46 protein-coding genes are annotated in these 49,642 nt (G+C 68.3%); 25 read left to right on the top strand and 21 right to left on the bottom strand.

What is annotated here, in order from left to right; all coding sequences use genetic code 11:
• Positions 1-524, bottom strand: a 524-nt coding sequence (locus VGL85_RS05185; protein WP_331586693.1) for a glycosyltransferase, incomplete at its 3' end; no start/stop codon positions are given.
• A gap of 233 nt (positions 525-757) precedes the next feature.
• On the opposite strand from VGL85_RS05185, the gene VGL85_RS05180 reads away from it, so the two are divergent.
• Positions 758-1,675 carry a glycosyltransferase family 2 protein gene (locus VGL85_RS05180; RefSeq protein WP_331586691.1) on the top strand — a complete coding sequence of 306 codons (918 nt, stop codon included), beginning with the start codon at positions 758-760 and terminating at the stop codon, positions 1,673-1,675.
• Between the two features lie 7 nt (positions 1,676-1,682).
• Here VGL85_RS05180 and welK read toward each other — a convergent pair whose 3' ends face one another.
• A complete protein-coding gene (gene welK, locus VGL85_RS05175) occupies positions 1,683-2,741 on the bottom strand; it encodes a beta-1,4-glucuronosyltransferase WelK (RefSeq protein ID WP_331586689.1) in 1,059 nt (352 codons plus the stop codon).
• A 200-nt stretch (positions 2,742-2,941) separates the two neighbouring features.
• Here welK and VGL85_RS05170 point away from each other — a divergent pair, with 200 nt between their 5' ends.
• A complete protein-coding gene (locus VGL85_RS05170; protein ID WP_331586699.1) occupies positions 2,942-3,817 on the top strand; it encodes a glycosyltransferase family 2 protein in 876 nt (291 codons plus the stop codon).
• 68 nt (positions 3,818-3,885) lie between these two features.
• The gene (locus VGL85_RS05165; RefSeq protein WP_331586687.1) at positions 3,886-4,689 is read left to right on the top strand and encodes a glycosyltransferase family 2 protein; all 804 of its coding nucleotides are present in this window, start codon (positions 3,886-3,888) and stop codon (positions 4,687-4,689) included.
• Positions 4,690-4,707: 18 nt separating this feature from the next.
• Here VGL85_RS05165 and VGL85_RS05160 read toward each other — a convergent pair whose 3' ends face one another.
• Together VGL85_RS05160 and VGL85_RS05155 are read right to left on the bottom strand one after the other, a co-directional pair.
• A complete protein-coding gene (locus tag VGL85_RS05160) occupies positions 4,708-6,189 on the bottom strand; it encodes an exopolysaccharide biosynthesis polyprenyl glycosylphosphotransferase (RefSeq protein WP_331586685.1) in 1,482 nt (493 codons plus the stop codon).
• An 88-nt stretch (positions 6,190-6,277) separates the two neighbouring features.
• Positions 6,278-6,628 (bottom strand): hypothetical protein, encoded by a 351-nt coding sequence (locus tag VGL85_RS05155; RefSeq protein ID WP_331586683.1) that lies wholly within the window; start codon positions 6,626-6,628, stop codon positions 6,278-6,280.
• Between the two features lie 158 nt (positions 6,629-6,786).
• On the opposite strand from VGL85_RS05155, the gene VGL85_RS05150 reads away from it, so the two are divergent.
• Entirely contained in the window at positions 6,787-7,386 is a 600-nt protein-coding gene (locus VGL85_RS05150) for an acyloxyacyl hydrolase (RefSeq protein WP_331586681.1), read from the top strand.
• A 4-nt stretch (positions 7,387-7,390) separates the two neighbouring features.
• Here the strand turns inward: VGL85_RS05150 and virB11 are convergent, their stop codons facing one another.
• The 8 genes from virB11 to VGL85_RS05110 are packed head-to-tail and all read right to left on the bottom strand — an operon-like array spanning position 7,391 to position 15,120.
• Positions 7,391-8,416: a P-type DNA transfer ATPase VirB11 gene (virB11, locus tag VGL85_RS05145; protein WP_331586679.1), complete on the bottom strand. Its 1,026-nt coding sequence runs from the start codon at positions 8,414-8,416 to the stop codon at positions 7,391-7,393.
• A gap of 35 nt (positions 8,417-8,451) precedes the next feature.
• Positions 8,452-9,585, bottom strand: a complete 1,134-nt coding sequence (gene virB10, locus VGL85_RS05140) for a type IV secretion system protein VirB10 (protein WP_331586697.1) — start codon at positions 9,583-9,585, stop codon at positions 8,452-8,454.
• A complete protein-coding gene (locus VGL85_RS05135; RefSeq protein ID WP_331586677.1) occupies positions 9,582-10,367 on the bottom strand; it encodes a TrbG/VirB9 family P-type conjugative transfer protein in 786 nt (261 codons plus the stop codon). The genes virB10 and VGL85_RS05135 overlap by 4 nt, the downstream gene beginning before the upstream one ends.
• Positions 10,364-11,506, bottom strand: a complete 1,143-nt coding sequence (locus VGL85_RS05130) for a type IV secretion system protein (RefSeq protein ID WP_331586675.1) — start codon at positions 11,504-11,506, stop codon at positions 10,364-10,366. The genes VGL85_RS05135 and VGL85_RS05130 overlap by 4 nt, the downstream gene beginning before the upstream one ends.
• Positions 11,506-13,890, bottom strand: coding sequence for a VirB4 family type IV secretion system protein (locus VGL85_RS05125; RefSeq protein WP_331586673.1), 2,385 nt, complete (start codon positions 13,888-13,890; stop codon positions 11,506-11,508). Before VGL85_RS05125 ends, VGL85_RS05130 begins: the two co-directional genes overlap by 1 nt.
• A complete protein-coding gene (locus VGL85_RS05120) occupies positions 13,887-14,171 on the bottom strand; it encodes a type IV secretion system protein VirB3 (protein WP_331586671.1) in 285 nt (94 codons plus the stop codon). The genes VGL85_RS05125 and VGL85_RS05120 overlap by 4 nt, the downstream gene beginning before the upstream one ends.
• Positions 14,172-14,173: 2 nt before the next feature.
• Positions 14,174-14,494, bottom strand: coding sequence for a TrbC/VirB2 family protein (locus VGL85_RS05115; RefSeq protein ID WP_331586669.1), 321 nt, complete (start codon positions 14,492-14,494; stop codon positions 14,174-14,176).
• 2 nt (positions 14,495-14,496) lie between these two features.
• Positions 14,497-15,120, bottom strand: coding sequence for a lytic transglycosylase domain-containing protein (locus tag VGL85_RS05110; RefSeq protein ID WP_331586667.1), 624 nt, complete (start codon positions 15,118-15,120; stop codon positions 14,497-14,499).
• A gap of 222 nt (positions 15,121-15,342) precedes the next feature.
• On the opposite strand from VGL85_RS05110, the gene VGL85_RS05105 reads away from it, so the two are divergent.
• From VGL85_RS05105 to VGL85_RS05090, 4 genes are all read left to right on the top strand, one after another.
• Positions 15,343-16,323 carry an alpha/beta hydrolase gene (locus VGL85_RS05105; protein ID WP_331586665.1) on the top strand — a complete coding sequence of 327 codons (981 nt, stop codon included), beginning with the start codon at positions 15,343-15,345 and terminating at the stop codon, positions 16,321-16,323.
• Between the two features lie 19 nt (positions 16,324-16,342).
• Complete coding sequence (locus VGL85_RS05100) at positions 16,343-17,920, top strand: AlkA N-terminal domain-containing protein (RefSeq protein WP_331586663.1); 1,578 nt, start codon at positions 16,343-16,345, stop codon at positions 17,918-17,920.
• 61 nt (positions 17,921-17,981) lie between these two features.
• Positions 17,982-18,449, top strand: coding sequence for a methylated-DNA--[protein]-cysteine S-methyltransferase (locus tag VGL85_RS05095; protein WP_331586661.1), 468 nt, complete (start codon positions 17,982-17,984; stop codon positions 18,447-18,449).
• Positions 18,450-18,539: 90 nt separating this feature from the next.
• Positions 18,540-18,689, top strand: a complete 150-nt coding sequence (locus VGL85_RS05090) for a hypothetical protein (protein WP_331586659.1) — start codon at positions 18,540-18,542, stop codon at positions 18,687-18,689.
• Positions 18,690-18,697: 8 nt separating this feature from the next.
• On the opposite strand, the gene VGL85_RS05085 is transcribed toward VGL85_RS05090, so the two are convergent.
• Positions 18,698-19,957: an ATP-binding protein gene (locus VGL85_RS05085; RefSeq protein WP_331586657.1), complete on the bottom strand. Its 1,260-nt coding sequence runs from the start codon at positions 19,955-19,957 to the stop codon at positions 18,698-18,700.
• A gap of 277 nt (positions 19,958-20,234) precedes the next feature.
• Entirely contained in the window at positions 20,235-21,986 is a 1,752-nt protein-coding gene (locus tag VGL85_RS05080) for an O-antigen ligase family protein (RefSeq protein ID WP_331586655.1), read from the bottom strand.
• 342 nt (positions 21,987-22,328) lie between these two features.
• Between VGL85_RS05080 and VGL85_RS05075 the strand changes: the two genes are divergently transcribed.
• From VGL85_RS05075 to VGL85_RS05055, 5 genes are read left to right on the top strand one after another with little or no spacing between them, the layout of a single operon-like run.
• On the top strand, positions 22,329-23,249 hold the full coding sequence (locus VGL85_RS05075; RefSeq protein ID WP_331586653.1) for a SurA N-terminal domain-containing protein: 921 nt from the start codon (positions 22,329-22,331) through the stop codon (positions 23,247-23,249).
• Positions 23,249-24,541, top strand: a complete 1,293-nt coding sequence (locus VGL85_RS05070; RefSeq protein ID WP_331586651.1) for an outer membrane beta-barrel protein — start codon at positions 23,249-23,251, stop codon at positions 24,539-24,541. Before VGL85_RS05075 ends, VGL85_RS05070 begins: the two co-directional genes overlap by 1 nt.
• 13 nt (positions 24,542-24,554) lie before the next feature.
• On the top strand, positions 24,555-25,415 hold the full coding sequence (locus VGL85_RS05065) for an SLBB domain-containing protein (protein ID WP_331586649.1): 861 nt from the start codon (positions 24,555-24,557) through the stop codon (positions 25,413-25,415).
• 17 nt (positions 25,416-25,432) lie between these two features.
• Complete coding sequence (locus tag VGL85_RS05060; protein WP_331586647.1) at positions 25,433-26,788, top strand: GumC family protein; 1,356 nt, start codon at positions 25,433-25,435, stop codon at positions 26,786-26,788.
• Entirely contained in the window at positions 26,788-27,474 is a 687-nt protein-coding gene (locus VGL85_RS05055) for a CpsD/CapB family tyrosine-protein kinase (protein WP_331586645.1), read from the top strand. The genes VGL85_RS05060 and VGL85_RS05055 overlap by 1 nt, the downstream gene beginning before the upstream one ends.
• 33 nt (positions 27,475-27,507) lie before the next feature.
• Here the strand turns inward: VGL85_RS05055 and VGL85_RS05050 are convergent, their stop codons facing one another.
• Positions 27,508-28,983 carry an oligosaccharide flippase family protein gene (locus VGL85_RS05050; protein WP_331586643.1) on the bottom strand — a complete coding sequence of 492 codons (1,476 nt, stop codon included), beginning with the start codon at positions 28,981-28,983 and terminating at the stop codon, positions 27,508-27,510.
• A 55-nt stretch (positions 28,984-29,038) separates the two neighbouring features.
• Complete coding sequence (locus tag VGL85_RS05045; RefSeq protein ID WP_331586641.1) at positions 29,039-29,239, bottom strand: hypothetical protein; 201 nt, start codon at positions 29,237-29,239, stop codon at positions 29,039-29,041.
• Between the two features lie 174 nt (positions 29,240-29,413).
• On the opposite strand from VGL85_RS05045, the gene xrtV reads away from it, so the two are divergent.
• A complete protein-coding gene (gene xrtV / locus VGL85_RS05040; RefSeq protein WP_331586639.1) occupies positions 29,414-30,301 on the top strand; it encodes an exosortase V in 888 nt (295 codons plus the stop codon).
• Positions 30,298-30,996 carry an exosortase C-terminal domain/associated protein EpsI gene (locus VGL85_RS05035; RefSeq protein ID WP_331586637.1) on the top strand — a complete coding sequence of 233 codons (699 nt, stop codon included), beginning with the start codon at positions 30,298-30,300 and terminating at the stop codon, positions 30,994-30,996. Before xrtV ends, VGL85_RS05035 begins: the two co-directional genes overlap by 4 nt.
• 22 nt (positions 30,997-31,018) lie before the next feature.
• Here VGL85_RS05035 and VGL85_RS05030 read toward each other — a convergent pair whose 3' ends face one another.
• Positions 31,019-31,267 carry an XrtV sorting system accessory protein gene (locus VGL85_RS05030; RefSeq protein ID WP_331586635.1) on the bottom strand — a complete coding sequence of 83 codons (249 nt, stop codon included), beginning with the start codon at positions 31,265-31,267 and terminating at the stop codon, positions 31,019-31,021.
• Between the two features lie 214 nt (positions 31,268-31,481).
• On the opposite strand from VGL85_RS05030, the gene VGL85_RS05025 reads away from it, so the two are divergent.
• Entirely contained in the window at positions 31,482-32,300 is an 819-nt protein-coding gene (locus VGL85_RS05025) for an FkbM family methyltransferase (protein ID WP_331586633.1), read from the top strand.
• A gap of 82 nt (positions 32,301-32,382) precedes the next feature.
• Here VGL85_RS05025 and VGL85_RS05020 read toward each other — a convergent pair whose 3' ends face one another.
• Both VGL85_RS05020 and VGL85_RS05015 read right to left on the bottom strand, forming a co-directional pair.
• Complete coding sequence (locus VGL85_RS05020) at positions 32,383-33,084, bottom strand: class I SAM-dependent methyltransferase (protein ID WP_331586631.1); 702 nt, start codon at positions 33,082-33,084, stop codon at positions 32,383-32,385.
• A gap of 197 nt (positions 33,085-33,281) precedes the next feature.
• Positions 33,282-35,498: a hypothetical protein gene (locus VGL85_RS05015; RefSeq protein ID WP_331586629.1), complete on the bottom strand. Its 2,217-nt coding sequence runs from the start codon at positions 35,496-35,498 to the stop codon at positions 33,282-33,284.
• A gap of 377 nt (positions 35,499-35,875) precedes the next feature.
• Here VGL85_RS05015 and VGL85_RS05010 point away from each other — a divergent pair, with 377 nt between their 5' ends.
• From VGL85_RS05010 to dgcA, 5 genes are all read left to right on the top strand, one after another.
• Positions 35,876-36,514 (top strand): DedA family protein, encoded by a 639-nt coding sequence (locus tag VGL85_RS05010; protein ID WP_331586627.1) that lies wholly within the window; start codon positions 35,876-35,878, stop codon positions 36,512-36,514.
• Positions 36,515-36,566: 52 nt separating this feature from the next.
• The gene (locus VGL85_RS05005) at positions 36,567-37,415 is read left to right on the top strand and encodes a polysaccharide deacetylase family protein (RefSeq protein ID WP_331586625.1); all 849 of its coding nucleotides are present in this window, start codon (positions 36,567-36,569) and stop codon (positions 37,413-37,415) included.
• Between the two features lie 95 nt (positions 37,416-37,510).
• On the top strand, positions 37,511-37,732 hold the full coding sequence (locus tag VGL85_RS05000) for a hypothetical protein (RefSeq protein ID WP_331586623.1): 222 nt from the start codon (positions 37,511-37,513) through the stop codon (positions 37,730-37,732).
• Positions 37,733-37,877: 145 nt separating this feature from the next.
• Positions 37,878-40,451, top strand: a complete 2,574-nt coding sequence (locus tag VGL85_RS04995; RefSeq protein ID WP_331586621.1) for a polar localization protein TipN — start codon at positions 37,878-37,880, stop codon at positions 40,449-40,451.
• Positions 40,396-41,433 (top strand): N-acetyl-D-Glu racemase DgcA, encoded by a 1,038-nt coding sequence (gene dgcA / locus VGL85_RS04990; RefSeq protein ID WP_414695179.1) that lies wholly within the window; start codon positions 40,396-40,398, stop codon positions 41,431-41,433. Before VGL85_RS04995 ends, dgcA begins: the two co-directional genes overlap by 56 nt.
• On the opposite strand, the gene VGL85_RS04985 is transcribed toward dgcA, so the two are convergent.
• Entirely contained in the window at positions 41,430-42,593 is a 1,164-nt protein-coding gene (locus VGL85_RS04985) for a GNAT family N-acetyltransferase (RefSeq protein ID WP_331586695.1), read from the bottom strand. The genes dgcA and VGL85_RS04985 overlap by 4 nt on opposite strands.
• Before the next feature lie 77 nt (positions 42,594-42,670).
• Between VGL85_RS04985 and VGL85_RS04980 the strand changes: the two genes are divergently transcribed.
• Complete coding sequence (locus VGL85_RS04980; RefSeq protein WP_331586617.1) at positions 42,671-43,093, top strand: DUF4112 domain-containing protein; 423 nt, start codon at positions 42,671-42,673, stop codon at positions 43,091-43,093.
• 50 nt (positions 43,094-43,143) lie between these two features.
• Positions 43,144-44,436, top strand: a complete 1,293-nt coding sequence (locus VGL85_RS04975) for a nucleotide sugar dehydrogenase (protein WP_331586615.1) — start codon at positions 43,144-43,146, stop codon at positions 44,434-44,436.
• On the opposite strand, the gene VGL85_RS04970 is transcribed toward VGL85_RS04975, so the two are convergent.
• The gene (locus VGL85_RS04970) at positions 44,433-45,443 is read right to left on the bottom strand and encodes an NAD-dependent epimerase (protein WP_331586613.1); all 1,011 of its coding nucleotides are present in this window, start codon (positions 45,441-45,443) and stop codon (positions 44,433-44,435) included. The genes VGL85_RS04975 and VGL85_RS04970 overlap by 4 nt on opposite strands.
• Positions 45,444-45,667: 224 nt before the next feature.
• Between VGL85_RS04970 and VGL85_RS04965 the strand changes: the two genes are divergently transcribed.
• Positions 45,668-47,791 (top strand): S9 family peptidase, encoded by a 2,124-nt coding sequence (locus VGL85_RS04965; protein WP_331586611.1) that lies wholly within the window; start codon positions 45,668-45,670, stop codon positions 47,789-47,791.
• A 173-nt stretch (positions 47,792-47,964) separates the two neighbouring features.
• Positions 47,965-49,642 (top strand): phosphoenolpyruvate carboxykinase (GTP) (locus tag VGL85_RS04960; protein ID WP_331586609.1); only part of this gene is annotated, 1,678 nt, incomplete at its 3' end.

Below are 49,642 nucleotides of genomic sequence, written 5' to 3'. Positions count from 1 at the left end.
ACGTGCTCAGACGGCACCAGCAGGAATTTCGCCGCCAGGTATTCCTTCTCTTCCTTGCGGAGGCGCTGAGGGTTCTTGCGATGCGAATGGCCCGGCGGAATCTCCACGTCGAGCACCGCGCACAGGGCGGTGAAGACTTCGCAGGCATGGGCCGTATGGGTGTTGGGCACTTCGCGCACGCAGGGCACGCCGATATCGTTCGCCGCGCGTGAGGTCTTCAGCACCGCGCCGGGCCAGCAATGCACCACGTCATAGGTCGCACCGGCCCGCCGCAGGTGGGTGGCCACCCGGAAATCGTGATAGTCGACCGCCCGATCCCAGCCGAACAGTCGATGCGGAATCCGCATCCCGCCGACCACCATCGTGCGGACCACCGATGGCAAGGTCCCGGCGTCCGGGTGGACGCTCGCGGCGATGACGTCGACTTGGTGCCCCCGGGCCAACAGGCCGCTGACCTGATGGATGGCGGTCGTGCCAATTCCCGGCGCGCCAATCGCATGCGGAAAGCTGTACAGGATGCGCATGGTCTAGCGTCTAGGGTCGCCTGTCAGGTGAAGGAAGGTCTGGATGCATGGAATTCTATAAGAATTTTATTAGATGGGGATGTCGACGCAGCGCCAGAGAATCATAGCGCACTGGCAGCCTTTCATCGAAAGAGGTCGGGGATAGGATTGTCACGCGGCGATAGACCTAGACACCTTTAAAGATCGCCAACGGATTCTCGTCACGCGGCTTAGCACGCCAGGGCCCCCTAATCATGCACGTTGCTGTTTGTATCGTCGGCTTCAGAAATCTGCATGACATCCAGAACTGCCTGAAAGCGCTGGCCCACACGCGCCACGCGGACTTTGAGGTCGTGATCTGCGAGAACGGGGGCGAGGCGGCCTGCGATGCGGTGCGCGCCGCGGTCGCCGCCACCGGCGAACTCACCGCGCCGGTGAGCGTGCGGTGCGCGCCTGGTAATCTGGGCTACGCCGGCGGCGTGAACCTCTGCATGGATCACGCCGCATCGGCCGACGCCTGGTGGATCCTCAATCCCGACACCCTGCCGGACCCGGAGGCGCTGGGACGGATGTGCGCGCGGCTGGCGGCTGGCGACTGCCATGCTGTGGGCTGCACCATCCACAGCGCCGACGGCCTCGTGGGCTCGCGCGGCGGCCACTGGAACCCCTGGCTCGCCCGCGCCATCGCCCTGGACAACGGCCGATCGGTGGACGCGCCCGCCTCGCCCGACCTGGAGCCGCGCCTGTCCTACCTCAGCGGCGCCTCCATGCTGGTCGGCCGCGCTTTCGTCGAGCGGGTCGGCAAGATGCGCGAGGACTACTTTCTCTACGGCGAGGAAGTCGAATGGTGCCTGCGCGGCCTGGCCAGCGGCCTGCGTCTTGGCATGGCGGCGGACGCGGGGGTGCTGCACCACCAGGGCACCACGACCGGCGCCGGCAAGCGGCTTTCCGAGCGCGGCCGCCTGCCGGTGTTCCTGGACGAGCGCAACAAGCTCCTGATGACGCGCGACTGCTCACCGGCCCTGTTGCCGGTGGTGACGTTCGGGGCGCTCGCCATGCTGTTCCTGCGCTTCGCCAGACGCGGCGCCTGGGCCCAGATCGGCTACGCCCTCCAGGGTTGGTGGAGCGGGGTCAGAAACCAACGCGGCAAGCCCGCGTGGGTGGGCGACTGAGCTAGGGTCAGCGGCGGGCGCCAAGGCGGCCGACCACCCCGCGCAGGAACTCGATCAGGGCGGACGGATCGCTGGTGGCCATCACGGGCCGGCGGGTTCGCGCCGTCTCCAGCGCCGCGCGCAGCTCGTCCACGGAATTGGCCACCAGCACCAGCCCGCGCTGGGCGAAGGCGCTGGTGATCTCGGCCTGATGGTCGTCGTAATGCTCACCGAGCTCGGCCAGACGCGGCATGGCGATGACCTGGCAACCCTCGCGCAAGGCGGTGATCAGCGAGCCGGTGCCGCCGTGGCAGATCACGATGGCGGCGTCGCGCAGCAGCGCCTTCACCTCATCGAAGGGCAAGGTTTCGACCACCTTCAAGCCGGCCGGGGTCGCGCCGCCGATTCCGGTCTGGACGAGGATCCGCTCGGGGATCGCACCTTCGGCGTGCAGAGCCGCGACGCTTTCCACCAGGCGGTTGAACGGCAGGGTGGCGCCAACCGTCGCGAAGACCAGGGGCTGCTTCGCGGGCGCCGGCCCGTCCAGCATCCGCATCGGGTCGAAGACGTGGGCCTTCGGATAGGCCGCCGCCAGCTTGGGCGACTGGACGACGAGGTCATGGGCCAGCGGCGCGGCCAGACGGCCGAACAGCGAGGGCCCCTCGAAGCGCGCGAAGGATTCGATCACCACCACCCGCGCGCCCGCGAGCTTGGCCCAGACCACGGGGAAATAGACCGCGCCGGCGCCGGTGCTGATCACGATGTCGGGCCGTTCGCGGAGGATGATCGACGCCGACTGGAAGAAGCTCCTGAAGGCCGCGGCCAGCATGCGGAAGGGGGTCCCCAGCTTGGCCTGGCCCCACGCGAAGTGCGGGACGAGATAGGTGCGATGGTCGGCAGCCAGGCTCTGGCCGAGCGCGGTGTCCTCGGTGACGAAGAAATAGTCGTGGTCGGCCCAGAGCGGCTGCAGGTCGAGGAGCTGGCGCACATGGCCGCCGCCCGATCCGGCGAGGCAGATGCGCACGGGCCGGTCGCGTCCGGCCGACGCCGCAATCCCGGTCGAGACCGCTGCCTGCGTGTCCGCCATGCTCTGCCCCTCCGGCCGCCCCGTGCTGTCGACCACACCTAGAATCCCGCGTCTCAGTAAATCGATAACGGCCACGCCGCCGGGATGCGGACCAAGCGGCTTCCGGCGGGATTTGCTCGAGATTCAGAGGTTCCGGCGCATGAGGCAAGGGCTACAATGAACGCTGCGAATCCGGACTCCGGGGCGCTGCGAGCCGAAGGATCACGTCCCTGATCTCCGTCATCATCCCCGCGCATAATGAAGCGTCGGTCATCGGACGCTGCCTGGGCGCGCTCTGTGACGGCTACGGGGCCGACGAAATCGAGATCGTGGTGGTCTGCAACGGCTGCTCCGACGACACCGCCGGCGTCGCCCGCGGGTTCGGCGAACGGGTGAGCGTCGTGGAGACGGACGTCCCGTCCAAGACCAACGCGCTGAACCTGGGCGACGCGGCGGCGCGGGCCTTTCCGCGCATCTACCTGGACGCCGACATCGTGCTCACGCCGAGGTCGCTCACCTTGATCGAGGCCGCCCTGGCGCAGCCGCCGGCCCTGGCCGCCGCCCCGCGGGCCGAGAGCGTCTTCCTGCCCGCCACCCAGTGGGCGGTTCGCGCCTACTACCGGTTCTGGACGGCCTTGCCCTACATCCGCGACGGCATGATCGGCACCGGCGCCTTCGCGCTCAGCCGCGAGGGCCGCGCCCGTTTCGATATCTTCCCCGACGTGATCGCCGACGATGGCTATGTCCGTTCGCTGTTCGGGCCGGGCGAAAGGGTGCAGGTCGACGCCGCGGTCAGCGAGGTCCGCGTCCCGGCCACCTTCGGTGACCTGCTGAAGATCAAGACGCGCAGCCGGCTGGGCGTACTGCAGTTGCGCAAGCTCTATCCGACCCAGATGACGCAGGAGACCCGCAGCAAGAACTACGGCCGCGCCCTAGGCGCCATCGCCGCGCGGCCCGCGCTCTGGCTTTCGGCCTTCCCCTACGTCTATATCGCAGTAGCGTCCTGGTTGCGGGCGAGGCGGCAGATGAAGCAGTCGGGGACGTATGTGTGGGAGCGCGACGACTCTTCGCGTCAGCCGCTCGTCGCTAAGGGCTGATCAATCCGGCGCTCGTATAGACGCAGCCAACCGCTGCAGCAGCCGCCGTGGACCGGCGAAGGGAGACGATGGACCTTAGCCTTCTGACCAAGGCGCCGAAGCAGTGGATCCGCGATACGATCGGGATCTGGCCGGCGCTCGAGTTCCGCAACAAGCTGGTGATGGGCCATCGGACTCCCGGGCTCGTCGCGTTCGAGGACGCTGAAGTGCGCCGCCTGTCAGCCCAACTGGCGCGGCCCGCGGAGGCGACGGTGGCCTGCGTCGTGCCGACCTACAAGCGGCCCGAGCAGGTGGTCATGGCGGTGGAGTCGATCCTCGCCCAGGATTTCCAGGACTTCGTGATCATCATCGTCGATGACGGCGCGGGCCTGCCGCCCAAGCTGCCGGACGATCCGCGGGTGTTCGCCAATTCGCTGTCGCGCAACTCGGCGGTGCTGGGCATCGTCCGGAACGTCGGAATCCGGCTCTCGAAGTCGAAGTACATCGCCTTCCTCGACGACGACAACACCTGGACCCCCAATCACCTGACGCTGACGGTCGGGGCTTTGGAGGCGGGCGCCGATTTCGTCTACACCTCCATCCGCCGCCGGATGGCCGACGGCTCGGAGTTCGATGTCATTTCGCATCCGTTCGACCGCCGGAAACTCGCCGACGGCGACAACTATATCGACGCCAATTCGATCGCGGTGCGGCGCCAGGCCGACACCCTGTTCAGCCGCCTGCCGAGGACCAAGCTCACCTATCCCAAGGAAGATTGGGAGTTCGCCTACCGCTACACCCGCACCGCCCGGGTGACCCACATCGACATCCCGACCGTCGAATACCTGATCAACTTCGACAGCTACTACACCAAGTGGTTCGACAACGAGTGAGGTCCGCGGCGGCCGGCCCTAGCGCACCGTTTCGGTGTCTCCGAGCACGCAGGGCAGGGTCTTGAAGATGATCGCCAGGTCGAACCAGACGGACTGCCGCTCCACATATTCAAGGTCCAGCGCCACGCGGCGGCGGATCGCCTCAGGGGTGTCGGCCGGCCCCCGGGAGCCGTTGATGGCCGCCCAGCCGGTGAGGCCGGGCTTCATGCGGTGGCGGTGGGCGTAGGTTTCCACCAGCTTGGAGGCCTCCTTGCCCTCGGCCAGCATGCCGATGGCGTGGGGCCGGGGCCCCACCAGGGACATCTCGCCACGAATGACGTTCCAGAGTTGCGGCAATTCGTCCAGGCTGGTGCGGCGCAGGAAGCGGCCGACTTTGGTCACCCGGTCGTCGTCGGCGGTGACCTGGCGCGCGGCGGCGTAGTCGCTCATCTCGGTCTTCATCGAGCGGAACTTCCAGACCACCACCTCCTCGTTGAGGTAGCCGTGGCGGCGCTGCTTGAAGAGGATCGGACCGGGGCTGTCCAGGCGGATGGCGATGGCGATGGCCACCAGGGCGGGCGCCAGCACGATCAGGCCGCCGATGCTGAAGGAGACGTCCACCACGCGCTTGAGGACCGCCTGCAGCGCGCCGCGCTGGGCGCCGGCCAGATGGGCCAGCGGCATCTCCAGAAGGCGCTCGTGGGCGGCGCGCTCGTCGGCGGCTTCGAACCCGTCCATCAGCAGGCTCACCGCGTTGGGCACCGGCGCCAGATCGTGGAGCAGCTGGGCGATCCGCGCGGTGGCGCCGGAGGGCACGGCGACCACGATCCGGTCGACGAACGGCAGCAGCCGGTGGTCCTTCACCTGGGCCGTGCGGCCCAGAACTGGCACGCCGAAGATGTGGCGCGGCGCACGCTGGCCGCGGTCGTCGAAGATGCCCAGGATGTTCACTTCGCGGCTGGCCAGGGCCGCGCTGACCAGGCGTTCGGCGGCGGGCGTCGCGCCCACGATGATCAGGTTAGGGGTCAGGAAGCCTTGGCGCCGGAGACGCCGGATATAGGCGAACCAGGCGAGGTGCGCCGCGCCGAGCACAGCGACGGCCTTCAGGCACCAGTCGACAATGGTCAGGATGTTCGCGTCGCGGGCCTCAGGTGAGGTCACCGAGACAAGGGTCAGCATCATCAGGCCGGCGCCGCCGACCGCGCCGATCACCCGGTAGAGATGGCGGTGCAGGCGCTCGCGGGCGCTCAGTTGATAGGCGTCGAAGCTGGCCAGGGCGCCGGCGACCAGCGCCGAAGCCGCCAGCAGCAGCAGGAATTGGCCGCCGGTGACATGAGCCATCCAGCGCATGTCGAGCAGGCCTGCCAGCAGCACCAGGTCGCTGCCCTGGATCAGGCGGGCGAGGGCGTCACCGCCCAGGCGCGAGCGGGCGCTGGCGAGGCGTGAGGGGCGCAGAGGACCTCGACGGATGGGATTGGACGCGTCGGTCTCGGCGCCCGGGGCGCCCGTGTCGTACGGCATCTTGGCTTCGCCTCGCGTCTTGTCGGGGCGACAATGCCAGGGCCGGCTGAGCAAGCCGTTAATCGCGGTAAGAATCGGGCCCTTGCCCTCAGGCGCCGTCGTCCTTGGCCGGCGGGGCGTCGGGCGGCGGCGGATCCTTCGACGGGTCCGGCGCCACGACCTGCAGCCGGGGCCGCAGCAGCTTCACATTGCGGCTGCGTTCGGCCGCCGTCGCTTGGGCCTCGCGGATGGCGGCCTCGCCGTAGCCGCGCACAAAGGTGATCTCCTTGAGGACCCCGCGGTTCCGCTCCATCAGGAATTCGACGGTCACGTCCTCCAGGCCCAGGTTGCGGTAGAGGCCGCGCCGCGCGCGCCGTTCGGCGCGGTCGAGGGACAGGACGAAGAGGCCGACCGCAAGGACCAGCACGGGCAACACTAGCACCAGCAGCCAGAGCGACATGATCGTCCCGAGATCCTTTCCACGCGGCGTTCGATGGCCACGCAAGCGATACGCAGGCCCGGCCGCGGAAGATGCCACAGCCGGCGACGGCGCGACATTGCGCTCAAGGAATTGGCAATTGGTTAGGCTTAAGAGCGGACTCCGAGTGAGGAGTTCCGATGACGTTCAAACCTCTGGCCATGGCGGCGATTGCGACCTTGGGCGCGGGCTCGGCCCGGGCCGGCGAGGCGTTCCTGGGCGTCTATCAGCACGACATCGCCGACCGCATCTCGATCGGCCACTTCGAGCACGGCAAGGAGATCGTGGGCGGCTTCCGCACGGCCTCGCTGGACGAGCTGTCCTTCATCTGGAAGCCGCACGTGCACTTCCTTGTGGGCCTCAACACCGATGGCGGCACCGACTATGCGGCGGCTGGTTTCGACTGGCGCTTCAAGTTCGGGCCTGACGACCGCTTCTATTTCGAGCCGGGAATCGGCGCCTCGATCCACACCGGCGACGTGAACCTGGCGGACCCCAATGACCCGGGCCTGACGCCCGCGCAGGTCGCCTTTCGCATCCACCAGCTCGAGACCAAGCTCGACCTCGGCTCGCGCTTCCTGTTCGAGCCGGAATGGTCGCTGGGCTGGAAGGCGACGGACCGCTGGTCGGTGGAGATGTCCTGGATCCACCAGAGCCACGCGCAGCTGGCGGGCCCGCAGAACCCAGGCCTGGGCGACTTCGGCCTTCGCGCGGTCTATCGGTACGGGATCGACAAATAGGCGGCTAGTCGTCGGCGCGCCGGCGGAACTGGCGCGAACGGAACAACACCTCGGTCAGGCGCCGCGCGCCCACCGTCCGGTCGAGCTGGACGACCACATCCACCACGCGGCTGACATAGGCCTGCACCTTGTCCCAGCCGAGGTCGACCCCGGACGTCAGCGCCAGGAGCGCGATCTGATCGAGCGCCCCGGTCGGGCTGTCGGCGTGGATGGTGGTGATCGAGCCCGGGTGGCCGCTGTTCACCGCCCGCAGGAAGGCGAAGGCCTCCTTGCCGCGCAGCTCGCCTAGCAGGATGCGGTCTGGGCGTAGGCGCAGCGCCGCGGCCAGCAGGTCGTCGGCGTCCACCTGGGCCTCGCCGAGTTCGCCGCGCACCGAGATCAGGCCCACGGCGTTGGGATGGTTCAGCCGCACCTCGGGCGCATCCTCGATGACCACCAGCCGTTCGGACGGGGGGATCTCCTTGACCAGGGCGTTCAGCAGGGTGGTCTTGCCGCTGCCGGTGCCGCCGGAGATCACGATGGTCTTGCGCAGGGCGACCGCGCTTCGGAGGAAGCCCAGCATGTCGCCGGCGTCGAGCTTCGCCTCCAGGGCCGCGTCGGTGGCGGCCTCGCGGCCGGGGTCGCTGCGCCGGGCGGCGTTGAACAGGCCGTCGCCGTTCAGCTCGTCCAGGGTCATGTCGGACAGCGAGTGCTTGCGCACCGCCATGGCCAGGTCGCCGCGGGTGGCGGGCGGGGCGACCACCTGCACGCGCGCCCCGTCCGGCAGGGTGGCCGAAAGCAGCGGCTGCTCGCGGTTGACGCCCTGATGGCTGGCGGCGGCGATCTGGCGGGCCAGGCGCTGCAGGGCGACTTCGGTGAGCTGGTCGGCGGGCTCACGGCTCATGATCCCGCCGGACGTCTCGATCCAGACCTCGCCGGGGCGGTTGATCAGCACGTCGGTGACGTCCGGCCGCGACAGCCAGGCGGCCAGGGGCGCCAGATAGGCGTCGAGATAGACTCCCGCGCTCACCACCGGCTGCTCATCGGCCAATCCTCACTGGAGGCGATCCTCACTGGAGCCAGTCCTCACCGATAGGGCGCGACGCCCGAGAAATCGAGGTCGCGGGCCACGGAAACCTGCACCGGCGCGCCCTGCGGTACGCGGATGGTGGTCGGGATGTCGATCTGCTTCTGCAGCGCGATACTGGCCACCTGGTTGGCCTGGGTCGCCGAGCCGATGACCAGTTCGGTGCTGTTGCCGTTGCTGCGCCCGGCGGCGTCGACCCCAGCCGAGATCACCGACAAGAGGATCGCCGAGCCGAAGCGCTCAAAGAAGTGCTCGTCGGCCTTGCCGGACAGGCCGCCCCGGCCGAGTTCGTCGGTCGCCGGCGAGCCCACATCGATCGAGACGCCCGTGGGCGTGATGATCCGCGACCAGACGACGAAGGCGCGCTTTTGGCCGATGGCCGCGGCGCTGCGGTACTGGCCGATGATGGTCGAGCCGCGCGGGATCAGCACGTCCTTGCCGTCGAACCCGCGCACGTCGCGGCTCACCATGGCGCGCACCGATCCCGGCAGGTCGGAGTCGATCGCGGTCTCCAGGGTCGCGGGCACCACGAAGCCCTGTGGCACGATGCGGCTGAGGTCGCGCATCTGCACGGCGCGCGCGGTCTCGGTGTTGGAGCCGCTGATCCGCGCTGCGAAGCGTTCGTCGGGGTTGAGCTGCGGACCCGAGCCGCCGGCGACGGGCGCCCCGGCCACGCCGGTCTGGCCGATGGCCCGCGCGGCGCCGGCCGCCGAGTTGTCGCCCAGGTCGACCACCACCGCCGGGGCTTTCCAGTTGGCCTCCGACGGGTCGGGCGCGACCACCACGGGTGCGGCGGGCGCCGGAATGGGCGCGGGCGGCGGCGGGGCCTGGGCCGCCAGCGGGGCGGGCGGCTGGGAGGTGTTCTGGGCCAGCAGGGTGGTCAGGCCCTGCGACCAGGCCGGCGCCGGCTGGTCGGCGAGCTTCAGCGGCGTCGGTTGCGCGCGCGCCTCACGGCTGTGGCTGAGCGTCGTGAACACCGATACGCCGATGACCAGGACGCCGATCAGGCCAACCACCACGGTCCAGGGCGAATTCGGCTGCTGGACCTGCGGGCGCAGGGCGTCGACGCGCGCATAGACGGGGCTCAAGGGCTCGGCGCTGTCGGGTTCGAGGCGGTTGTTCATGAAGGTCATCGGCGCCACCAGGGGTCTTTCTTCTTCGGCTGCGGGGCGAGCTCGGTCAGCTGCTGGGTGCGGTAGCCGTCGTTGAACACATGGGTGACCTCCTTGCCGCGGCGCAGCACGAAGCTCGGCGCGACCCGATCCACCACAATATAGCCGTCACGGATGTGCGAATTGACCACGGCCTCGGCGCCGGCGCCGTCGACGGCGTAGATCGCTGGCAGGTCCTCATGGTCGCGGAATGTGAAATAGGTGGCCTCGCCGTCGTCGAACATTCGCGCCGGCAACAGGAGCGTCGAGCCCTGGTAGCTGTAGGCGTGATTGCGGTCCTGTGGCGGCGGCGGCGGCGGCGGCGGCTCGACGATCGCGACCACCGGCGGCGGATAGAGGAAGCGCACGCTGAAGGGGATCGCCTTCAGGGCGGCCTTGTTCTTCGCCGGCACGACGCTGAGCTCGAAGTTGTAGCGGCGCAGGTTGGTGATCACCGTCATGTTGGTGGTGGGCCGTTGCGCCATGGGCTTCAGGAACAGCAGGTTGGCCTTGCGGTTGGGCGTGACCTGCCAGCCCAGGGAATCGCCGATGGCGACGTTCTCGATCTTCTCGGCCGGGTCGAACTCCACCGACAGCTGGAAGCCGAGCGCGCCATGCAGCTCCACCACCTCGCTGGGATCGTACATGACCTCGTGGATGCGCGGGTCACCGGAGCCGGGATGCGGCGTGACGGCGCCGGCCGGCGCGGCGGCCAGCAGGGCGAGCGTCGCGATGGCGGCGGCGAAGGGATGGGTACGCTTCATCGGCTGACTTTCAGGCGGCGCGCGGTCACGGCGGGGCGGCGATAGTCGTCGCCGAGCCGGGTCGGCGACTTGGTCTCGGCGGCTGGGCGGCCTGCCGAGACGGTTGCGGCGGCCAGCTGGATCGTGCGGTCGCGGCTGATGGCCTGGCCGCTGTCGCGCTGCAGGTCGAACGCCAGCCGCTGCGCGCGGGAGGGTTCGGGCGTCAGGATCGTGCGGTCCGGCGCGCTCGTCGCGGCGACGCGGCGGCCGACGCCCTCGGCCCGGCCGCGAAGGCGGAACGCGAAGGCCATGACGCAGGCGGCGATCAGCAGGGCCACCTGGCCGGCCGCGAACACGGCGACGAGGGCGGCCGCACTGGTCGCGGTCTGGGTGTGCAGGACGCCCGCCCGCTGCTCCTCGGCCAGGGCGACGAGCCAGGGCTGCAGCACCGAGAGCAGCAGCACCACGCCCAGCCAGCCCAGCATCAGGGTCAGGGCCGCGGCGCCCAGCGCGCGCACCCAGCCCACGAAGAACCCTCGCGTGGCGGGGATCAGGAAGAGCGCGATGAACACCGGGCCGACGGCCGTCAGCACCCCGATCGCCAGGGTCGCGGCGGCGATCACGCCGGCGGTGGTCATGAACATCGCCCCGGAAGCGGCCGAAAGCGCGTCGGCGGCGGAGGCGGCGGGACTGGCGTAGGGCTTGGCGTTCGGCCCGGCGGCCCCGCCGAAGGCCACCGCCGAGCGGGTCAGCTGGTCGTAGGCCGCCTGCAGGCCGCCGACCGGGTCGGCGGCGAGCGCGCTGTTGGACTGCAGCGGCGCGGCGATGGCGGCGGAAATCTCGCCCGGCGCGCGGGCGGCCAGGTCGAAGACCAGGGTCTGGAAGTTGGCCCAGCTGGTCACCAGGGCCAGGATGGCGCCGATCTTCAACGCGATGCCCGGCGCATCGGAGAGCCGCGCGCCATTAGAGGCGAACAGCATCCGCCAGCCGACCAGGGCGACGTAGATGGTCAGCAGCGCCGTCAGCGCCACCTGGAAGCCCGACGAGGCCGAGGTCAGCGAGGAATAGCCCGTCTCGGCGAAGGCGCGGGTCTGGCAGTCCACCGCGCCCAGGACGCCGCGGATCACCCCATCGCTGACCATGCTGGAGCAGGACACCATCAGGCCGCACTCCGGCCCTGCATGAACGGCTCCAGCCAGTCCTCCGGCGCGTCGCCCAGCTCGCCGCGCAGCGCCTCCAGGCGGCGCACCGCGCGCTCGGTGCCGGCCAGGACGGCCAGTTCGCCTGAGAGCCCGGAAAGGTCCAGGCGGGCGACGACGCTGTGGTCGCCGCGCTTGATCAGGAAGCAGCGCGAGGTGTCCGGCAGGCTGCGCACCAGTTCGAACTCGTGCTCGGTGAGGCCGAAGCCCTCGATGTAGTCCGAGGCCTGGGCGCGCGCATTGGGGAAGAACACCTGGGTCGCGGCCTGTTCGATGATCGCCGAGGCGATCCGGCTCTCCAGGGCGTCCGAGGCGCTCTGGGTGCAGAAACCGACCAGGCCGTTGCGCTTGCGGATGGTCTTTTCCCAGTCCTTGATCCGGCGCACGAACACGGGGTCGTCCAGCGCCTTCCAACCCTCGTCGACGACGATGATCGCCGGCGAGCCGTCCAGCCGCTGCTCCAGGCGGTGGAACAGGTACATCATGGCCGGCGTGCGGATGGTCGGCGCGTCCAGGATCTTCGTCATGTCGAAGCCCAGGATGCGGGTCTCGGTGTCGAGCTGGTCGACGGCGTTGTCGAACAGCCAGGCGTGCTCGCCGCCCTCGCACCAGGCGCCCAGGCGGGCGGCCAGGTCGCCGGCGTGCGGCCGCCGCGCGCCGCGGAACAGCTCGCGCAGGTAGCGCAGCCGCCGGTGGTTCGGGGCCTGGGCGAAGTTGGCGTCGATGGCTTCGGCGATCATCGCCCGGTCCTCGGCGTCCAGCGCGCCGCCTTCGGCGGTGAGCAGCTGGCCCACCCAGTCGGCCAGGAACGAGCGATTGCCCGGCGTGTCAGGCAGGGCGAGCGGATTGAAGCCAGTGGGCTCGCCGGGCGAGATCACGTCGTAGCGGCCGCCGATCGCGCGGATGAAGGGTTCGGCCCCGCGATCCTTGTCGAAATAGGCGATGCGCGGCTTCAGCCGCTCGGCCTGGGCGAGCAGGAAGGTGAGCAGCACCGTCTTGCCCGACCCCGACGGGCCGATGACCGTGAAGTTGCCCAGGTCGGCGTTGTGGAAGTTGAAGTGGTAGGGCCCGAAGGAGGTGGTCTCCAGCACCGCGATGGCCGGGCCCCAGTGGTTGCCCTCCGCCTGGCCGGTCGGATGGTTGTGGAAGCTGGCCAGGCTAGCGAAATTGGCGACCGAGACCAGGGCCCTGCGGGCGGTGAACTTCAGGTTGCCCGGGAACTGCGCCCAGAACGCGGGCTCCAGGTTGGTGTCCTCGCGCACGGCGATCGCGCCGGCTTCGGCCAGCGCCGACTGCACGTCGGCCACCGCGCCGTCGAGCTCGTCCAGGGTGTCGCCCTTGGCCAGGATCGTCAGGGCGTGCTCGCCATACGCGGCGCGGCCGGCGCCCACGTCGTCACGCGCCTGGGCCAGTTCGGCGCGCAGGCTGTAGGCGTCGTCGTCGGCGGCGCGCAGGCGGCGCAGCGCCAGGCCCATGCGGTCCAGGGCCTGCTGGCGCTCGACGTAGGCGAAGCTCTCAGTCAGCACCATTTCCATGGGCAGGCGCAGCACCCCGTCCAGCAGGCCGGGCGCGGTGCGGGCCGGATAGTCCTTCAGCGAGATCATCGCCCCGAAGCTGGCGGGCGTGGTCGCCGCCCCGAACTCCATGGCGTCCAGGCCGAAGCTCAGGCGCCGCGTGGCCAGCGCCTGGCCGAGGTCGCCGGTCGGGTTGAGCACCGGCCGCAATTCGCCGTTCAGGATCAGGCCCAGGAACTCGGCGGGCTCGGAGCGCTGGGCGCCGCCGGGGCCGGCATAGAGCGACAGCGTCCGTGGCCCATAGGGCGCGAGCGCGGCGGAGAAAGCGTCGCGGCTGGCGTGCAGGGCGCGCAGCTCGCGTTCGATGTCGGCCTGCTTGGCGCCGGGCTGCTTCAGCAGCCGCTCGAGGATGCCGGCGCCGCCCTGCAAGGGCCGGCGGACCAGGGTCAGGAAGATGTCGTTGACGTAGAGCCGGCGGCCGGCCAGCCGTTCGCGCCAGCCCGCGTCCAACCCGGCGCAGAATGCTTCTTCCGGCGGCTCCGGGAAGGCCGGCGTCACCCGACGGCGCACCACGTGATGGTAGATCGCCAGCCTGGAGCTCGCCGCGCCGCGCAGCACCGTCTCGCGGATCGCCTTGCGATAGTTGAGTTCGTCGTCGGGCGCGGTCTCCGACGGGAAGCCGGCGAGGTGCAGGGTCTGGACCAGCAGGCCATCGCGGGTCTGCAGCGTCACGTCGTCGAGATGCCCCAGATAGGGCAGCCGGTCGCCGATCGGGACCTCGCGGGGCGCCAGGGATTTGCCCACGCCCAGGGAAAGGAAGCTGCGGCTCATGGGCGGTACGAGTTCCCGCGCCAGAAACCGAAGTTGGCCACCCGCGGGCAGGTGCGCAGCTTGGTGATCCAGATGTCGAAGAAGCGCGGCTCGCGCAGGCAGCCGAGGTAGCCGGCTGCGTGCAGCACCGCCGCCACGCCGAGCGCCCAGAACGACCGCGTGATCAGGAACGCCTCGACCGTCACCACCAGGTTGAAGACCGCGAAGGCGTAGGTCACCCCGCCGATCATCTGCGGGCGGGTGAGCGCCGCGAAGACGGGGTCGGAGGACAGCTGCGCCATGGTCAGTGCAGCCCGCCGGCCAGGGAGCGGATGCCGGCCACGATCGAGACGGCGCCGAAGATGATGAAACAGCCGATGACCACCGTGAGGCCGCGCCGCCAGTCCATACGTCCCGTCAGCATGAGGAAGCCGACCGCGGCCACGGCGATCACCGCGGCCGTGGTGGCCAGGTTGCCGAGCAGGGTGCCCTGCACCCAGTCCAGCGCCGCGATCAGCGGCGAGGATCCGGCCGGATCGCCGACAGACTGCGCGTGGGCCTGGCCGGCGGCGGCCACAAGGGAGGCGAGCAGGGCGTGGCGGGCGAGGGCAGGGGTCTTGGTCATCGTCACTCCACACCCACGACGGGCGATTTCTGGGCCGCCACGGTCAGCGGCAGGCGTCCGAGGACGCCCTTCACATAGGCCTGGGTCTCGGCGAACGGCGGCACGCCGCGGTAGCGCTCCACGGCTTCCGGTCCGGCGTTGTAGGCCGCGAGCGCGCGCGGCAGGTCGCCGAAACGCTGCAGGAGCTGGGCGAGGTAGGCGACGCCGCCCTCGATATTGCCCTTCAGGTCCGTGGCGTCGACGCCGAGCGTCCGGGCGGTGCCGGGCATGAGCTGCATCACCCCCATGGCGCCCTTGGGCGAGACGGCGGCCTGGTTGAAGTGGGATTCCTGCCAGGCGACGGCGAGGGCGAGCGGTGGGCTCACCGCGTGACGCGCCGAGGCGTCCTGGATCGCCTGGGAAACCTCCTGCGGCGCGGCGCGGGTCGGCGCCGCGGCCGGCGGCGGGGCGATCGGGCGCACGCCTTCGCTGGAATAGACCGCCGGGCCCGAATAGGTGGTCACCGCGCCGTCGTCGCCGATCGCCAGCACCTGGGCCGACGCCGGCGAGGCGCAGGCCAGCGCGGCGCTCGCCAGCACGGCAAGCGCGGGAACCAGGCCCGTCTGGAAATTGATCGGCAATCCCATCCTCACACCTGCCCCCGAGGCGCTCCTTATCCGATCCTACCTCGCCTGTGAGGCGAGCGCATTGTCGCGGCGCGCCTACGAGGCCCGATCGGGAGAGGCTAGGATCCAAGCCCTAACGCAAGGTCACCTTGGCCTTAAACATATCGCCCCATTCTATTAGCCCATCTGGAAGATTCCCGCACTGAACGTGACGTGATGGGGCGCGGCGGCTAGAGATGCCGCATGACGACCTGGTCGGTCCGACGGATGCAAATGGCCGCCGCGGCGGCGGGCGTGATCGCGCTGGCGGCGATCGGCGCGGGGGCGGCGCTTGGCGCCTTCGCGGGCGATCCGGCATCGAAGCCTGGGCGGCTTGTCACCTTGCCTGACCACCGCAAGCTGAATTTCCGCTGCGCCGGCCAGGGATCGCCCACGGTCCTGCTGGAGTCCGGCTTCGGGGCCGATTCCAACGCCTGGTTCAAGGTGGCGCCGCGGATCGCCCAGGTGACCCGGGTCTGCGCCTACGACCGGGCGGGCTACGGCTTCAGCGACCCGGGGCCCATGCCGCGGGATGGGGCGGCGATCGCGCGGGATCTGGACGCCGGCCTGAAGGCAGGGCGAATCAAGGGGCCGTTCGTGGTCATCGGCCATTCGGCGGGCGGCCTCTATGCGCGGCTGTTCGCGGCTCGTCGCCGCGACGAAGTGGTCGGCTTGGTGTTCGTGGACACCTCCGTCGAGCACCAGACTCAGCGGATCCAGGCGATCTACGGCCCCGGCGTGGGCGGGGTGGAGTCCATCGAACGCCGGCCGCTGGAGTGTCAGCGGCTCACCAGCGCGGCCCACGCATCGGCAGACGATCCGGCGCTCAAGGATTGCGTGCCGTCCAAGGGCGACGAACATCAGCGGCAGCTGAGCCTGCGCCCCGAATACTGGCGCACCCAGGTCTCCGAGCTGGACAACCTGTTCACCTCCACCTCTGACGAGGTCGATCGCATTGGCCCCCTGCTGCAGGACATTCCGGCGGTGGTGCTGACAGCCGGCGAGGCCGACGGCTCCGGCGTCCCGCCCGTTGGACCCTGGCAAACCTTCCACGCCCAGCTCGCCGCCAGCTTTCACAAGAGCGAGCGGCGGGTGGTGAAGTCGTCGCACCTGATGATGATCGACCGGCCGGAGGTGGTGGCCGACGCGGCGATCGGGCTGGTCGAGGCCGCCCGCAAGCCCTGAGCACGGGCGCCGCCCATCCATGTCCGAAAACCGCGAGACATTCGCGGCCGGCGTCCCCATCTTCCCGACCATGGATATGGATTTCGAAGCCTGCCGCCGCGCCTTCCTGACCCGCGACCCGCGGTTTGACGGGCGCATCTTCGGGGCGGTGAGGACCACCGGCATCTACTGCCGCCCGATCTGCCCGGCGCGCACGCCCAAGGCGCAGAACATGACCTTCTATCCGACCGCGGCGGCCTGCCAGGAAGCGGGCTATCGCCCGTGCCTGCGGTGCCGGCCGGAGGCGTCGCCGGACCTCGGCGCCTGGCGCGGCACGTCCAATACCGTCTCGCGCGCACTTGCGCTGATCGAGGGCGGGGCGCTGGACAACGGCGACGTGGACGGCCTCGCCGGCCGGCTCGGCGTCGGCGAGCGGCAACTGCGGCGGCTGTTCAAGCAGCACCTGGGCGCTTCGCCCGTCGCGGTGGCCCAGACGCGGCGCGTGCTGCTAGCCAAGCAGTTGATCCAGGAGACCCGCCTGCCGATGGGTGAGGTGGCCTTGGCCTCCGGCTTCGGCAGCGTGCGGCGCTTCAACGAGACCTTCCAACAGCTGTTCGGCCGCCCGCCGGGCGCCCTGCGCCGCAGCCGCCAGGAGGAGGCCAGCGCGGCCGCTGGTGGCATCACCGTCAAGCTGCCCTACAAGCCACCCTACGACTGGGCCGCGATAATCGGCTTCCTGGCCGCTCGCGCGATCCCGGGCGTGGAGACGGTGACCCCCAAGCGCTACGCGAGAACACTCGCCATCGACGGCGATGTGGGCGTGGTGACGGTTTCGCCGGGCGCCGGCCATTTCCTGGTGGCGGAGATCCGCTTTCCAAGGGTCCAGGCGCTGCCGGCGGCGATCGCCCGCATCCGCCGGGTGTTCGACCTGACCGCCGACCCGGGACTGATCGGCGCGCACCTGAGCCAGGACCCGGCGCTCGCGCCGCTGGTGGCCGCGCGACCGGGGCTGCGTGCGCCCGGCGCCTGGGACGGCTTCGAACTTGCTGTGCGCGCCATCCTGGGCCAGCAGATCACCGTGACCGCCGCCCGCGGCCTGGCCGCCAAGCTGACCGAGGCCTATGGCCAGCGGATCGACGAACCGTTCGCAGCCTCCCTGGGCCTGACGCGCGCCTTCCCGGCGCCGGAGCGGATGGTCGGCCAGGACATCGCAGCGCTTGGCATGCCGAAGGCCCGCGGCGCGGCGTTGGAGGCCCTGGCCCGCACCGTCGCGGCCGATCCGGCGATCTTCACCCCGCGCGCCGATCTCGACAGCGCCATCGCCGCGCTGAAGGCGCTGCCTGGCGTCGGCGAGTGGACCGCCCAGTACATCGCCCTGCGCGAACTGCGCGAGCCGGACGCCTTCCCCCAGGCTGACATCGGCCTGCTGCGGGCCATGGAGGACGAGGCCGGGCGCCGGCCCACGCCTGCGGAACTGCTGACCCGCGCCGCGGCCTGGCGGCCCTGGCGGGCCTACGCCGCGCAACATCTCTGGGCCGCCGACGCGGACCAGCTCACCCTCGCCAAACGGACCAAGACCGATGCCCCACACAGCAAACAAGACCGCCAGGCCGCCTAGCGGCGCCGTCCGGAGCCTGACGCTCGACCGTATTCCATCGCCGATCGGAACAGCGCTCGTGGTGACCGACGAGGCTGGCGCCCTGCGCGCCTTCAACTGGACCGATTACGAGGCGGCCATGAAGGTCTGGATCGGCCGCCACTACCCGAAGGCCGCCCTGGTCGAGGGGCGCAGCCCGCCGGCCGTCCGCAGGGCGTTCGAGGCCTATTTCGCCGGCGAGGCCCGGGCGCTGGAGGCGGTGCCTTGGCAGGCCTCGGGCACGCCCTTCCAGTTGAAGGTCTGGGAGGCGCTCTGCACGATCCCAGCCGGCGAGACCCTGAGCTACGCCGGCCTGGCGGCGCGCATCGGGCGGCCGACCGCCGTTCGAGCCGTCGGCCACGCCAACGGCGCCAACCCGGTGGCCGTCGTCGTGCCCTGCCACCGGGTGATCGGGACCGACGGCTCGCTCACCGGCTATGGCGGCAGCCTGCCGCGGAAGCGGTGGTTGCTGGAGATGGAAGGCGCAGCGTTCAGGGAAGCGGCGGCCTGAGGCGGCGTTCTTGTCGCCCTTCGCCAGGCCGGCGGTTTGATCTAGTCTCGTCCCCGGGCGCCGGGTGTGGGCGCAAGGAGGATTGAACGCGTGGATGTCCTGGCCCTGCCGGTCCTCGGTATCGTTACGGTCGGCTTCGTGATCTTCGTCTGGGCCGGGTGGCTGAGCGACCGGCGCAAGCGCGCGCTGACCATCAACGAGGACGATTCAGGCGACGATAACGCCGAACCTTTGGACTAGGGGCTCGGTCAGGCGCTGGCGGAACTGGCGCGCTTTTCTTCGGCGGGCGGCGTCCGCATGATGTCTTCGCGCGCCGTATTGAGCTGCAGGTAGGGGGTCACGCTGTCCATCATCAGGGTGTAGGCCGCCGGTTTCACGCCGGCCAGGACCCCATCCTTCTCCAGCTTCTCCAGCACCCTGGCGGCGATGTTGGCGGTCAGCGCCGCGCGCGAGCGGCCCGGCTTGCCGGCCTCGCTGACGGCGGCCGCGGCGATCATGCTCTGGGTCGCCGTGTCCAACTGGCGCACGAGTTGCTGCGGCAGACGGCGGCGGAAGTCCTCGATCACGTCGTCCAGCGCACGGGTGACGTCCTCGATCTCGACCCGGACGCGCCCGGCGTCCAGCGCCAGCATGCCGCCGAAGTGGCAGAGCAGGCTGGTGAGATAGGGCGAACCGCGCGCGGCGGTGACGATCAATTCGATCGCGCCCGGATCGAACTTGACGCCGCTCATCTTCGCGCCGTTGTCGACCAGGCCGGCGATTTCGACGTCGGCCATGGCGGGCACCTTCAGCGCCGCGACGCTGCGGCGGATCGACGGGATGTGCTCCATCAGGTCGATGAGGTCGGTGGCCACGCCGCCGATCACCAGCTGCAGGCGCGCGGACACGTCCGACAGGGTCTTGATGAGCTCGGCCACGTCACGCCGGAATTCGGGCAGTTCGGCGCGGTCGAACTCATCCAGCACCACCAGCACCCGGGTGCCGACCAGTTTGGCTGCGGCGTCCCCGAACAGGCGAGGGGTCAGCTTGCCCTGGTCCAGCAGGTCGAGGAGGGAGGTGCCGACGTTGGAACTCGTGGGCGAAACCGCCGAGTGGTAGAGCAGCGGAATCTCAGCGGCGACGGTGCGGAAGGTCTCGGTGAAGTCCGAGGTCGCGCCGCACGAGAAGTAGACGACGATATATTTGGCTTCCATCGCCGCCAGCGACAACATGCGCAGCAGCGAGGTCTTGCCGGCCCCGCGATCGCCGTAGATCACCACGTGCGAACGCTGGTCCTCCACGGCGCGGATCAGGGTCTCCAGGATGTCGCGGCGTCCGGCGAACATCCGAGGGTCCATCACCGGCTGTGCGGGGGTGAAGGTGCCGCGCAGGCGGACGCGCTCGCGGGCCCGCGGATCGGCGCGTTCGCGATCGACGTGGTCGGCGGCGGTGGTGTGGAACCGGGGCAGCCCCAGCGACGGCTTCTCAGGGCGCCGCTCGGCGACGACGATGGGCGTCGAAGGTTGCATCGCCAGCCCTTCGGGCCGGCGCGCCTTCGAAGGCTTCTTGCGCGGCCAGAGCGACCGGATTCGAGCCGAGATGGGCACTTCTTACCTCTTAGCGTGAACGCAGGTCTCTACCACACGAAAGATGACTTGCTTACTAATCCGCCCGTGACCGGCAGGCGTTCAACCTGTCGCCCAATCTTGGCCCAAGCTGGGCGAGACGCCCCGCGGCGCGGCGTCTGGCCTCGGTCAAGGTTAAAGCGCAGGCGCGCAACAGGTTCAGCGTCGCCGCCGGCCGGCTCTAGGAAGTGTACGCTTCCTGCGGGCGGTTGGACGCCCTGCCATCGGCTCGGCGGCGCTTCGGGGCCGGCTTCGCAACCTCCGGCGCCGGGTCGTGACGCAGCCGATAGACGAGGGCGCAGATCATCCCGAGGAACATGAAGAAGATCGAGTGGTTGTCGGACTGGCCGTGCACCCATTTGACGATCAGGAAGGCCGTCAGGCACACCGCCAGCGGGGCCAGCAGCTTCGCCTCGGGCCGCTGGCCGTATTCGCGTGAGACGCAATAGCGAACCGAGGTGGCGATCCCCGCGATGAACATCCCGTACCAGAGGATGACGCCGGCCAGGCCGTAGTCGAGCAGCAGGGTGATGAAATAGTTGTCGATGGTGATGAAGTCGCCCTTGGCGAAGCCCATGGCGTTGCCGGACTGGCCGCTGCCGAAACCCCAGGGGTGGGTCCAGATCTTCGACATGGCCATGCCGAGCTGGGAGTTCCGCGCCTCAGTGCTGCCAGCCTGCGCCCCGCCGCCCAGCAGCATCATCTTGGCGCGGTGGCTGGACAGGATCGCGCCGACGCCGGCCATGAACAGGACCGGATAGGCATAGACCGCGGCGGCGGCCAACAGGTCGCGAGCGTTCGACCGCCAGCGGACGATGGTCCACAAGGCGCCATAGAGCAGCAGGCAGACCAGCATCCCGACCAGGCCTAGACGCGCGTCGGTCATGCGCACGACGATGAAGGTGATCGGGATCATCGCGAAGCACACGCCGCGCAGGAACGGCCGGATCGGCGAGAAGCCGAAATGCAGCCAGAACGGCGTCAGCAGCGAGATGTATTCGGCGAACGCCAGCGGCGTCGAAAAGACGGCCTTGGCGCGATAGACGTTCGTCCCAGGCCGGAACTCCGGCGTCAGCGTCACCTGCACCGAAGGGTCGGGGACCTTCAGGATCTTTGGAATGTGCGAAGCCCACAGGACGTGGTGCACCCGCGATTCGACCGCCCCGATCACACAGAGGACCACGAAGACCGAACACAGGAGGGCCCAGTAGCGCTCCACCGTGCCCGGCTTGCGGAAGAGCGTGCAGCTGATCAGGAAAATGCAGGTCCAGTAGATCTGCTGGTCGAACACCGCCTGGATGGAGGCGACCGGCGAGGTCGAGACCACCGAGGTGATGATCTGCACGAAGACGAAGCCGCAGAAGCACAGCCAGACCGGCCGCAGCGAGCTCGCGCTCTCATGGATTCTCTTGCGGAAGGCTCGGTTGGTGGAAAGGCTGACCAGGAACAGTGCGGCCATCGGCAGGCCGAACAGGCGCAGCAGCGTGATCCACGGCATGCCTGGCAAGGTGATGGCCAGGTAGCGTGGCCACAGGGCCACGATCGCGAAGTGGACGGTGAACAGGTACTCGACCGCCAGGGTCGGCGCCGTCCGCTGCTCCGGCAGCGCCCAGATGATCGTGGCGGCCAGGATCACGATCGGCACCGCGAAGGGCACCAGCAGGTAGGGGGCCGTCAGCCCGAAGAAGAAGCCATAGAGCAGGCAGCCGAAGACGACCAGCGGGACGGAGGAGACCTTCAGAATGGATTTTCGAAGCGAGTACATCCGCTTGTAGGGCGCCAGTACGACGCGGGTGCGCCGCCGCGCCGAGGCCCGGCCGACGATCGGGAACCGTTCCAACGTCCAGTCGAACGCCAGGACCAGCAACGGCCAGAGCTTTCGCCAGGCGAGGGCGATGGGCCTGGCGGCGGCGGTGCGGAACTGGATCGACATCGCTTACGACGCCCTGGCGTAGGTTCGAACGGCGCGGTGCGGCGCGCTCCTGGCCAGACATGGAGAGTCTAACCTTCCAGAGGATTAAGGGTGCGCCGCCTCACCGTCCAGCGTAGCCGGTGCGGCATGTGCGCGGCGGCCTAGAGCTGGGCAAGGAGTTGGAAAGAGACTGTGGTATAGGAGCGTTCAAACATGCTGGACGCATCGGCTGGAACTGTGGCGATTTCAGCTTCCGACCTGTCGGAATTCGGACAAAGATCAACTCTGGATGGACACGACTAGTCCGAACGACCAAGACAGCGCCGGCACGGTCCAGGAATGAGGCTGAGGGGGAATTAACGGATGAAGGTGAAGTTCGCAGTCGCCATGGCGGCCGTCGCCTGCGTGGGCTTGACGGCCTGCGGCAACGGCCAGCCGAAGGGTCAGGTGGTCGCCAAAGTCGGCAAAGAAGAAGTGACCGCGCTGGACCTGCAAAGCGCGATGAACGGCTTCCAGGCCCCCAACGCCCAGGTGCGCAAGGCCGCCGAACAACAGGTGCTGGCGCAGATCGTCCAGCGGAAGATCCTGGCCCAGGCGGCGCGCAAGCAGAAACTGGACAAGACACCGGAATTCGCGCGCCAGCAGCAACAGGCGACCGAAGCCCTGCTGGTCCGCGACTGGCAGGAGAAGCTGGTCAAGTCCGTGCCGGCGCCCAACCCCGATGAGGTCAACACCTTCATCGCCCAGCATCCCGACCTCTACAGCGCCCGCAAACGCTTCACGGTCGACGTGGTCCGCTTCCCGACGCCGAACGATCCCACCCTGGCCAAGGCGCTGCAGCCGCTGCACACGCTGGACGAAGTCCGCGCGCTGTTGACCTCGCGCAAGATTCCGTTCGGCAGCAACCAGACCCAGATCGATGCGCTGGCGGTCGACCCGAAGTTCATCGAACAGATCATGAAGCTGAAGCCCGATGACGTGTTCATCGTACCGCAGCCCGGCGGCACGGTGATCGCCGGCCACATCGTCGACACCAAGGTCGATCCGGTGGGGAACGACATCGCCAAGCGCCATGCGACCGAATACCTGCGCCGCACCCGCGTCCAGGAAACCATCAATCGGCAGTTCGGCTCGGTGGTCCAGCAGGGCCTGAAGGACGTCAAATACGCCAAGGGCTACGAGCCGGTGAAGCGGCCGGCGGCGAAGCCTGGGGCGACGCCTGCAGCCCCCGCCGCGGCCCCGGCCGCCGGGGCCCCGGCCGCTCCCGCAAAAACGGGGGGGTGATGCGACTCGCGACCAATCCCTTGACGAATAGCGGCCTGCCGGCGCGCAGCCGCACGTTCGCGGGCCTGGCGGCCTTGGGCGCAGCCCTGCTTTGCGCCCAGGGCGCGCAGGCCCAGATGGCCGGCGGTCTGGGCGCCGGCGTTCCGGGGGTGCCGAACGGCGACCAGCGCATCGCGATCGAGGGGCATGCGGATGCGGCCTATGACAGCAATGTCACGGGCGGCAACGCGAGCGTCGCCTCCCAACGGCGCCTGACGCCCGAGGACGAGATCTACAGCGCGGGCACGAACATCACCCTGATGTTGCCTTCCAGTCGCCAGCTGCTGTTCTTCGACGGGCAGGCCGAGCTGCAGCGCTACGCGCGCAATTCCACGCTCGATGCGAACAACTACCGTCTTTCTGTCGGCGCAGCCGAACGCCTGGGAATCTGCGCGGCGACGCTGGTGGGGGGTTACTCCCATCGCGAGACCCAGATTCAACAGGTGGCGGTGGCGACCATCGCGAAGAACATCGCGACCCAGGATTCGGGGAACGCTGACGTCACCTGCGGACGCCGGAAGATCTTCGTGGATATCTCGGGCGGCGTTTCGAAGCTGGAGAACAGCGCCAAGACGTCCGGTTTCGTGGATTCGCAGACCGTCAGCGGCAACGTCGCGGTCGGCTATCACAACACTGTCCTGGGCGACCTTTCCCTGTTGGGCGTCTACTCCGACATCCAGTACGGTCAGGACAACCTGCTGCTGGCCTTGGACCCCACCTTGCCGACTTCGGTTCCCGATGTGCGGCAATATGGCGTCGGCCTCAGATATGCCCGGAAGGTGGGCCTTCGTCTCAGCGGAACCGCCTCGGTGTTCTACAATCGGATCGAGGGCGGGTTCGTCCACACCCAGTCCGACGGATTGGGCGTCACCGCTTCGCTGGCCTATCGGATGACTTCCAGGACGCAGTTCACGCTCGACTACAATCTCGGGAACAATGCCTCGCCGCTCTCCACCACCAGCTACGTCCATTCCGAGGACCTGCACCTCAATGCGACGTACAACCTGACGCAGCGCATCACCTTCCAGGCCGGTGTGTCGCATCAGCGCGAGGAATATCGCGGCGCCGATCAGATCGCGCTGCTGCAGCTTCGCGAGAGCGACAGCAACCAGATCGACGGCAGCATCAACATCAAGGTCGGCCAGAAGCTCACCGTGATTTTGAACGCCCAGCATCTCGAACGGACGGCGGACGTGCGCCAGTTCAACTACAATGCGGACCGGGTCTCGATCGGCTTGTCCGGAAAGTTCTAATTGGATGCAGAGCATGTTGAGAAGCGCACTGCTGAGCCTGGTCGCCGCCATCCTGATGATCGGGGTCGCACAGACCCAGGCCATCGGCCAGCCCGCTCCACCGCCCGCTGGCGGTCAGGGCCAGGAGGCGGCCCCGGCCGGCTCGGCCCCGGCCGCGCCGGTCGATAGCTCCTATGTCATCGGCGTCGGCGACGTCGTCGAGATCGGGCTGGTGGGCCGTCAGGATTTCACCAATCGCGTGCGGGTCGCTACGGACGGCACGGTCCTGCTGCCCCTGATCGGTCACATCAAGGCCGTCGACCGCAATGTGATCGAACTCTCCGACGACGTGCGCCAGGCCTTGATCAAGGGCGGGTTCTATTCCGATCCCGTGGTCCGCGCGGACGTGGTGGGAATCTCGAGCCGCTATGTGACGGTGCTCGGCAACGTCGCCGCGCCCGGCCTGCTGCCGCTCGATCGCAACTATCGGCTTTCGGAGATCATCGCAAAAGTGGGCGGACGGGGCGGCACCGGCGGCACCTATGTCCTGCTGACGCGCGCCGGCGCCGACAAGGCCGTGCGATATTCCATCGACAAGCTTGCGCAGGGGTCGGGCGACGACGATCCGATCGTGAAGGCCGGCGACAAGATCTATGTCCCCACGTCGGAAACCGAGGTCTTCTATATCTCCGGGGAGGTCAAATCCCCGGGCGCCTTCCCGGTGTCGGACAAGATGTCGATCCGCCAGGCGATCGCCCGCGGCGGCGGCGTCACGGAGAACGGCAGCGAGAACAAGGTCACCCTCATCCGCGACGGCAAAGAGGTGAAGAAGGTGTCTCTCGACGACCCGGTGAAGGTGGGCGACATCATCAAGATCGGCGAACGGCTGTTCTAGCGGGATAGGTTCAGACCATGAGTATCATCCAGTTCCTGCGGATCATCCGGGCGCGATGGCTGCTGATCATCGCCTGCACCGTCTTCACCTTCCTTGGGGGGTTCGCGGTCACACTGCTGGTGCAGCCGCGATACGAGGGGACAGCGCACGTGATGATGAACGTGCTGAAGCCGGACACCGTCACGGGCGTCGCGCAGAACATTCAGAACTTCGGCGCCTACATCGAGACGCAGAAGGAATTGGTGAAGGACTATCAGGTCACCGCGCCGGTCGTGGACAAGCTGGGTTGGCTCAGCGATCCCGGTAAGATCGCCCAGTACCAGGCGCGGCCTGCGAACGACAACCGCGACTTCCGGCGCTGGCTGGCGGCCCAGGTCGCCGACCGGACCAAGGCGGGCCTCGACTCGGGCACCATCTTCGAAATCACCTTCAGCTCGCCGTCGGCGATCGAGGCCAAGAACGGCGCCGAGGCGCTGCGCCAGTCCTTCGTGGACTACACCCTGGCGACCCGCCGGCAGGATGCGACCCGGAACGCCCAGTGGTACTCGAGCCAGGCCGACATCGCCCGGCAGCGGGCGGAGGAAGCCCAGAACGCCGTCGCTACCTACGAACGCGCGAACGGCATCGTCATGCAGGGCGACAAGGCTGGCGCGCTGCAGGATACCGACAGCGCTCGTCTCGCCGCCCTGGTGGCGCAGGCGGCGAACGCCCCGGCCGCGGCCCTTTCGGCTCCGGTCACCGTGTCCTCCCAGTCCAAGCTGCAGCTCGCGCAGATCGACGCCGAGATCGCCCAGAACGGTGAGAAGCTGGGCCCCAACCACCCCGTCATGCAGCAGCTTCGCGCCCAGCGGGCGATGGTGGCGAATATCGTCAAGCAGGAGGAAGCGTCCGCCAGGGCCGGTCCCAGTGCGTCGGTTGTAATGGGCGAGGTCTCGCGGGCCCTGCAGCAGCAGAAGGGCGTGGTGATCGCCGAGCGCGACAAGATCGAGAAGCTGCACCAGCTGCAGTCCGAATTGGACCTGCGCCGCGATCAGTACCAGAAGACTTCAGAACGCGCGGCCGAACTGGGCCTCGAGGCTGGGGTGGCCGATTCGGGCATGTCGCCGGTCGGCGTCGTGGTGACGCCCGACAAGCCGGCGTTCCCCAACAAACCGCTGATCATCATCGGCTCCTTCGTCCTGGGCCTGGCGCTTGGCCTGGTGCTGGCGATCCTGATCGAGCTCCTGAACCGCCGCGTCCGCGGGGTCGAGGACCTTGAGTTCGACCGCAATCTGAACTGCCTGGCTATCGTCGGCCCTGCGCTGCGTGAGCGCACCTCCCGCGCCGCGCGGGCGGGGGGCCGCCGCGACGCCGTCGTCGGGGCGAACGCCTAGTGGCGCGCTCCTCCCGAACAGGGGCCGAGCGGGCGGCGCCCGCACCGGTGATCGACAACGTCAGTCGCAGGATCCTGCTGACCGACCCTTCGGGCGAAGCGGCGGAGGCGATCCGTGCGTTGCGCACCCGGATCCAGTCGCAGCACGTCCAGATGGGGCGCCGCGCGCTGTCGATCTGCGGGCCGACGCCCGAGGTCGGTGCGACGTTCGTCGCCGTGAACCTGGCGATCGCGCTCTCGCAGATCGGGGTGAAGACCCTGCTGATCGACGGCGACCTGCGCAACCCGACGATCCACACTTACTTCAACCCGCCGCTGACCGGCGGCGGCCTCTATGAGTGCCTCCGCTCCAACGCCGACAGCGTGGCGGAGTTCACCGACGAGAACGTCATGCCGAACCTGGACATCTTGTCCGCGGGCCGGCCCGACAGCGCGGGCCACGAACTCCTTTCCGGCGAAGGGTTCCCGGTGCTGATCAACAGCTGTCTTCGCGATTACGACATGACGATCATCGATACGCCGCCGGCCAACAGCTGCGCTGACGGCTTGCGGATCAGCACGGTGACCGGCTTCGCCCTGATCGTGGCCCGCAAGAACCAGACCCTGGTGTCCGATATCCGCGTGCTCGCCGATCAGCTCAAGAAGGAGCGGGCCCACGCGGTTGGGACCGTGCTGAACGCCCTCTGAGCGGCGACGCGGCCTGTTCGGCCGCGGACTTGGCTAGAGCTTGAGGTGCAGGCCGAAGTGCAGGATCAGCGCGCCGATCGCGCCCGTCCAGAACACCGCCACGCTCATCAGGTCGACGCGCAACCCGCCTGGAATCCGTGATGGCAGGCCCGGCAGGTAGGCGAAGTAGGAAAACGCTGGCGCACCCACCAGCACGACGATGGCGCCGGGCAGGCCCCACTGGTGGACCGTGACCAGCAGCCCCACGACCAGCACGATCATGCGGGTCACATTGGCCATGGAGTTGAAGCGCGAACCGCCCGAGGCGATGAGCACGCTGCCGGTCGGGGCGACCAGGATGTCCAGCGCCGCACGCACGCCCAACAGCGGCACCATCCAGGTCAGGTCGCCGAAGCCGCGAGGCAGCTTGAACATCGACAGGATCGGCGGCCCCACGAAGATCGCGCCCCAGGCGAAGCAAAGGGCGAGCCCGGTGAAGGCCCACTTGCCGCGGGCGAACTGGCGTGAGGCGCGCTCGCGGTCCTCGCGCACCGAGGCCGCCAGCATCGGCAAGAAGACCTGGCTGGCGAGCTGGGAGATGGCGGTCACCGGCGTCGAGACGATCATCGAAGCGAAGGCGAAGCAGCCGAACTCGATGTCCGGAATCGCGCCTTTCAGGATCAGGTTCTCGCCGCGGCTGCTCAGGAAATAGGTGGCCGACGACAGCAGCATCCAGCCGCCGAAGTGCACGATCTCCCTGGCCATGGCCTTGTTCCAGCCGAAACGGATCGGCGGGGCGAGCAAGTGGGACACGATTGCGAAGGCGAGCGACGCTGCGACGGTGCCGCCGACGATGGCCCATGCGGACGGCGCCATGACGGCCCAGACGATGGTCACCAGGAAGCCCACGACCTCTGAGGCGATGGTCAGTGTGGCCGGTCGGCGCAGGCTCACATTGCGGGTGTACAGCCACATCCTCGGATTGGAGAACGAGCGGAACAGCAGCGAAAGAGCGCCGAAGACCAGAAGGGGTGCGAGCGCGGGGTCGTGGTAGGTCCATGCGATCGGAAAAGCGAGCGCCGCGGCGATGATGCCGAGCAGCCCGCCGCGCAACGCCTGCACCGAAAACGCGGTATCCAGGTAGTCCCGGCTCTCGCCTTCCTTGTGCTGCACAATCCCGACGCCGATCCCCAGGTCGCAGAGCAGCTCCAGGCCGGCCAGGATAACGGCGATGATGGTCACGTCCCCCATCGGCGCGGCGTTGCTGAGCAGCTTCGCCAGGGTGATGCGGGAGACGAAGCGCAGCAGGGTGGTGACCGCATAGCCGGTCGCCGACCAGCTGCTGGCCTTGAACACCTTACGGCCGCCCTTGGACCGGCTGAGGGTAATCAGCGACGCGAGCCGCTGGGCGATGGATCCACGGATGGCGGCGGCGCCGGCGACAGGGGGCGGCGCGCCCAGTTCGGCTTCCGCCTCGCTCAGCGACGAAGGTTCATCCGCGCCAAGGTCGCCCTTTGCCGTCGCTGACATCCGATTGAACGCTTTCCAGCACTGATGCGGTTGAAGGGCCTTAGCCTGCTTTCGTCTATTTCAGCCAGCGCTTGACCATCGTCCGCAGATTCTCGTGCCGTAGCGTCTGGCTGGAAAGCAAAGCGACAAACACCGCGAAGACGCCGGCGGCGCCCAGCAAGGCGAACAAGACAAGCAGGTTCTGTTGTGTAGCGTCCATCGTGTCCCACCACTTGTGACGTCGCTCAGGCTTATCATGCCCGAGGCTGACCGACACGCCAGGACCTTAATCCCCATTACTTGCTGACTGGTTTCAAATCGTTAGCACCCCCGATGCAAATTGTCGTATCGCTCGGGGCGCGATCTTGTGCGAAGGCGTGGTCGGAAATTCGATCCGCATCACCAATCGGGGATTGGGAGAGATGGGCGTCGGCGTAGGAATGATCTGGCGATGACGGCTGAAGCGCAGAAGGCAACCGCCAACCCGATTCAACTGCGGACCTACCTGACGCCGGCAAACCTGGCGTTGATCGTGGGCTTCGCCGCCCTGGCGGTTCCGACGATCATCGGGCTGGGCCAGCAGGTCTGGACCACCGAACTGGGCGCGCACGGCCCGATCGTGCTTGCGGTCGGCGCGTGGCTGCTGGTCCGCGGCGTGACCGCCGCCAAGCCGCAGTTCGCCCCAAGCTCGCTTGTTCTGACCCTGGTTGGGCTGATGGCGTCGCTGGCGCTCTATATCTTCGGCCGGGCCTTCGATTTCATGACCTTCGAGGCGGCCGGCCTCTATGGCGCAGGCGTGTCGCTGCTCTACTCGCGGGTCGGCCTGCGGGCGATGAGGACGCTCTGGTTCCCGGTCGGCTATCTCGCGTTCCTGATCCCGCCGCCGCACTGGGTGATGGACCAGTTCACCGCGCCCCTGAAACAGTTCGTCTCCTGGGCGGCCATGAGCATCCTATCCGCGGTCGGAATCCCGGTGAGCCACGAGGGCGTGACGATCTATGTCGGATCCTATCGGCTGCTGGTGGAAGACGCCTGTTCCGGCATGAACTCGCTCATCGGCCTGATAGCGGTGAGCCTGCTCTACATCTACCTGCTGCGCGGATCGAAAGCCCGCTATGCGGCGATCCTGACGGCGACCACCATCCCGATCGCCATCCTGGGCAACATCATCCGGATCATGACCCTGATCCTGCTCACCTTCTTCGGCGGCGATGAGCTGGCGCAGGGATTCCTGCATGAGACGGCCGGCCTGTTCCTGTTCGCCATCGACCTGATCCTGGTCTTCCTGGCGGACCAGGTGCTGGCTCGCAGCCTGCCGAAATCCTGGAAACCCGCATGATGGACCGCAGGGACTTCTTTCTGGGCGCCGCCTGCGTGGCCGGCGCCGCCGGCGGTGTCGGCCTGAAGCCGCGCCACGAGGTGAAGCTGCTGAAGGGCGGAAAGGTCGCCGACGTCGCCCCGACAACCTTCGGCAATTGGGTGTCGGAGGACGTGGGCGATCCCTACGCCATCAATGGTCCCGGCACCTTGTCGGCCAAGCTCTACAACGAGCTCGTCGTGCGCCAGTACCTGAACCAGAAGGACCAGACGGCGGTGCTCATGCTGCTGGCTTACGGCGGCAAGCAGAGCGACGAGTTGCAGCTCCACCGGCCGGAGGTCTGCTACCCCGCCTTCGGCTACGCCCTGGTGCGCAACGAACCCGTATTCCTGCCAATCGGCAAGGGCGTCACCGTGCCCGCGCGGCGGTTGTCCGCCGAGCAGGACGACCGGCACGAAAGCATTATCTATTGGTCGCGGATGGGCGAGATGTTGCCCCAGAACGGGCCGCAGCAACGGGCCGCCCGCCTGGAGATCGGCCTGAAGGGGATCGTTCCCGACGGTCTGCTGTGCCGCTTCTCGATGGTCGGCGACGACGTAGAGCGCAGCTGGGCCACCATCGATGGCTTCGTGGTCGACCTGCTGGGCGCCATTCCGGCGGACAAGCGCAACGTGCTGATCGGCGATCAGCGGGCCAACGCGCTGCGGCAGGCCTAGGCCCGCTGGTTCGGCGGTCCGGTCAGAACTTCAGTCCGCCGAAGGGTTTCAGCACCAGAACGATATAGGCCAGGACGGCGACCACGATCGCCGCCGACAGCGGGCCTTGGTCGTGGTTGCCCACATAGTTGGCGAAGGCGCAGCCCACCGCCGGCGGCAGATAGTGGAAGATGGTGTCCTGAGGCTCGCCCTCGGTCATCGACCTGTGCAGGAACAGGACGACCAGTCCGCCGAAGATGGCGACCGTGATCCAGTCGTAGACGGTTTCCAAAGCCCGCACTCTCCCTGACGGCGCCATGTCTCCTAGGCAGGATGACCAGTCGGCGCAAGAGGAACAAGCCTGTGCAAGAGCCGCGCCAGAGCCTTGGCGTCACAGGCCTCGTCGCATTGACATAACGGGTGCATAAAGGTTGTTTCGACGAACCGAGAAAATCGAGTAAAGGCTTCTGCGTATGGCCCGGCCGGGTGGCGGTAAGGAAGATATCGTGGCCTACCTGCGTCGCGTCATCACCAACTACCTGTCGAGTCTTCGAGCTTATTTGAGAGAAGCCTCGGGATTTTCCGATTTCATCCAGGTATTTCGCGTCCGGCTGGCGCTCTCAAAGATCGGCTACATTGCCTGCCGCAGGCCCATCGTCGCGCAGCTTCGGCTGAAGTCGTTCGGGAGCGCGCCGATCTATGTCCGCTCGCACACCACCGACATCTCCGTCCTCAATGAGATCATCGCTTCCGGCGGCTACGATGCCCTGGTCCGCCATCCGGTGCCGGACGCGCGCCTGATTGTCGATCTGGGGGCGAACACGGGCCTCGTCGACCGCTGGTTCCTGGCGCGCTATCCGCGAGCGCGGATCGTCGCCGTCGAACCGGAGCCTGGAAATTACGCCACCCTGCGTTCCAACGTCGCTGATTTCGCGGTCGAGACCGTGCCGGCGGCCATCGGCGCTTGGGAGCGGCGGCTCATGCTGCATACGTCCTCCGGCGAGCATGGCTTCACCATGGTCGGCGCGCCGCCCAACGGCGCGGCGGCGATCGAGGTTCCGGTCGTCACCATGGCTTCGATCCTCACGTCCGGCGATCCCATCGACCTCCTGAAGGTCGACATCGAAGGCGCTGAGGAGGAACTTTTCGCTGACTGCAAGGCCTGGATCGGCCGCGTAGAGATGCTGCTGGTGGAGTGCCACGGGAACTATACCTTGAGCCGGCTCACCGATGCGCTTGGCAAGGCCGGCGCAAAGTTCAATCTTCTGGAGACCGACCTGAAACCAGAATTCGGATTCGAGGTCGGACTCTTCCGCCGCGCCTAGACGACGACGCCCTCACGACCGCCGCGCCAGAGATCAGAACAGATAGAGCGGGGCCGGGGCGTTCGCGCTGAATATCAGCGTACTACGGGTTGTGGATGGCAATCAGCGACTTGGTCAAACCCATGAAGATCTCCCGCTCAAGGGAGGCTTCGGGGAACAGCAGATTCATCTGGCGCCGGTCAAGCAGGCAGGTCCCATCAAGAATCGAAAGCGCGGAGCCGAGGCTGTCAGCGCGACCGGCGGTGCATACGGAAAAGCTCTCAAGAATCTTGGCTTGGATCGGACGGGGCATGAAGTGAATCAGAGGGGCCTTGTAGTAATGTGGGTCTATGGGAAACCAGAAGTTCGGCGTCTGTACGTAGTAGCTATTCCCAACCCTTCTGGTCTCTGCCGCGAATTTCTCGACGCGACCCCAGTTCCCTACGTGCTCAATTACCGAGTTCGAGTGGACAAGATCGAACTCTCCGTCCTTGAATTCTGAAAGGTCGCAAGCGTCTGCGACCACATCTTCAAAGATATCCGGGTCCTCGCCGGAGGATTTGAGTTCGGACTCGATGTGGTTTAGTATGGTAACCTTGACACCTGTCGTGCGAAGGTAGTCTGTTCCCACTCTCTTCCAGTATTCGACAGACCCGCCCAGATCTAGTATTCTTGTGGCGGATTTCTTGCTGGCGATTTCTGATATAAGTTTCCGAAGTTTTTCGTCCCGCTTCTTCCGGAATTTAGTAGAAAGGGAATTGGGATCCGCGGTGTCGTTTAGTCGCGTCTGAATAGTGTCGTTCATTTTGCGGATCCAGAGCGAAGCTTAGACGCTTTTGCCAGCGTGTGCGTACGCACTCAAGATGATTCAATCGCCAGACCGAAACACCATTTGAAATGGATAGCTAGGGGCTTTTGAGCACGACCCCGCGCCGTCACGCCCGCCGCCCGCAGGCATGGATCATCCTCGGCTTCGGCGGCATCGGCAGCCCCGCTGCGGCGTCAGAACGGATAGGCCAGGGCCACGACCTGAGCGAGTGAGAATGCGCCGATGGCGTCAACGGCCGTGCGCGGATTCCCCATCGCGTCATAGCCGCTGACGCTGGTCTTGGTCGGCGTGGAGGCCTTCGGTCGGAAATCGCCTGTCGCCGGGCTTTGCAGCAGGTCTGCGGGCGCCGGACTGGTGTGGCCGGCGATCTGCGTGTTCCCCGAGCTCGGCGCCCTCGAAAAGTCGTTGGGCGCTGCCGTCGAGGGGAAGGCCCAGCTAAGATAGCAATCCTTGAACGTGAACGGCAGCGGGCCGTTGGCGTCGGACCAGCCGACATCGGTGAGGATGCACTGTTCAAAGACGCAATAGGCGTCACCGCGCGCTGCGGAGTTCAGCACCGTGTCCGGAAGGATGGTCGAGTTGCGGAACACAAAGTGGCTGAAGGTATTGGCGACAAAATGTTGCGTGATGCCATCGTTGCTCTGGACCGCGAAATCGGTGACGACGAAGTCGTTCGTCGGAGCGTCCATCAGGTACACCTTCTGTCCCTGATTCTGGGCGCCGCTGTCGGCCATGCCGACGACGATATTGCCGCGATGGAGGCCGTTCTGACGGAGGCTTCCGCTGCCGTCGGTGAAGAGCTGGACCACGTCGCAGTGGTGGTCGAACCAGGCGTCAAGTTGCAGCGGCGTGGCGGTCACCGGCTGGTTGGTCCAGCCGTTGGTGTTGCCGAAGCCGTGGGCCTGCAGGGCGCTCGCGCGGCGGCTGCATGTCCCGCCGGGGCCGCTGGTGTCGAGTTGGGTCGCGGTCCAGTTCGGCACGTTGGCGTTGATGTCGGCGATGATCCTGCTGATCTCGAACCACGGGTCCGAAGGGACCGTGCCAAGCACATAGCTTTTCTTGACCACGCCGTTTTCGATCAACTGGAACTGGGAGCCGACCGAGTCGTTGCCGCCGGTCTTCGTCGTGGTGGCGGTGTTGGGTCCGGTATAGGCCAGCTTCATCGTGGGGACCGCGTTCTTGAAGAACGCCGGGTCGTAGCTCTTCACATAGTTGCCGACCGAGAAGTGGGTGTTGCTCCAGACGTGGCCTTCCACGGAGTGGATTTTGCAGTTGGTCTGATAAATCTGCGACCAGCCGGTCGAGGAGACATAGCTGATGACGCAGTCTTCGAGGTAGCTCCGCACTGGCATCAGGGCGTCAGGGCGCGCGCCCTTGTTCCACTCAAGCGTGTCGCGGGTTCCGGTCGAACTGGTCAGGTTGCATCCGTTGAAGCGGAAGCCCTTGCTGTAGAGGCTGTTGCCCAGGACGCTGAAGTTACGGAAGTCCAGGGTGATCCCCGAGCCCCGGAACTCCAGGGCTTCGATCTGCGGATCGATGGGCCAGGACGCGATGGCGGCGGGGAATAGGGCGCGGCCGATCCTGGCGTTGACGCCCGATGCCGCCTGGATGACGTGGAAACCCTTCGTGCCGGCGTAGCGCGTGGTTCCCACGGTCGAGAGTTCGTAGAAGGTGCTATCGAGCAAGGTGATCTGCGCACTTTCGGCGTTGGCCGCCTTGATGGCGGCGATGGCGGCGTCCAGGGTCGTGTAGTCGCCAGCGGCGCCCACGGTCTTGACGAAGTCGTGCGCCGTGGTCCGGGGATAGACGATCATCTGCCGGTCGCCGTTGAAGCCCGACAGCGTGTTGCCGATGGTGCGGGGCTGCATCGTCGGGTCGTTGGGCGTGGCCGTGGCGAAGATGCGGGCGGCGCCGGTGGCGCTCAGAATATTGAACTTCCCGCTATCGAGTGTGATCCAATAGCCGAGGCGCTTGCGGACGTTACCGTTCACGTCGGTGTCGGCGTAGACGCTCTGCGTGACACGCTGGACCGTCCCTTCGACCCAGAAGTCGACGTAGGCGACGCCGCCCTTTGCGTCGGCATCGACGCCAATCACCGTGTTGGCCGACAGCCGAAGTTCAGAAGGTTGCCACCACTGCACCGCCGGCTTGGCGGTCGTCCGCGTAGGGTCGGTCGGCGGGCTTCCCCCCGACAGCGCCTGGCCGTTCCACCGCGAGCCAGGGCCGACCACCGGCATCGGACCGGCCGCCACGGTTTGGGTTCCCGCACCGCCCGCCTGCGCTTGCGCCTGAGCTTGCGCCAGGGCCGCGGCGCGCGCCGCACACCCCGTCACGCCGCCGGCGAGCGGCAGCAGAGATAGGCCGCCAAGGAGGCCCCGACGCGAAATCATAGACTACCCCTTTGGGACCCGCCGTCAGGCGGATCGCTTTGCACGCAACCCCGCGCCCAAACGCCTAAGCGTCCGCACGCCATTTGACTGGACGAAACAACTCACCGGACTGGCCGCCCCTGGCGTCGCCTGTGGAACCCGGGGTCCGCGGCCCGACGCCACGACCCCTCCTTCAGGCGCAGGAAGCGGCGGTCAGAGAGATGACGCGCCCCACCACGACCTAGCTATCTGGTGTAACTATGATCGCCCAAAAACCCTAAACCTTTTGAGTTAAGCCAACGTTCTCACATCGCCTTTGTCGTTCAGGTGGAGCTGTTTTGAATACGGCGACTTGTCTCATGCGGCTTCACGTCGCTGACGCGGGCCCGGCCTGTGGTATGAGCGGCGTCCCCTTAGCGCCCGAGGACGGGCTGGCCGGCGAGGCGATGGAAGAGTTCCTGCGACAGTACGGCCCGATCGGGATCTTCCTGGGCGCGGGGTTCGAGGGGCAGACGGCGCTGATCGTCGGCGGGCTCCTGGCGCGGCAGCACATCCTGAACCTGTGGCTGGTCCTGGCCTGCGCCACGGCGGGCTCGGGGCTGGTCGACCACCTGCTGTTCGTGGCCGGACGGCGGTTTCGCAGCCATCGCTGGGTGGCGCGCGCGACCCAGCAGGCCGCCTTTGCCCGGGCGCTGAAATTCATCGAGCGCTATCCGATCGGCTACATCCTGGCCTTCCGGTTCATCTTCGGCCTGCGGGTCGCCAGCCCGATCGCCATCGGCGTGTCGCAGGTCCCGACTTGGCGGTTCACCCTGCTGAACATCCTGGGCGCGGTGATCTGGGCCACGGCCTTCACGCTGTCGGGCTTCATCTTCGGCGAGGCGGTGCACAACCTCCTGGGCCGCGGTCACCACGCGGGCCGCTGGACCCTGATCGCGGCGGGCGCGGTGGTGGTCGTGGTGATCGCGATCTGGTCGGTCCGCTACCTGTTGCGCCGGCGCAAGCCTGTGGTGGAAACGCCGCCGCCGCTCAACTGAGCTGCGAGGTCCGTTGCGGCGAAGCGGGCGCGAGCGTAGCCCTTGATGGACCATGGCCGACTCCCGTTTTTCCAGACGCTCCCTGTTCGCCGCCGCGGCGGGGCTAGCCACGGGCGGCGCGGGGCTCGCGGGCCCCGCGGCGGCGCAGCCGATCCGCTGGCCCGGCGGCGCGCGGGCGGCGATCAGCCTGACCTACGACGACGGCCTGAACAGCCAGCTCGACAACGCCGTGCCCGAGCTGAAGCGTTACGGCTGGAAGGCCACCTTCTTCCTGACCGAGGACAACGCTCACTGGCGGCTCGCCGACTGGGAGACCCTGGCGCGGGAGGGCAATGAGGTCGCCAACCACACCATGACCCATCCGTGCGCCCTGGCGCGCTGGTCGGCGGACCGGTTCGCTCGCGCCGAGCTGGGGCCCATGGACGGCTATCTCGACGCCCACTTCGGCCCCGACCGGGCGAAGACCTTCGCCTATCCCTGCGGCTACCTGGGCCTGGGCCATGGCGGGCGGCGGCTGCGCTTCGCCCGCTATCGCAAGGTGCTGGAGCGCGACGGCGTGGTGGCGGCGCGGACCACCGCCGGCGGGCCGAACCGCCCGGCCGACGTGGTCGCCGATCCCTTGCGCCTGCACGCTTTCGAGCCGGCCGACGACGGCGATACGGCGGCGCCGGCGCTGCGCTACCTGAACGAGACCGTGGCCCAGGGCGGCTGGGCCATCCTGGTGTTCCACGAGGTCCTGCCGCAGGGAAAGGCCGAAGGCGACGCCAGCATCGCGACCCACAACCGGATTCTGGCCCGCATCGCCGAGCTGAACCTCTGGGTCGCCCCCATGGGCCAGGTCTTCGACTATGTGGCGGCGGCGGAACGCGAGGTCGCCGCGCCGCGGATCTCTGGGCGCTAACATTACGCAAATTTCACCTGCGCCGCCGTCGCCCCAAGGCACGGCTTGCCGTATAACGCGGCTCGACGGAATCGTTTCAGGGCCGGGGATCGGCGATGACGACATTTACCGAACTTGTCGCCACGGTGGTCGTGAACTCCTCGGCGCTTGCCCTGTCGCATTTCGGCGTCGCGATGACTCCGTCACAGATCGAGCGGGTGACGCCACCGCCGGCCGAGCGGGTGATCGCCCGCACGCACACCACGCCCGCACAGTCGAAGCTGCTGAAGACGGCGTGCCCGGACCCTGCGCGCAAGGCGCGTCCGCTGCGCGCCTGACGGGCGCCCAAGCCTCAAATTTCGACGGCCATGACGGCGCCCCTGTTTGCGTCGCGACCTATCGCGGGTAATCCTTCGGGCGTGGCGCGGGGAGGCCGCGGGCGGCGCCGCAGGGGCGCGCCGGGCCGCCCACGGGTAGAGGCGAATGAAGTTCAAGAAGCGGAGCCGGCCGGCGGATTTCGGCGCCTCGCACCCCGAGGGCCCGGTCGAGACCCATGCGCCCGGGGCCTGGGACGAGCCGGACGACCACGATGCGCATCATGACGCCTTCGACCTGGAGCCTGGCCCCTACGCCCCGGTCCATCCGCCATCCTGGCAGTCGCCGGTGGCGACCGCCCAGCCGCGCGTGCCGGCGCGGCGCGACGAGGAGGAGGCCGACCTCGAGCTCGAAGATCCCTATCGGGCGCCGTCCGGCTGGCCGATCTATCTGACGGCCTTTGCCGTGGCGGTGCTGTGGGCGGCGGGACCGATCGCCTTCGCCGTCGGCTACCGCAACGCTGTCGTCCCGTTCCGCAACGACATGTTTGCGATGGGCGTGTTCGCGGCGCTGGCGGTGGGGCCGGCGCTGTTCGTCTTCTTCGCCGCCTACATGGTCCGCCAGGGCCAGAAGCTTGGCGCCGAGGCGCGCCGCGCCAAGGCGATGGCCGAGGAGATGCTGAGCCCGGCCATGGTCGCCGCCGCCCGGGCGCGCGACGTGGCCTATGGCGTGCGCGAGGAGATCCTGCGCGCCGGCCACGCGGCCGACGAGGCGCGCGAGACCCTGCTGGCGCTGCGCGAGACCCTGGCCCAGGAGAGCGAGCGGCTGATCGAGAGCACCGACAACTCCCGGCGCACGGCCCTGGAGCTCACCGAGACGCTCAGCCGGGAACGCTCGGAGATGGGCGCGCTCAGCCACAGCCTGGACGCCCAAGCGAACCGGGTCAGCGACACCATCGGCCTGCAGGCCAAGATGGTGGCCGAGGCTACGGAACTGGCCGAGGCGCAGTTGCGCGACGCCGAGGCGTCGCTCTCGGCCCGCGCCGCCGACCTGGCCGCCGCCGCCGGCGAGGCCAGCGACGCGGCCCGCACGGCCGGCGAGGACCTGACCCGCCACATCGCCCGCCTGGAGACGGCCGGCGCCGGGGTGGCCGATCAGGTCAAGGCGGTGGAAACCGGCCTTTCGGAACAGCGCAACGCCCTGATCACCCTGACGCAGACGCTGAAGACCGATCACCAAGGCTTCGCCGACCAGGCCGAGGCCCACGCCGCCAAGCTGGGCGAATTCATCGACCAGGCGCGCGCCTCCTCCGGCGAGCTGACGGAGCGGGCGTTGAAGGGGGGGGAAAGTCTGCGGGGCCTGATCACCGACGCGACGGAGCAGGTCCGTGAACTCGCCGAAACAGCGCGTGCCGAGCGCGAGGAGTTCAGCCAGTCAACGGCGCAGTCGCTGGAGACCGTTTCGGCCGCCGCCGCGGAGCAGCGCGCCCAACTCGAGGGCCAGACCCGCGCCGCCATCGAGGCCTTGGCCGCGGCGGCTGCCGAGACGCGCGCCGGGGTGGCCAGCCACGCCGCCGCCGCCCGCGAGCAGGTCGACCAGCTCTCCGAGGCCGCTTTCGCCGCGGGCCAGAAGGCCAACCAGGTGTTCGAAGCCCGGCTGACCGAGGCGCGGACCCTGGTCGAGCAGTCCTCGCAGATGGTCGACGAGGCCGGCGCGGCCACAGCCAAGCGGCTGGAGGATGCGGCCGCCGCCGCCCGCGCTTCGATGGCGGCCTTGCAGGAGATGATGGCCGAGGTGGATCGCCGGTCCGCTCAACTGCCGGCCAGCGCCCAGGGCCAGATCGAACTGGTCCGCGCCGCGGTTTCGGAGGGGCTGGAGGAACTGAGCGCCAACGCGCGGCGCACCGCCGAGGAGGCCCAGGCGATCGACGCGGCGTTCCAGGACCGCGCGCGGCGGAACTTCGAGATGCTGAGCGAGGCCGTGCGGCTGATGGGCGTCTCGGCGACCCAGTCGTCCGCGCCTCTGCCGCAGCCCGCGCCGATTTCCGCCTCCGCCGCCCGCGCCGCGCGCCCGCGCCCCGCCGCCAAGGCGGTCCCGCCGCCCGAGCCCGCGCCGCCGGAACAGGGCGCCGTGCTCTCGGAAGAAGACGAGCTCGACCGCGCGCTCGAGGAATTGATGGAGCCTGCGGCCACGCCCGCCAAGCCGGTCGACCCGGGCCTGCGGCCGCGCCTGAAACTGACGCCCACCGCCACCGACGAGGAATTCGCCGCCGTGTTCGACGCCGCCGGCGGGGTGGCCGGGGAACCGGCCGAGCCGTCCCACGAGGGGGAGTCCTGGACCTGGAAGGACCTGCTCGCCTCCATCGACGGCGCCGACGCCGACGGCGAACGGCTGCAGGACATCCTGGCCCGCGAGGTGGGCCAGATGGGGGTCGACCCCACCAAGCTGCTGCCCAAGGCGCGGATCGACGAGATCGCCGCCGCGGTGCAGACCGGCGACCTGGAAGGCGCGCGCGAGGTGGTCAAACGTCTGGCCCCCGCCGCGATCCGCCGCATCTCGCGCCGCCTGGTCACCGACGATGCGGTCAAGCGGCAGGCGCAGATCTATGTGCGTCGCTACCAGACCCTGGTGGATGACGCCGCGGTGCGCGACCCGGAAGGCTTCCTGATGGCCAGCCTGCTGGGCGATGACGGCGGACGGCTCTACCTGCTGCTCGACGCCGCGGCGGGCGATCCGGGCTAGCGTGCCCACGCTCTCCGCTCGGGCGGAATCCTGGCCGTTGGCCCAGGCCTTCGTGATCTCCCGCGGCTCGAAGACCGCCGCCGAGGTGGTGGTGGCCGAGATCTCGGACGGGCGATATCGCGGCCGCGGCGAGGGCGCGCCTTATGGGCGCTACGGCGAGACGGCGCGCGGCGTGCTGCACCAGATCGAACGGGTGCGCGATGCGGTCGAGGCCGGCGTCGGGCGCGGCGACCTTCAGGGCCTCTTGCCGGCTGGGGCGGCGCGCAATGCGATCGACTGCGCTCTCTGGGACCTTGAGGCCAAGCGCGCGGGCGTCAGGGCCTGGGAGTTGATCGGCCGGTCGCGGCTGGACCCGGTCAAGACCTGCTTCACCATCAGCCTGGGCGGCGCCGAGGCCATGGCGGAACAGGCCCGCGCCAACGCCCGCAGGCCGATGCTGAAGGTCAAGATCGGGTCTCGCGACGACCTCGAACTGGTGGCCGCGGTGCGCGCCGCCGCGCCGCGCGCCCGGCTGATCCTCGACGCCAACGAGGCGCTCGGCTTCGACGACCTTGTGCGCCTGGCGCCCGATTTCGCGCGGCTCGACATCAAGCTGCTGGAGCAACCCCTGCCGGCCGGGGAGGACGCGGCGCTGGAGAGCTACCGGAGCCCGGTGCCGCTCTGCGCCGACGAGAGCCTGCATACCCGCGCCGAACTGGACGCCTGTGCGCGGCGCTATGACCTGGTCAACATCAAGCTCGACAAGGCCGGTGGCCTGACTGAGGCCCTGGCGCTGGCCGAAGACGCCCGCCGGCGGGGCCTGGGCGTGATGGTGGGCTGCATGGTGGCGACCTCGCTGGCCATGGCGCCGGCCATGATCCTGGCCCAGGGCGCGGAGGTCGCCGACCTCGACGGCCCCTTGCTGATGAAGCGCGACCGCGAGCCTGGACTGCGGATCACCGGCTCGGTGCTAGAGCCGCCGGCGCCCGAGCTCTGGGGCTAGGCGCGCCTCCGGCGGAGCAGCCCCTTCATGCGCTTGACCATGTCGTCCGGCAGCAGAGCCTTGGCCGCTCGGCGTGCGTGGCCGACCGCGGTCAGCCGGAAATCCCGGAACCGGAGGCCCCAGACATAAGGGAGGCCACGAGGGCCAAGCGCCATAACGCGGGTGCGGAACGGCTCGCGCCGGTCGCTCCAGCGCAGCTTGTAGTCGCCGGCCGTCAGCCTGAAATCGAGGTGCACGCCGCGCGGGATGCACCACCGTCCCAGGTCCTCGATCAACAGATTGCCGGGCGAAAAGGCCGACAAGGCAGGGTCGAAGGCGGTGATGTAGTATTCCAGCCGATCGCCGGACAGCAGGCACAGGCAGCCGGCGATCGTCTGGTCGCCGGAGTCCAGGGCGAAGGCCAGCACGCCGGTTCCCTCGCGGCCGACCAGGGCCTTGTAGAGGGCGGCGGTCTGCGGCAGGCGCAACCAGCTCTTGCCGATCCGCCGCTGGTTCAGCCAGTCGACCTTGCTCGCCATGATCCAGTCGACGAACGGCCCGGCTGTCTCGGGCGTGACCTCCCGGAAGGTGAGGCGCGCGCGCGCCATCAGGCGCTTGCGGTCATAGCGCAGGCCCTGGCGGAACGACTTCGACCGCGTGGCCGCGAAAGCCTCCCAGCTCTCGAACGCTCCGAACGAGGCGATCGGCGAGTCCGGGTCGCCGCGGCGCGTCACCTTGCCGGCGGCTTCCACCACCGCCAGCATCGGCGAGGCAAGGGAGAGGTTGCGGACCTCCAGGACGTCACCACTCGCCGTCGCGGCATCGAACAGCGCCCGAGCCACCTTGTCCGGCGCCGCGGCTGCCGCCGCGATCAGCGGCTCGGCGTATTCCTCGCCCTCATCGGTGCCGAGGTGTCGCACCAAGGTGACCGCGCCGATCCGGCGCAGGTGCAGCGGCCAGAGCCCCACCAGGCGACCTGCTTCGCGAACCGTGATGATCCGAAGCTGGGTATCGGATGGCAGGCGCCACGCCCAGGCGGCCTCGGCGTAGGCGAAGGTCTGGCCGCCCGACACGGACGGGCCGGTCGCCTGTAGGGCTTCCCAGTCGGCGCGAAGGGCCTCGAGCCCCGCCGTATCGTCGATCACCGCCACGGCAAGGTCGCGTGACGCCTCGGGCCCCATGTCGCGCACACACCCTCCAGGTTTCGCCGCATCGACGTGATAAGCGTTGCACGGTTCGATGTAACGAACGTTGACGCATGATGGACGAAACCGACCGCGAACGCGCGCATCGCGCCTGGCGCAACGCCCAGCGCATCAAGCGCCTGTCCGACGACCTGATCCGGCTCGGCCCCTGGGGCCTTGGCCTGGACGGCGTGCTGGCCTGGGTTCCGGTGGCCGGGACGATCTATAGCGTGGGGACCGGCTTGCTGCTGCTCTACGAGGGCCTGCAGGCAAGGGCCGCGCCGTGGACCCTGACGCGGATGGCCGCCTACATGATCATCAACAGCGCCATGAGCGACGTGCCGCTGGTGGGCTGGGCGATGGACACCCTGTTCCGTGGCCAGCACATCGCGGCCAGCGCCCTGCAGAAGGACATCGCCGCGCGGTGGGGCGCACCAGCGCTGGAGACAGGGCCGCCTCGGCCGGTGTGGCGCTGGCCCGCGCGGCCCTCGCCCTAGGCGGAAACCATGCTAGACCGCGCGATCCCGGCCGCCGCGCGAGAGACTAGATGCTGCAGAACCCGTTCACCCGGACGCCCGCGAAGATCGCGGTGATCGGGCTGGGCTATGTGGGCCTGCCGCTGGCGGTGGCCTTTGCGGCTGAACACGAGGTGGTGGGCTTCGACGTCAAGGCGCAGCGGATCGCCGAGCTTTCGGCCGGCGAAGACCGGACGCTGGAGGTGTCTTCGGCGGAACTGGCGGCCGCCCGGGGGCTGACGCTGAGCGCCGATCCGGCCGACCTTGCGGCCTGCAACGTCTTCATCGTCACGGTGCCGACGCCGATCGATGCGTCGAAGAACCCGGACCTCTCGGCGCTGATGGCCGCCAGCCGCACGGTGGGCGAGGCGATCGGCAAGGGCGGGGTGGTGATCTACGAGTCCACCGTCTATCCCGGCGCGACCGAGGAGGACTGCGTGCCGGTCGTGGCGCAGGTCTCGGGCCTGACCTTCAACCGCGACTTCTTCGCCGGCTACAGCCCCGAGCGGGCCAATCCGGGCGACCCGACCCACCGCCTGGCCAACATCGTCAAGGTGACCGCGGGCTCGACGCGGGAGGCGGCGGACTTCGTGGATGCGCTCTATGCCTCGGTGGTGACCGCGGGCACCCATCGCGCCAGCTCGATCCGGGTGGCCGAGGCCGCCAAGGTGATCGAGAACACCCAGCGCGACCTCAACATCGCGCTGATCAACGAATTCGCCCTGATCTTCCAGCGCCTCGACGTCGATACCTCCGAGGTGCTGGCGGCCGCCGGCACCAAGTGGAACTTCCTGAACTTCCGCCCGGGCCTGGTCGGCGGCCACTGCATCGGGGTTGACCCCTACTACCTGACCCACAAGGCCGAGGCCCTGGGCTATCATCCCGAGGTGATCCTGGCGGGTCGGCGGATCAACGACGGCATGGGCGCCCACGTCGCCCGCGAACTGGTGCGCGAGATGATCCGGCGCGGGACCACGGTGAAGGCCGCCCGGGTGCTGGTGATGGGCCTGGCGTTCAAGGAGAACTGCCCGGACCTGCGCAACACCCGCGTCACTGACATCATCGGCGAACTGGCGGCCTATGAGGCGCAGGTCGACGTCTGGGACCCCTGGATCGACGGCGAGGAGGCGAAGGCCGAATACGGGCTGACGCTGATCGAGGACGCGCCGTCGGCCGGGGCCTACGAGGCCATCGTGCTGGCCGTGGCCCACGACCAGTTCCGCGACCTCGGGCCCGAGGTGATCCGCGCCTTCGGCAAGCCGGGCGTGGTGCTGTTCGACGTGAAGAGCGTGCTGCCCAAGGCCGCGGCCGACCTGCGGCTCTAGACGCCGTAGTACTCCCGGTACCAGTCCACGAAGGCGCCGATCCCGACCTCGACAGGCGTGGACGGCGCGTAGTCGAGGGCGGCCTTGGTCTCGGCGGTGTCGGCGTCGGTGCGGGCGACGTCGCCGGGCTGCATGGGCATCAGGTTCAACGCGGCCTTCTTGCCCAGCTTCTGCTCCAGCACCTCGATGTAGCGCAACAGTTCGACCTTCTGGCTGGCGCCGAGGTTGAGCACGCGCCAGGGGGCGACGCCGCTGGTGGCCGGATCGGGGTTTTGCGGGTCCCAGGCCGGGTTCACCTCAGTCGGGCGGTCGACGGCGGCGATGAGGCCCGAGACGATGTCGTCCACATAGGTGAAGTCGCGCTGCATCTGGCCCTGGCCGTAGACGTCGATCGGCTGGCCTTCGAGGATCGCCTTGGTGAACTTGAACAGCGCCATGTCCGGCCGGCCCCACGGGCCGTAGACGGTGAAGAAGCGGAAGCCGGTCGCCGGGATGCCGAACAGGTGGGCGTAGGCGTGGGCCATGGCCTCGTTGGCGATCTTGCTGGCCGCATAGAGGGTGATCGGGTGGTTGGCGCCGTTGTGGACGTTGAACGGCATGTTGCCGTTGGCGCCATAGACCGAGCTGGTTGAGGCGAAGACCAGGTTCTTCGGCTGGGTGGCGCGGCAGCCTTCCAGGATGTTCAGGAAGCCGACGACGTTAGAATCCACATAGGTGCGCGGGCTTTCCAGGCTGTAGCGGACCCCCGCCTGGGCGGCGAGGTTGACCACCGCCGTGGGCCTCGTCTCGGCGAACAGGGCAGCCACGCCCGGCGCGCTCGCCAGGTCGAGCCTGGCGTGCCGGTAGCCCTTGTGCTGCTCCAGCATCGCCAGGCGCGCGGCCTTCAGCGTCGGGTCGTAGTAGGCGTTGAGATCGTCGAGACCCACGACCTCGTCGCCCCGCTCCAGCAGGCGCCGGGAAAGGTGGAAGCCGATGAATCCGGCCGAGCCGGTGACCAGGATCGCCATGCCGCCTTCCGCTGCTCCTTGGGAATGCGCAGCCTGGGTCTGAACCGATGCGCAAAATGTGAACACTGAATTTTTGACGGGACGGCCATCCGCCTGCAAGCTGGGCCTTGTCGCGCCGGGTCACGGGGCTTCGCGCGAATCCATCGGCCGGCTTCGAAAATTCCTTTTTATTACAAAGGGATGTCTGCTGTCATGGACCTGGATGAACTTCACGGCGGGGCGGCATGAAGATTTCGACTTTCCTGGCGGCGTCGATCCTGGCGGCGGGTGCTCTGGCCGGCGTGGCGGCGGCCAAGACGCCGGTGACCCACGAGGCGATCTGGATGATGAAGCGGGTCGGCGCGCCCGTCGTCAGCCCGGACGGCAAATGGGTGATCTATTCGGTCGTCGAGCCTTCCTACGAGACCGACAAGACCGTCAGCGACCTGTGGCTGGTTCCGACCGGCGGCGGCCCGCCGAAGCGGCTGACCCACACCAAGGCGGGCGAGGGCGGCGCCGCCTGGTCGCCGGATTCCACGAAGATCGCCTTCACCACCAAGCGCGAGGGCGACGAGGTCGACCAAGTCTATGTGCTGGACGTGCTGGGCGGCGGCGAGGCGCGCCGGGTGACCAGCCTGTCGACCGCGGCGGCCAACCCGAAGTGGCGGCCCGACGGCCAGGCGATCCTGTTCGAGACCATGGTCTGGCCGGGCGCCATGGACGACGAGGCGAACCGCAAGGCGATCGCGGCGCGCAAGGCGCGCAAATACAATGTGCGGACCTACGAGCATTTCCCGATCCGCTACTGGAACGAGTGGCTGGACGAGCGCCTGCCGACCCTCGAAGTCGTCGGCCTGGAACCGGGCGCGAAGCCCAGGGACATCCTGTCGCCGACGAGGCTGGCCCACACGCCGGGCTTCTCCGGGCCCGAGGGCGAGACCAGCATCTCGTTGTCGCCGATCTGGAGCCCGGACGGCAAGGAGGTGATCTTCTCCGCCACCGTCGAGCGCTGGAACTCGGCCTTCAGCGAGGTGAACTACCAGCTCTACCGGCTGCCCGCCGATGGCGGGGAGGCGACGCCGGTCACGCCGGAGAAGGGCGGCTTCCGCGAGCCCACCTTCAGCGCCGACGGCAAGAGCCTCTACTTCGACTACAACCCGCGCACCGAAGGCGAGGTCTATAGCCTCGCCCGCTTCTCGAAGGTCGCCTGGCCGGCGGGCGGCGCGATGAGCCTGGTCGCCAGGGATTTCGACCGCGAGCCGGAACGGTTCGCCATCACCCCGGACGGCAAGACCGCCTACATCCTGGTTCCCGAAGCCGGCAAGACCAACCTCTACAGCGTGCCGACGGCGGGCGGTAAGCCGGCGCTGGTGATGGAGCCGGCGACCGGCGGCTATGGCGCGCTTTCGATCCCGCAGAAGGCCGCCAAGCCGCTGCTGATCGCCAACTTCTCGAGCTCGGTCAGCCCGCAGGAGATCGTGCGCATCGATCCGCTGGCGAAGAAACACGAGAACCTGACCAATGTGGACACCGCCGCGGCGGCGAACCTCGACTGGGCGCCGCCGATCCACTTCGATTTCGTGAGCGCCGGCGGGCGCAAGATCCACAACATGATCATCCTGCCGCCCAACTTCGATCCGTCGAAGAAGTATCCGCTCCTGGTGTTCATCCACGGCGGGGCGGCCAGCATGAACGCCGACCAGATCAGCCTGCGGTGGAACTATCACCTGCTGACCGCGGCCGGATATCTGATGCTGATGAGCGACTACACGGGCTCGACCGGCTACGGCGAGGCGTTCGCCCGGGCGATCAAGCTCGACCCGCTGAAGACCCCGGGCCTGGAGATTGATCAGGCGGTGAACGAGGCGCTGAAGCGCTATTCCTACATCGACGGGACGAAGATGTGCGCCCTGGGCGCCAGCTATGGCGGCCACCTGGTCAATTGGCTGGAGGCCACGACCACCCGCTATAAATGCCTGGTGAGCCACGCCGGCGAGGTGGACCTCGAAACCCAGTGGGGCGAGAGCGACGGCAACTATGGCCGCGAAGTGACCAATGGCGGACCGCCCTGGGAGGGCAATCCGGTCTGGCGCGACCAGAGCCCGATCACCTACGCCAAGGCCTGGAAGACCCCCATGTTGCTCTCCATCGGCGAGCGCGACTTCCGTGTGCCGATCGGGAACACCCTGGAAAACTGGGCCACCCTGCAGCGGATGAAGGTGCCGAGCCGCCTCCTGGTCTGGCCCGACGCCTGGCACTGGATCCTGAAGCCGGAGGACAGCCGCCACTTCTACCAAGAGGTGGATGGATGGCTGGCGCATTACCTGAAAGGTGGCCCGCCGCCGCCTGCGCCGGGCACGACGAAGTGATGCCGGAACGCGCGTCCGCAGGGGACCGAGTGTCGTAACAATGCGTTAGGGGCGTGACCGGGGGAATCGCCTGGCCTGTGGTATGCAGGCCGGCGTTTCACCAGTAAGACATTGTTCAATTCTGACCGCTTCGACCTGTGATTCCGGGTGCTGCGGGGGCCAGGGAGTCCAGTATGAGCCTATCTAGCGTTCCGGGGCTTGCGCCCGCGCCGACGAACCACGCGAAACTTCTGGAATGGGTTCGTGAGATCGCGGAGCTGACGCAGCCGGACAGGGTCCGCTGGTGCGATGGCTCCGAGGCCGAGTGGCAGGAACTGACCGAGGAACTGGTCGCCGCCGGCACCCTGAAGCGCCTGAACCCGGCCAAGCGGCCGAACTCCTTCTACGCCGCTTCCGACCCGCGCGACGTGGCGCGCGTCGAGAGCCGCACCTTCATCTGCGCCGATACGCCGGAAGAAGCCGGCCCGACCAACAACTGGCTCGACCCCACCGAGATGCGGGCGGACCTGAAGGACCTATTCAAGGGCTGCATGAAGGGCCGCACCATGTATGTGGTGCCGTTCTGCATGGGCCCGCTCGGCTCGAAGATCAGCGCCATCGGCGTGGAGATCACGGATTCGGGCTACGTCGCCGTATCCATGAAGATCATGACGCGGATGGGCCAGGCCGCCCTCGACCAGCTCGGCGAGGACGGCTTTCTTGTGCCGGCGGTGCACTCGGTGGGCATGCCGCTCACCGACGGCGTCAAGGACGTCGCGTGGCCCTGCAACGAGATCAAGTACATCGTCCAATTCCCCGAGACCCGGGAGATCTGGTCCTACGGCTCGGGCTATGGCGGCAACGCGCTGCTGGGCAAGAAGTGCTTCGCGCTGCGCATCGCCTCGGTCATGGCCCGCGACGAGGGCTGGTTCGCCGAGCACATGCTTATCCTGAAGCTGACCTCGCCGCAGGGCGAGGTCCACTACGTCTCGGCGGCGTTCCCGAGCGCCTGCGGCAAGACCAACATGGCGATGCTGCAGCCGACGCTGGCCGGCTGGAAGGCCGAGACGATCGGCGACGACATCTGCTGGATGCGCTTTGGCGAGGACGGCCGCCTCTATGCGGTGAACCCGGAAGCCGGCTTCTTCGGCGTGGCGCCCGGCACCGGCGAGTCGACCAACAAGAACGCCATCGCCGCCCTGTACGCCAACAGCATCTTCACCAACGTCGCCCTGACCGACGACGGCGACGTCTGGTGGGAAGGCCTGACCGACGAAGCGCCGGCGCACCTGATCGACTGGCGCGGCAAGGACTGGACGCCGGAGAGCCTGGAGCCTGCGGCGCACCCGAACGCGCGCTTCACCGTGCCGGCCTCGCAGACGCCGGTGATCGCCGCAGAATGGGAAGACCCGGCCGGCGTGCCGATCTCGGCGATCCTGTTCGGCGGCCGCCGCGCGAGCGCCGTGCCGCTGGTCAACGAGGCCCGCGACTGGGCGCACGGCGTGTTCATGGCCTCCAACGTGGCCTCGGAAGGCACGGCGGCGGCGGAAAACTCGATCGGCGAGCTGCGCCGCGACCCGTTCGCGATGCTGCCCTTCTGCGGCTACAACATGGGCGACTACTTCAACCACTGGCTGCGCATGGGCGAGGTGGCCGACGCCAGCAAGCTGCCGCGCATCTATTTCGTGAACTGGTTCCGCAAGGACGAGCGCGGCAAATTCGTCTGGCCGGGCTATGGCGAGAACGCGCGGGTCCTGAAGTGGATCTTCGAGCGCCTCGAGGGCAAGGCGGAAGCCGTCGACACCCCGATCGGCCGCCTGCCGGCGCCGGGCAGCCTGGACGTCTCGGGCCTGGGCCTGAGCCAGGAGCAAC

Origin of the sequence: Phenylobacterium sp. (genome assembly GCF_036501465.1) — a bacterium.
Taxonomy (GTDB): Bacteria; Pseudomonadota; Alphaproteobacteria; order Caulobacterales; family Caulobacteraceae; genus Phenylobacterium.
Note: the sequence above shows the minus strand (reverse complement) of the source record. Positions and strands in the feature narration are given on the sequence as shown.

Bases quoted from the DNA above. Each gene is read 5' to 3' on its own strand.
- VGL85_RS05180 (WP_331586691.1), top strand. From the start codon at position 758: ATGCACGTTGCTGTTTGTATCGTCGGCTTCAGAAATCTGCATGACATC.
- welK (WP_331586689.1), bottom strand. From the start codon at position 2,741: ATGGCGGACACGCAGGCAGCGGTCTCGACCGGGATTGCGGCGTCGGCC.
- VGL85_RS05165 (WP_331586687.1), top strand. From the start codon at position 3,886: ATGGACCTTAGCCTTCTGACCAAGGCGCCGAAGCAGTGGATCCGCGAT.
- VGL85_RS05160 (WP_331586685.1), bottom strand. From the start codon at position 6,189: ATGCCGTACGACACGGGCGCCCCGGGCGCCGAGACCGACGCGTCCAAT.
- VGL85_RS05155 (WP_331586683.1), bottom strand. From the start codon at position 6,628: ATGTCGCTCTGGCTGCTGGTGCTAGTGTTGCCCGTGCTGGTCCTTGCG.
- VGL85_RS05150 (WP_331586681.1), top strand. From the start codon at position 6,787: ATGACGTTCAAACCTCTGGCCATGGCGGCGATTGCGACCTTGGGCGCG.
- virB10 (WP_331586697.1), bottom strand. From the start codon at position 9,585: ATGACCTTCATGAACAACCGCCTCGAACCCGACAGCGCCGAGCCCTTG.
- VGL85_RS05135 (WP_331586677.1), bottom strand. From the start codon at position 10,367: ATGAAGCGTACCCATCCCTTCGCCGCCGCCATCGCGACGCTCGCCCTG.
- VGL85_RS05130 (WP_331586675.1), bottom strand. From the start codon at position 11,506: ATGGTGTCCTGCTCCAGCATGGTCAGCGATGGGGTGATCCGCGGCGTC.
- VGL85_RS05125 (WP_331586673.1), bottom strand. From the start codon at position 13,890: ATGAGCCGCAGCTTCCTTTCCCTGGGCGTGGGCAAATCCCTGGCGCCC.
- VGL85_RS05120 (WP_331586671.1), bottom strand. From the start codon at position 14,171: ATGGCGCAGCTGTCCTCCGACCCCGTCTTCGCGGCGCTCACCCGCCCG.
- VGL85_RS05115 (WP_331586669.1), bottom strand. From the start codon at position 14,494: ATGACCAAGACCCCTGCCCTCGCCCGCCACGCCCTGCTCGCCTCCCTT.
- VGL85_RS05110 (WP_331586667.1), bottom strand. From the start codon at position 15,120: ATGGGATTGCCGATCAATTTCCAGACGGGCCTGGTTCCCGCGCTTGCC.
- VGL85_RS05105 (WP_331586665.1), top strand. From the start codon at position 15,343: ATGACGACCTGGTCGGTCCGACGGATGCAAATGGCCGCCGCGGCGGCG.
- VGL85_RS05100 (WP_331586663.1), top strand. From the start codon at position 16,343: ATGTCCGAAAACCGCGAGACATTCGCGGCCGGCGTCCCCATCTTCCCG.
- VGL85_RS05085 (WP_331586657.1), bottom strand. From the start codon at position 19,957: ATGCAACCTTCGACGCCCATCGTCGTCGCCGAGCGGCGCCCTGAGAAG.
- VGL85_RS05080 (WP_331586655.1), bottom strand. From the start codon at position 21,986: ATGTCGATCCAGTTCCGCACCGCCGCCGCCAGGCCCATCGCCCTCGCC.
- VGL85_RS05075 (WP_331586653.1), top strand. From the start codon at position 22,329: ATGAAGGTGAAGTTCGCAGTCGCCATGGCGGCCGTCGCCTGCGTGGGC.
- VGL85_RS05070 (WP_331586651.1), top strand. From the start codon at position 23,249: ATGCGACTCGCGACCAATCCCTTGACGAATAGCGGCCTGCCGGCGCGC.
- VGL85_RS05065 (WP_331586649.1), top strand. From the start codon at position 24,555: ATGTTGAGAAGCGCACTGCTGAGCCTGGTCGCCGCCATCCTGATGATC.
- VGL85_RS05060 (WP_331586647.1), top strand. From the start codon at position 25,433: ATGAGTATCATCCAGTTCCTGCGGATCATCCGGGCGCGATGGCTGCTG.
- VGL85_RS05050 (WP_331586643.1), bottom strand. From the start codon at position 28,983: ATGTCAGCGACGGCAAAGGGCGACCTTGGCGCGGATGAACCTTCGTCG.
- xrtV (WP_331586639.1), top strand. From the start codon at position 29,414: ATGACGGCTGAAGCGCAGAAGGCAACCGCCAACCCGATTCAACTGCGG.
- VGL85_RS05035 (WP_331586637.1), top strand. From the start codon at position 30,298: ATGATGGACCGCAGGGACTTCTTTCTGGGCGCCGCCTGCGTGGCCGGC.
- VGL85_RS05020 (WP_331586631.1), bottom strand. From the start codon at position 33,084: ATGAACGACACTATTCAGACGCGACTAAACGACACCGCGGATCCCAAT.
- VGL85_RS05015 (WP_331586629.1), bottom strand. From the start codon at position 35,498: ATGATTTCGCGTCGGGGCCTCCTTGGCGGCCTATCTCTGCTGCCGCTC.
- VGL85_RS05010 (WP_331586627.1), top strand. From the start codon at position 35,876: ATGAGCGGCGTCCCCTTAGCGCCCGAGGACGGGCTGGCCGGCGAGGCG.
- VGL85_RS05005 (WP_331586625.1), top strand. From the start codon at position 36,567: ATGGCCGACTCCCGTTTTTCCAGACGCTCCCTGTTCGCCGCCGCGGCG.
- VGL85_RS05000 (WP_331586623.1), top strand. From the start codon at position 37,511: ATGACGACATTTACCGAACTTGTCGCCACGGTGGTCGTGAACTCCTCG.
- VGL85_RS04995 (WP_331586621.1), top strand. From the start codon at position 37,878: ATGAAGTTCAAGAAGCGGAGCCGGCCGGCGGATTTCGGCGCCTCGCAC.
- dgcA (WP_414695179.1), top strand. From the start codon at position 40,396: ATGACGGCGGACGGCTCTACCTGCTGCTCGACGCCGCGGCGGGCGATC.
- VGL85_RS04985 (WP_331586695.1), bottom strand. From the start codon at position 42,593: ATGGGGCCCGAGGCGTCACGCGACCTTGCCGTGGCGGTGATCGACGAT.
- VGL85_RS04980 (WP_331586617.1), top strand. From the start codon at position 42,671: ATGATGGACGAAACCGACCGCGAACGCGCGCATCGCGCCTGGCGCAAC.
- VGL85_RS04975 (WP_331586615.1), top strand. From the start codon at position 43,144: ATGCTGCAGAACCCGTTCACCCGGACGCCCGCGAAGATCGCGGTGATC.
- VGL85_RS04970 (WP_331586613.1), bottom strand. From the start codon at position 45,443: ATGGCGATCCTGGTCACCGGCTCGGCCGGATTCATCGGCTTCCACCTT.
- VGL85_RS04965 (WP_331586611.1), top strand. From the start codon at position 45,668: ATGAAGATTTCGACTTTCCTGGCGGCGTCGATCCTGGCGGCGGGTGCT.